This is a genomic window from Candidatus Omnitrophota bacterium, assembly GCA_028699255.1.
Taxonomy (GTDB): Bacteria; Omnitrophota; Gorgyraeia; order 2-01-FULL-45-10; family 2-01-FULL-45-10; genus FEN-1322.
The window spans coordinates 1-57,671 of sequence record JAQVUX010000004.1; the positions used below are offsets into that span (position 1 = coordinate 1).

General features: G+C 45.5%; 60 protein-coding genes, 1 pseudogene and 2 riboswitches (1 of these 63 running past the window's edge). All 61 genes and pseudogenes read left to right on the forward strand.

Annotated features, from left to right (window positions below):
* Positions 1-206 precede the first annotated feature (206 nt).
* Positions 207-1,484: an ATP-binding protein gene (locus PHS46_04010; protein MDD3905682.1), complete on the forward strand. Its 1,278-nt coding sequence runs from the start codon at positions 207-209 to the stop codon at positions 1,482-1,484.
* A 353-nt stretch (positions 1,485-1,837) separates the two neighbouring features.
* Complete coding sequence (locus tag PHS46_04015; GenBank protein MDD3905683.1) at positions 1,838-2,578, forward strand: C1 family peptidase; 741 nt, start codon at positions 1,838-1,840, stop codon at positions 2,576-2,578.
* A gap of 131 nt (positions 2,579-2,709) precedes the next feature.
* Positions 2,710-3,330 carry a hypothetical protein gene (locus PHS46_04020; protein ID MDD3905684.1) on the forward strand — a complete coding sequence of 207 codons (621 nt, stop codon included), beginning with the start codon at positions 2,710-2,712 and terminating at the stop codon, positions 3,328-3,330.
* Positions 3,331-3,346: 16 nt separating this feature from the next.
* Entirely contained in the window at positions 3,347-6,352 is a 3,006-nt protein-coding gene (locus PHS46_04025; GenBank protein MDD3905685.1) for a right-handed parallel beta-helix repeat-containing protein, read from the forward strand.
* A 20-nt stretch (positions 6,353-6,372) separates the two neighbouring features.
* Positions 6,373-6,912 carry a hypothetical protein gene (locus PHS46_04030; protein ID MDD3905686.1) on the forward strand — a complete coding sequence of 180 codons (540 nt, stop codon included), beginning with the start codon at positions 6,373-6,375 and terminating at the stop codon, positions 6,910-6,912.
* A 212-nt stretch (positions 6,913-7,124) separates the two neighbouring features.
* The gene (locus PHS46_04035) at positions 7,125-7,958 is read left to right on the forward strand and encodes a class I SAM-dependent methyltransferase (protein ID MDD3905687.1); all 834 of its coding nucleotides are present in this window, start codon (positions 7,125-7,127) and stop codon (positions 7,956-7,958) included.
* Between the two features lie 11 nt (positions 7,959-7,969).
* Positions 7,970-8,917 (forward strand): class I SAM-dependent methyltransferase, encoded by a 948-nt coding sequence (locus PHS46_04040; protein ID MDD3905688.1) that lies wholly within the window; start codon positions 7,970-7,972, stop codon positions 8,915-8,917.
* 10 nt (positions 8,918-8,927) lie between these two features.
* Positions 8,928-10,232 (forward strand): flippase, encoded by a 1,305-nt coding sequence (locus tag PHS46_04045; protein MDD3905689.1) that lies wholly within the window; start codon positions 8,928-8,930, stop codon positions 10,230-10,232.
* Positions 10,233-10,287: 55 nt separating this feature from the next.
* The gene (locus PHS46_04050) at positions 10,288-11,253 is read left to right on the forward strand and encodes a glycosyltransferase family 2 protein (GenBank protein ID MDD3905690.1); all 966 of its coding nucleotides are present in this window, start codon (positions 10,288-10,290) and stop codon (positions 11,251-11,253) included.
* A complete protein-coding gene (locus PHS46_04055; protein ID MDD3905691.1) occupies positions 11,243-12,724 on the forward strand; it encodes an O-antigen ligase family protein in 1,482 nt (493 codons plus the stop codon). The genes PHS46_04050 and PHS46_04055 overlap by 11 nt, the downstream gene beginning before the upstream one ends.
* A 4-nt stretch (positions 12,725-12,728) precedes the next feature.
* Complete coding sequence (locus PHS46_04060; GenBank protein ID MDD3905692.1) at positions 12,729-13,919, forward strand: glycosyltransferase family 4 protein; 1,191 nt, start codon at positions 12,729-12,731, stop codon at positions 13,917-13,919.
* Between the two features lies 1 nt (position 13,920).
* Positions 13,921-14,682, forward strand: a complete 762-nt coding sequence (locus PHS46_04065; protein MDD3905693.1) for a WecB/TagA/CpsF family glycosyltransferase — start codon at positions 13,921-13,923, stop codon at positions 14,680-14,682.
* A 97-nt stretch (positions 14,683-14,779) separates the two neighbouring features.
* Positions 14,780-15,958 (forward strand): ATP-binding protein, encoded by a 1,179-nt coding sequence (locus PHS46_04070; GenBank protein MDD3905694.1) that lies wholly within the window; start codon positions 14,780-14,782, stop codon positions 15,956-15,958.
* A 34-nt stretch (positions 15,959-15,992) separates the two neighbouring features.
* Positions 15,993-17,066 (forward strand): carbohydrate-binding domain-containing protein, encoded by a 1,074-nt coding sequence (locus PHS46_04075; GenBank protein ID MDD3905695.1) that lies wholly within the window; start codon positions 15,993-15,995, stop codon positions 17,064-17,066.
* Positions 17,063-18,262 (forward strand): O-antigen ligase family protein, encoded by a 1,200-nt coding sequence (locus PHS46_04080; GenBank protein ID MDD3905696.1) that lies wholly within the window; start codon positions 17,063-17,065, stop codon positions 18,260-18,262. Before PHS46_04075 ends, PHS46_04080 begins: the two co-directional genes overlap by 4 nt.
* On the forward strand, positions 18,262-19,713 hold the full coding sequence (locus tag PHS46_04085; GenBank protein ID MDD3905697.1) for a sugar transferase: 1,452 nt from the start codon (positions 18,262-18,264) through the stop codon (positions 19,711-19,713). Before PHS46_04080 ends, PHS46_04085 begins: the two co-directional genes overlap by 1 nt.
* Positions 19,714-19,734: 21 nt before the next feature.
* Positions 19,735-20,196, forward strand: coding sequence for a hypothetical protein (locus tag PHS46_04090; GenBank protein MDD3905698.1), 462 nt, complete (start codon positions 19,735-19,737; stop codon positions 20,194-20,196).
* 15 nt (positions 20,197-20,211) lie between these two features.
* On the forward strand, positions 20,212-20,757 hold the full coding sequence (locus tag PHS46_04095; GenBank protein MDD3905699.1) for a methyl-accepting chemotaxis protein: 546 nt from the start codon (positions 20,212-20,214) through the stop codon (positions 20,755-20,757).
* A 9-nt stretch (positions 20,758-20,766) separates the two neighbouring features.
* Positions 20,767-21,378: a hypothetical protein gene (locus tag PHS46_04100; GenBank protein MDD3905700.1), complete on the forward strand. Its 612-nt coding sequence runs from the start codon at positions 20,767-20,769 to the stop codon at positions 21,376-21,378.
* Between the two features lie 104 nt (positions 21,379-21,482).
* A complete protein-coding gene (locus PHS46_04105) occupies positions 21,483-22,256 on the forward strand; it encodes a FecR family protein (protein MDD3905701.1) in 774 nt (257 codons plus the stop codon).
* Positions 22,257-22,271: 15 nt separating this feature from the next.
* Complete coding sequence (locus PHS46_04110; GenBank protein MDD3905702.1) at positions 22,272-23,510, forward strand: outer membrane beta-barrel protein; 1,239 nt, start codon at positions 22,272-22,274, stop codon at positions 23,508-23,510.
* 1 nt (position 23,511) lies between these two features.
* A complete protein-coding gene (locus tag PHS46_04115; GenBank protein ID MDD3905703.1) occupies positions 23,512-24,087 on the forward strand; it encodes a polysaccharide export protein in 576 nt (191 codons plus the stop codon).
* A 13-nt stretch (positions 24,088-24,100) separates the two neighbouring features.
* On the forward strand, positions 24,101-25,765 hold the full coding sequence (locus PHS46_04120; GenBank protein ID MDD3905704.1) for a polysaccharide biosynthesis tyrosine autokinase: 1,665 nt from the start codon (positions 24,101-24,103) through the stop codon (positions 25,763-25,765).
* Between the two features lie 81 nt (positions 25,766-25,846).
* Positions 25,847-26,026, forward strand: a complete 180-nt coding sequence (locus PHS46_04125; GenBank protein MDD3905705.1) for a hypothetical protein — start codon at positions 25,847-25,849, stop codon at positions 26,024-26,026.
* A 113-nt stretch (positions 26,027-26,139) separates the two neighbouring features.
* Positions 26,140-26,313 (forward strand): annotated as a pseudogene (locus PHS46_04130) (hypothetical protein).
* 238 nt (positions 26,314-26,551) lie between these two features.
* On the forward strand, positions 26,552-27,262 hold the full coding sequence (locus PHS46_04135; protein MDD3905706.1) for an aquaporin family protein: 711 nt from the start codon (positions 26,552-26,554) through the stop codon (positions 27,260-27,262).
* Positions 27,263-27,310: 48 nt separating this feature from the next.
* A complete protein-coding gene (gene corA / locus PHS46_04140; GenBank protein ID MDD3905707.1) occupies positions 27,311-28,285 on the forward strand; it encodes a magnesium/cobalt transporter CorA in 975 nt (324 codons plus the stop codon).
* A 22-nt stretch (positions 28,286-28,307) separates the two neighbouring features.
* Positions 28,308-28,661: a sulfite exporter TauE/SafE family protein gene (locus PHS46_04145; GenBank protein ID MDD3905708.1), complete on the forward strand. Its 354-nt coding sequence runs from the start codon at positions 28,308-28,310 to the stop codon at positions 28,659-28,661.
* Positions 28,662-28,665: 4 nt separating this feature from the next.
* A complete protein-coding gene (locus PHS46_04150) occupies positions 28,666-29,076 on the forward strand; it encodes a peptide chain release factor-like protein (protein ID MDD3905709.1) in 411 nt (136 codons plus the stop codon).
* 68 nt (positions 29,077-29,144) lie between these two features.
* Complete coding sequence (locus PHS46_04155) at positions 29,145-30,164, forward strand: LacI family DNA-binding transcriptional regulator (GenBank protein ID MDD3905710.1); 1,020 nt, start codon at positions 29,145-29,147, stop codon at positions 30,162-30,164.
* A 74-nt stretch (positions 30,165-30,238) separates the two neighbouring features.
* Positions 30,239-33,721: a glucoamylase family protein gene (locus PHS46_04160; protein MDD3905711.1), complete on the forward strand. Its 3,483-nt coding sequence runs from the start codon at positions 30,239-30,241 to the stop codon at positions 33,719-33,721.
* Between the two features lie 47 nt (positions 33,722-33,768).
* Complete coding sequence (locus PHS46_04165) at positions 33,769-34,278, forward strand: hypothetical protein (GenBank protein MDD3905712.1); 510 nt, start codon at positions 33,769-33,771, stop codon at positions 34,276-34,278.
* 1 nt (position 34,279) lies between these two features.
* Entirely contained in the window at positions 34,280-34,852 is a 573-nt protein-coding gene (locus PHS46_04170) for a hypothetical protein (GenBank protein MDD3905713.1), read from the forward strand.
* A gap of 2 nt (positions 34,853-34,854) precedes the next feature.
* Positions 34,855-35,475 (forward strand): nitroreductase family protein, encoded by a 621-nt coding sequence (locus PHS46_04175; protein MDD3905714.1) that lies wholly within the window; start codon positions 34,855-34,857, stop codon positions 35,473-35,475.
* A gap of 4 nt (positions 35,476-35,479) precedes the next feature.
* Positions 35,480-36,292, forward strand: a complete 813-nt coding sequence (locus tag PHS46_04180) for an alpha/beta fold hydrolase (protein MDD3905715.1) — start codon at positions 35,480-35,482, stop codon at positions 36,290-36,292.
* The gene (gene glpK / locus PHS46_04185; GenBank protein ID MDD3905716.1) at positions 36,289-37,770 is read left to right on the forward strand and encodes a glycerol kinase GlpK; all 1,482 of its coding nucleotides are present in this window, start codon (positions 36,289-36,291) and stop codon (positions 37,768-37,770) included. Before PHS46_04180 ends, glpK begins: the two co-directional genes overlap by 4 nt.
* Positions 37,767-39,212, forward strand: a complete 1,446-nt coding sequence (locus PHS46_04190; GenBank protein ID MDD3905717.1) for an NAD(P)/FAD-dependent oxidoreductase — start codon at positions 37,767-37,769, stop codon at positions 39,210-39,212. Before glpK ends, PHS46_04190 begins: the two co-directional genes overlap by 4 nt.
* Entirely contained in the window at positions 39,205-40,149 is a 945-nt protein-coding gene (locus PHS46_04195; protein ID MDD3905718.1) for an FAD-dependent oxidoreductase, read from the forward strand. Before PHS46_04190 ends, PHS46_04195 begins: the two co-directional genes overlap by 8 nt.
* The gene (locus PHS46_04200; protein MDD3905719.1) at positions 40,146-40,541 is read left to right on the forward strand and encodes a DUF1667 domain-containing protein; all 396 of its coding nucleotides are present in this window, start codon (positions 40,146-40,148) and stop codon (positions 40,539-40,541) included. Before PHS46_04195 ends, PHS46_04200 begins: the two co-directional genes overlap by 4 nt.
* 226 nt (positions 40,542-40,767) lie before the next feature.
* Positions 40,768-41,898 carry a sodium:calcium antiporter gene (locus PHS46_04205; protein MDD3905720.1) on the forward strand — a complete coding sequence of 377 codons (1,131 nt, stop codon included), beginning with the start codon at positions 40,768-40,770 and terminating at the stop codon, positions 41,896-41,898.
* Entirely contained in the window at positions 41,895-42,605 is a 711-nt protein-coding gene (locus PHS46_04210) for a response regulator transcription factor (GenBank protein ID MDD3905721.1), read from the forward strand. The genes PHS46_04205 and PHS46_04210 overlap by 4 nt, the downstream gene beginning before the upstream one ends.
* Entirely contained in the window at positions 42,592-44,385 is a 1,794-nt protein-coding gene (locus tag PHS46_04215) for an ATP-binding protein (GenBank protein ID MDD3905722.1), read from the forward strand. The genes PHS46_04210 and PHS46_04215 overlap by 14 nt, the downstream gene beginning before the upstream one ends.
* Positions 44,386-44,573: 188 nt before the next feature.
* On the forward strand, positions 44,574-44,765 hold the full coding sequence (locus PHS46_04220) for a hypothetical protein (GenBank protein MDD3905723.1): 192 nt from the start codon (positions 44,574-44,576) through the stop codon (positions 44,763-44,765).
* A 47-nt stretch (positions 44,766-44,812) separates the two neighbouring features.
* Complete coding sequence (locus PHS46_04225) at positions 44,813-46,201, forward strand: putative porin (GenBank protein ID MDD3905724.1); 1,389 nt, start codon at positions 44,813-44,815, stop codon at positions 46,199-46,201.
* Between the two features lie 44 nt (positions 46,202-46,245).
* Positions 46,246-47,190: a PstS family phosphate ABC transporter substrate-binding protein gene (locus PHS46_04230; protein MDD3905725.1), complete on the forward strand. Its 945-nt coding sequence runs from the start codon at positions 46,246-46,248 to the stop codon at positions 47,188-47,190.
* Between the two features lie 21 nt (positions 47,191-47,211).
* Positions 47,212-48,102, forward strand: a complete 891-nt coding sequence (gene pstC / locus PHS46_04235) for a phosphate ABC transporter permease subunit PstC (GenBank protein ID MDD3905726.1) — start codon at positions 47,212-47,214, stop codon at positions 48,100-48,102.
* Complete coding sequence (pstA, locus tag PHS46_04240) at positions 48,099-48,953, forward strand: phosphate ABC transporter permease PstA (GenBank protein MDD3905727.1); 855 nt, start codon at positions 48,099-48,101, stop codon at positions 48,951-48,953. Before pstC ends, pstA begins: the two co-directional genes overlap by 4 nt.
* Before the next feature lie 4 nt (positions 48,954-48,957).
* Complete coding sequence (gene pstB / locus PHS46_04245; protein ID MDD3905728.1) at positions 48,958-49,716, forward strand: phosphate ABC transporter ATP-binding protein PstB; 759 nt, start codon at positions 48,958-48,960, stop codon at positions 49,714-49,716.
* Positions 49,713-50,114 carry a hypothetical protein gene (locus PHS46_04250; protein MDD3905729.1) on the forward strand — a complete coding sequence of 134 codons (402 nt, stop codon included), beginning with the start codon at positions 49,713-49,715 and terminating at the stop codon, positions 50,112-50,114. The genes pstB and PHS46_04250 overlap by 4 nt, the downstream gene beginning before the upstream one ends.
* Positions 50,115-50,128: 14 nt before the next feature.
* Positions 50,129-50,797 (forward strand): phosphate signaling complex protein PhoU, encoded by a 669-nt coding sequence (gene phoU / locus PHS46_04255; GenBank protein MDD3905730.1) that lies wholly within the window; start codon positions 50,129-50,131, stop codon positions 50,795-50,797.
* Positions 50,798-50,875: 78 nt separating this feature from the next.
* A riboswitch (cobalamin riboswitch) is annotated at positions 50,876-50,949 on the forward strand.
* Between the two features lie 91 nt (positions 50,950-51,040).
* Positions 51,041-51,231: riboswitch (cobalamin riboswitch) on the forward strand.
* A gap of 67 nt (positions 51,232-51,298) precedes the next feature.
* A complete protein-coding gene (locus PHS46_04260) occupies positions 51,299-51,544 on the forward strand; it encodes a hypothetical protein (GenBank protein ID MDD3905731.1) in 246 nt (81 codons plus the stop codon).
* A 3-nt stretch (positions 51,545-51,547) separates the two neighbouring features.
* Complete coding sequence (locus PHS46_04265) at positions 51,548-51,703, forward strand: hypothetical protein (protein MDD3905732.1); 156 nt, start codon at positions 51,548-51,550, stop codon at positions 51,701-51,703.
* A 15-nt stretch (positions 51,704-51,718) separates the two neighbouring features.
* Entirely contained in the window at positions 51,719-52,471 is a 753-nt protein-coding gene (gene thyX, locus PHS46_04270; GenBank protein ID MDD3905733.1) for an FAD-dependent thymidylate synthase, read from the forward strand.
* 4 nt (positions 52,472-52,475) lie between these two features.
* Positions 52,476-54,563, forward strand: a complete 2,088-nt coding sequence (locus PHS46_04275) for a ribonucleoside triphosphate reductase (GenBank protein ID MDD3905734.1) — start codon at positions 52,476-52,478, stop codon at positions 54,561-54,563.
* On the forward strand, positions 54,560-55,150 hold the full coding sequence (locus PHS46_04280) for an anaerobic ribonucleoside-triphosphate reductase activating protein (protein ID MDD3905735.1): 591 nt from the start codon (positions 54,560-54,562) through the stop codon (positions 55,148-55,150). The genes PHS46_04275 and PHS46_04280 overlap by 4 nt, the downstream gene beginning before the upstream one ends.
* A gap of 74 nt (positions 55,151-55,224) precedes the next feature.
* Positions 55,225-55,698: a transcriptional repressor gene (locus PHS46_04285; protein ID MDD3905736.1), complete on the forward strand. Its 474-nt coding sequence runs from the start codon at positions 55,225-55,227 to the stop codon at positions 55,696-55,698.
* Between the two features lie 75 nt (positions 55,699-55,773).
* Complete coding sequence (locus PHS46_04290; GenBank protein MDD3905737.1) at positions 55,774-56,058, forward strand: DUF5320 domain-containing protein; 285 nt, start codon at positions 55,774-55,776, stop codon at positions 56,056-56,058.
* A gap of 90 nt (positions 56,059-56,148) precedes the next feature.
* Positions 56,149-56,511, forward strand: coding sequence for a NifB/NifX family molybdenum-iron cluster-binding protein (locus PHS46_04295; GenBank protein MDD3905738.1), 363 nt, complete (start codon positions 56,149-56,151; stop codon positions 56,509-56,511).
* Positions 56,512-56,524: 13 nt separating this feature from the next.
* On the forward strand, positions 56,525-56,902 hold the full coding sequence (locus PHS46_04300) for a NifB/NifX family molybdenum-iron cluster-binding protein (protein ID MDD3905739.1): 378 nt from the start codon (positions 56,525-56,527) through the stop codon (positions 56,900-56,902).
* Positions 56,903-56,919: 17 nt separating this feature from the next.
* Entirely contained in the window at positions 56,920-57,171 is a 252-nt protein-coding gene (locus PHS46_04305) for a ferritin (GenBank protein MDD3905740.1), read from the forward strand.
* Positions 57,164-57,671 carry the 5' portion of a class I SAM-dependent methyltransferase gene (locus PHS46_04310; GenBank protein MDD3905741.1) on the forward strand. The gene runs 113 nt beyond the window's last position, so only the first 508 of its 621 coding nucleotides appear in the window; its start codon is at positions 57,164-57,166; the stop codon falls past the right edge of the window. The genes PHS46_04305 and PHS46_04310 overlap by 8 nt, the downstream gene beginning before the upstream one ends.

Consider the following 57,671-nt stretch of genomic DNA (forward strand, 5'->3'; position numbering starts at 1 on the left):
AGAGTATTCAGGCGCTTCCCAAATTCAAACAGCTGTAAGAGATGGCTTTACGCGCTTATCACAGAGATAAAGCCTAATGGCACCATAAGTGTTACAGACAAATAGCAACAGAGTTCTTGACAGCATGAAAGCATTGCTCTCATTGACAATGAGAGCTTTATGTGGTATATTCTCATTGTGAATGAGAGCTAAGCGAGGGGTGTTTTATGAATAAAGCTATATTGCGAGAGATCATACTGGAGCAGGAGAAAAGCCGAAAAGAAATAGATGTAGGTATAGAAAGATCAGCTTTGAATGACATGTCAAAGCACATACATATACCGCATACTGTTGTTATCTCCGGGATCCGTCGTGCCGGTAAATCCACGCTTCTTAATCAGATAATAAATAGTTACTACGAAAAAGGCGTTTATTATTTCAACTTTGAGGACGAGCGCTTAGTTGATTTTGAGGTTAATGATTTTAATAGTCTATATGAGACATTTTTAGAACTTTACGGTGAGCGAAAGATCTTCTTTTTTGATGAAATTCAGAATGTGTCCAAATGGGAAGTATTCGTAAGAAGGATGCAGGATAAAAAGTGCAAGTTTTTTATAACCGGATCGAATGCCTCACTCCTTAGTAAAGAACTCGGTACCAAGCTGACTGGCCGGTGTATAGCTATAGAGCTTTATCCATTCTCCTTCCATGAATTCCTCGCTTTTAAAGGCTACAAACTACAAAAGAATGCCATGTCTTATACCGCTGAAAGGGCTATCATAAAGAAATACTTCGCCGAATATCTTAGGCACGGCGGTATGCCGGAGTATTTAGTATATAAGAACGAGGCGCTTTTAAAACGTGTCTACGAGGATATATTGTATCGGGATATAGTGGCGAGATACGATATCAAGCAGGTCAAGGCATTAAGGGAATTAGGGCTATACTTCTTGAGCAATATCGGCACCTTGTTTTCGTATAATAATCTCACGAAGACCTTAGGCGTCGGAAGCATGAACACCATAAAAAGTTATTCAGATTTTCTTGAAAATAGCTTCTTGGTATTTCTGATAAGCAGGTTCTCATATTCTTTAAAGCAACAGTTTGCGGCTAACAAAAAAATCTACTGCATAGATAATGGTCTGGCGGAATCAATAGCTTTTCAGTTTTCGAAAAACAAAGGTAAATTCTTAGAGAATCTGGTATTTCTTGAGCTCAAGCGTAAATTCCCAGAGATATATTATTACAAAACATCTAACAACTTAGAGGTGGATTTTCTTATAAAAAGCGGTAAGAAAGATATTTCCCTTATTCAAGTGTCGGATAATCTGGATAATGAAAAGACGCGGCAAAGAGAAATAAGCTCTCTTAGCCGCGCTATGGACGAGCTTAAATTGAAAAAAGGACTTATTCTCACCGAAGATACCGATGACGAGATAAAAGCTAATGGCAAGGTTATCTTGGTTCAACCGATCTATAAGTGGCTCCTCGATGGGACGAATTAACAGAGTCTCATTATGAACTACTGGTGGACATCAGACTATCGCCTCGCACATTTTAATATCATTCGATGCGCTGCGAGCGTGGATAATTATGCCAGACGTAATAGATTAGCTCCAAGAAGTCCTCTCGTCGTAGCCGACATTTAAATGTCGGCTACTGTATCGTCGGGCAACTTCTTTTGGCTAATCTATTTCTGCCAGACGCTGAAGTTAAAACGATACGTGACCAGATATTCTTTCAATACGCGAAGAATTAGCAAGCATCATATGCTCGGTTTTTTAGTTTGTCGAGGTAAAGGAATTTATAGATTCTTTAGATTTTAATTGATATTCAAAGAACGCGAAGGAGCGCTTAAATGAAATATAAAAACACATATGGCTGGCTACCTGATATACCCGACCGGCGTGATTATATGTACAGCGCGATACGGCCGATAATCCGCCTGCCCAAGAAAGTCGACCTGCGGAAGGGGTGCTCTGCAGTCGAACAGCAAGGCAATCTCGGCAGTTGTACGGCGCAGGCGTTGGCCGGTAACATCGAGTTCATAGACAACAAAATCGATTCGGAATATACCGATGTTAGCCGGCTATTCATTTATTATAATGAGAGAGCCCTGGAAGATACGGTTGACTATGACTCCGGCGCATATTTACGCGACGGTATAAAGACGCTCAAAAACGATGGCGCCTGCCGCGAAGAAGCCTGGCCCTATAACATATTGAAATTCGATACGAAACCGCCTGCCAAATGTTATGAGGAAGCCAAAAAGCACGTTATCGAATCCTACCACAGATTAAGTACCGTGAACGAGATGTTAGCCTGTCTCGCCGAAGGCTATCCATTCGTATTCGGTTTTGCGGTGTACACGAGCTTCGAATCACAGGAGGTCAAACGTACCGGCATCGCCAATATGCCAAAGGAAGACGAGACTATGGTAGGCGGCCACGCGGTCATGGCGGTCGGGTACGACCAGTCCGAAAAGCGTTTTTTAGTGCGTAATTCCTGGGGTCTTAAATGGGGCATGGGTGGATATTTTACGATACCGTTTGAATATATAGAGACATTAGCAGATGATTTTTGGACGATTAGGCGTTAAGGTTGCGATATATTTAAATACGCGTCCTGATCTCGGCAACGCCATCCACTTTCAAATTTTGATTAAATATGAAAAAGTTGGTTATTTTTATTGACACCTTCCTCTATATATAGTAGAGTACGTACACTTCTATGAAAATGCGCAACCCCTTTCCAATTATAGTAATAATTGCTTCCTGCGTTATTTTTTTATATTTAGCTATCAATTTTTTCAAAACGCCATCACCAAAAAATATAAAATCCACCGCAACAAATAAAGTCGCATTCGAGGATTTTGATTTTAGCGAATATGCGGATAATGGTGCAAGTAAAAAATTCACCATTCAAGGTAAACGCCTTGGGCCCGGCGCCAGACAGCTCGGCGTATTTCAAGTTGCGGCTAAGGTAATAAAGATAACGGATGCCTTATTAACTATTTATGAAAACGGCGTGCCTGTATGCCGGGTTATGGCAAAGAAAGCGGTTTTAAGTACTTTGTCAGAAGGTAAGTCGCCGATAGGTCTGATAATTACAAGAATAGATTTTTTGGGTAAAGTCGATGTTGTTACGATGGACAAAAAGACGCTTGTTTGTCAAAAATTAACATGGGATAAAGCGCGTAACCGGTTATACGCAAGCGGAGATTGCGTTCTGAGATCACTCGATGGAATTATTCGTGCGGATTACATAGATTCGGATATTAAGTTGCGTGAATTTAATTCAAAAAACGATAAATTAAAAAGATTGCGGGCATTAGGCCGCGCGGTTATGTAAAAAGAGGAGGCGTAGCATGTTTATAGCAAAATCGATTGTCAGGGTTGCGGCAGTTTTATCATTAGTGTGCGGTTGCGTATTTTTGAATGGAACGGTATTTGCCGATAGTTTATCTGAGGGGAAGCAGTTGCTTTTTGAAAATAAAGATATAGTCGGTGCGCACGCTAAATTTGACACCGCGCTTGCCGATAACCCTACGGGCCAGGTCGAAAATTTCTGGCATGCTATTACCGTTATTGCACAGAACGATGTTCTTAAAACAAAACTGCGTGATCTTGGTATATTCAACTCTGATAACCAATTAGCCATATTCGACAATGAAGGGAATATTAGTTACGATTTTGAAGCACAGACGTATCCTAATATGACCCAGGTGCAGGACATGTTCAATAATAGCGCGACCGGCATTGTTCTTCAGATAGACGAAGCGCTTGACAACCTTTCGTGTGTTTATGAGGATTTTCAGGATACTTTGGTTATGGGATCGGACACGATAACGATCGATTACGGCGATGCCGCTACTTTAAAAATGGCCCTCTATTCATTGAAGGCGGCGGTAAAGATAAACGCCGCTTACGGAATGAACAATTTGGATATCAAGCCCATACTATTTAACAACGGCAATCCTATCGATCCATTTTCCATACTGAATGCTAATTTGCCGCTCCTGACGCTCCGTGAGGGCGCCGACACATATCTTTCCGATGCTATGAGCGCCCTTCTAAGCGCGATCGACTCTTTCTTTAGCGGATCAGAGTTTATATTGGCCAGAGACGAAAATGACGGTGATGGATTGAACCATATAGTCAGATTCTATGATCCTTATCCAGTCAGAGACGACGGCATCTCCGATGAAGCGTGGCAGAATATCGTGTCAGAATGGCAAGAGGATAAGGATGCATCTTTGGAACGCGCGGAATTCGCGTATAACAGCTTTACCGATATCCAGAATAATCTCACCGACCATGAAGGCTATCCTTTTGTCACGATCCCGGCGGAGTTCCCGGGTATGGACGGGGCCGGTCCCGGCATAAGCATTAACGTGGACCTGTATAGATTTTTCACAAATCCCACAGATATAAGATATCACATAAACCAACTTACAAATAACGGAGACGCTTCTAATATAGTGTTCGATAACTTCTCAGATGCTACTGTGGGCGGCGTATTTCCCAGCATGACACCGTCCGACTGGAATTATATCTTTAGCTTTGGGCCGCATCAAAAAGATGAGCCGCGGATAGTGTGGAATGATGAGACGGCTTCGGTCGAACTTGGCTGGGATATGTCCGGCAATCAGTATGCATCTTTTGTAACCAGATATGAGATCTATCGTTCATCCTCGGCAGATATGTCTGACGCAGTTCTGGTCGATACGATCACCGATAAGACGGTCATGGCATATACCGATACTTCCGTAGATAGCTCTACGGGCCGTTATTATTATCGCATCTACGCGCATTATGATATTAATGGCAATACAGCGACGAGCTACGGCGAGACGGGTAAGGCGATCCTGAGGGTGTATGTTGACGCGAATAGCTGTTCCGAAGAAGAAGACGGCACAATGGGAGCTCCTTATAAGAGCCTTGGATATGCCACTTCGGAAGGCTCTGGCAACGGCACAAAAGTATGCGTGGCGGCCGGGACTTATTATGAGAATACGGACTCGCTTAAATTATGGAGAGTGGCCAGTATTAAGTTGGAAGGCGGTTACGAGCCGCTTAACTGGACCAGGGATATCGCAACGAACGAAACGATCATAGATGGCTCCGGATTTAATACGTGGGCGTTGCTACAGATATGGAACTCGGGTGGATTTACCATCGACGGTTTCACTATTACTGGAGGTTCTAACACAGAACGTGGTATACAGGCCTATAAATGCCAGATGAGTGTCAAGAATTGTAAAATAATGAATTTTAAAGGCGCCATGATCCTGGATTCCTGCCCGGCAGTTTCCATAAAAAATTGCGATATGACGGGTCTAGAGACTACCGGATTCGAAGGTATAGTCTTTAATAATATCGAAAACGAGGGGGCGTCCTTAAATGTTAAGAATTGTAGCATAACTAACTATAACGGCACCGGCATTACCATTTGGGGATATAGTAACACCTCGATGAATATCTTTAACAATATAATCGCCAATGGTAAGAATGAAGGTATTCATTGCGGCGGCGATCATGGCAGTGTTTCAATCGTAAATAATACCATATTCGGCAATGCGAATGCCGGCGTTTCATTTTCTGGAAATTCATTGTGTTCTATAACGATACAAAATAATATACTGGTGAATAACAGTATAGGAATTTATGGCTCCGGAGATACGGGTATTACGAGAGTAATCACTAATAACGATGCTTACGGTAATGTAGTAGGTAATTATTACAACTGCGGCACTGATGTAGGGCAGGGCGGTAATATTTCAACGGATCCGTTTTTTGTCGAGGGAACATATTGCCTGAGCCAGATAACTTCCGGGCAGACGGTCAATTCGCCGTGTGTTGATGCAGGTAGTGATACTGCGGCGAATCTCGGCCTCAATGATAAGACGACGCGTAACGACGGCAAGGCCGATAGCGGTATGGTTGATATGGGTTGTCATTCTCAGGCGACTTCGGCGGCTATATATAAAGCCGACCTTGTCGTAGACTTCGGTTCAGACTACGGCATATACGTATATAGCGATACCGGCGCATGGACTCAGCTTCATATCTTTACCGCAAAGTCCATTACCGCAGGTGATATTGACGGCAACGGTAAAGACGATATCATCGTAGATTTCGGTTCAGAGTACGGCATCTATGTATATAGTGATACCGGCGCATGGACTCAGCTTCACAACTTCACCGCGCAGTCGATAACAGCGGCCGATCTCGACGGTAACGGTAAAGCCGACCTTGTCGTAGACTTCGGTTCAGACTACGGCATATACGTATATAGCGATACCGGCGCATGGACTCAGCTTCATATCTTTACCGCAAAGTCCATTACCGCAGGTGAATTAAACGGTCAATAAGCGATTTTTAAAAAATACGCATGGTAAGGAAGAAGATCCTATTACTATTAGTTTTCGTGTTCGCAATAGTGCTATCATGTGTTATGGTAGCACTTGTTGTAAGGTATTTCGTAGACAAGGGAGCATTTGAACCAGCGCCAGTTACAGGTATGAATATACCCGTAACTACGCAACCCGCATCGACTGTTAAGAATCCTGGCGCTGATGTCACAGCCGATAGAGAGGTGATAATTTCGGCAGAGACCGAAAAATCGGGTGTTGCAGTTGCAGGATCCCAATCTTCATCCGTAGTTACCTCGCCGGTTAATTTTCCGGATTTATCAGAAAGAACAAGCGGTAAACTCCCTGCTTTTACTAGAGTTAATAACTTGACTGGTCCAACTTTGCCATCATCGGCTAATATTGTTCAAAATCCTGCTAATCCTGCAAATATAATGGAGTTTGTCCCACAGTCCAGCGTTACCGGTCCTATATCAGAAGCCGGGGGTAAGCATGAAACCTTGCCATCCTTCATTCCAGTTCAGAGTTCCACCGGACCTGTCAAAACCGAAGATAAGTAAGGCATTGGATAAGCCATATTTTCGTGTTATAATTATCATAATTTAACATATGGCCAATCGAAAAATGCATCTCATATTCATTATTTTCATTGCATCCTTTATAATTCTTATGTTGTTATATTATATAAAGGATAGGATGGGTATTAACATCCTACCTCATCGGCATATGCTGTTTTTTAAGGAATAATGTTAATAAAGGAGCTATGTATAGTATGAAAGATGCCATTCTTTTTATCGTGCATTATATTTATGCGTTGTTAGCCTGTTTCTATATGTTCACGATCGGCGCTTTATTCCAAAAAAACCGTAAGTTTATCTATGATATATGTGTTTATTTCAATTATCTTACGGTTAAGAACAGGATGGGCGGAATAAGGACGGAAGAGAAAAATAATACGGATATTATTCCGGAAATAGATTTATCGGAGATAATTTCCGCTGGTGGTGCTATAGATATACGTTCGCCCCTTTCCATGGAAGGGAATATCTCTACTATCGAGCTGATTGTTATAGATAAGTTGGTTAAGATTTATGATCCAGCGAAGGTGTTCGAGATAGGTACCTTCGATGGCAGAACGGCGTTGAACCTGGCATGTAACTGCCGTAATGAAGGGATCGTGTACACACTGGATTTGCCCAAGGCTATGGCCAGTCTTACTAAATACCGCCTTTTAACGGGTGAGTATAAATGTGTATATAAAGATAATCCCGGGTCAAAATTTATCGGGACCGACTGCGAGAAGAAGATAGTGCAATTATACGGAGATTCGGCTGTCTTTGATTTCTCACCGTATTGTAATGCCATGGACTTTATTTTTATAGACGGATCCCACGCATATGAATATGTTCTGAACGATTCTCAAAAAGCCCTGAAATTGCTACGAAATGGCACAGGCGTCATAATCTGGCATGACTATGGCGTATGGGATTCGGCTACACGGGCGATCAATAAGTTATATGCAGAGGGGGGTATTTTTAAAGGTATCAAGATCATCAAGGGCACATCGATGGCATATCTGGTCGCTGGCGCTCCAGTTCCAATGTAAAGAGGGGAAAAATGGAATGCAGGATTTGCGGCAACAAAACCGATAACAAGATCTATGTGGTAAAAGAGATGATGTTTGGTTATCGTGACGAATTCGAATATTTCGAATGCGGCTCATGCGGTTGCCTTCAGATAAAAGATATCCCGCCGGATATGTCAAAATATTATCCGGAGAATTATTATAGCATTACAGGAAAGCCCGTTGAGCATAACCTGTTGATGGACATGGCTGTAAGGATAACGGTTCTTAATGACGGAGCGCTTGTGAAGGCGCTTTTTTCTTTGTTTCCCGGGAAAGTCCTGAGGTCGCTTTCTGCGTGCCGTCTGACCAAAAAATCTAAGATACTCGATGTTGGATGCGGGGCAGGTGTACTGTTGTGCATGTTAAAAAATGCCGGTTTCGAAAATGTAATGGGGGCGGATCCCTATATTAAAGATGATATAAAATATAAAAATGGTCTTGTGGTACATAAAAAAGAATTAAGAGAAATCGAAGGATCCTGGGATCTCATAATGTTCCATCACTCGTTGGAACATATAGCCGATCAGCAGAGCGCGCTTAATACTGTTTCTGCAAAATTAAATAAAGCCGGGACCTGCCTTATACGCATACCTACCGTCTCATCTTACGCGTGGCGGCATTATAACGTAAACTGGGTTCAGTTGGACGCGCCACGGCATTTTTGTCTGCACTCAGAAAAAAGCATGAGTATTGTTGCCGGGAAGTCTGGCCTGAAGATCGCCGGTTCATACAGGGATTCAACGGATTTCCAGTTCTGGGGTAGCGAGCAGTATATTAAGGATATCCCGCTCGAGTCGTATAATTCATATTTAAAGGATCCGGCGAGAACTATATTTCAAAAGAGAGACATCGATTCATTTAAGAGAATGGCACTCGCTTTAAATGAATCGAACAAGGGGGACCAGGCGGTATTTTATCTGGCTCACAATGATGTTTAGGAATTTCAGTGTGGATAAAAAACGTATAGTATCGAATTTTTTCAGTCTTTCATCGATTGAGATGGCTAACTATCTTTTTCCGCTTCTTACCGTGCCGTATTTGGTAAGGGTTCTGGGCCCCGGCAAGTACGGGCTTGTGGCGTTTGTGATGGCGTTCATCCAGTATTTTGTAATGCTCACGGATTACGGTTTCAACCTGACGGCTACACGGGATGTATCCGTATCAAGAGATGACCCCGCGAAAATGTCAAAGATATTTTCATCTGTTATGACAGTAAAATTCATATTTATACTGATAAGCCTGGCGATGCTTCTCGTCGCGGTATACGCTTTCCCGAAGTTCAGACCTGATGCCTTGCTCTATCTTTTTGCGTTCGGGATGGTTATAGGAAATGTGTTATTTCCCATATGGTTTTTTCAGGGGATGGAGAAGATGAAATCGATAGCCGTGCTAAACCTGCTTGCAAAAACGTTATTCCTGATTGCCGTATTCGTTTTTGTGAGAAGGGAGTCGGACTATTTATATGTGCCGTTATTTACATCCTTAGGCTCTATATTAGCCGGCGTTGCGGGTTTTTGTTTAATATTAGCCCGTTTTAAAATACGGATTATCATGCCGGCGCCAGGAGAAATATGGGAGCAGTTAAAAGAAGGCTGGAACGTGTTCATATCGATGATATCAATAAGCCTTGTCACGACCAGCAATATAGTCATATTAGGTTTTTTTGCGACAAACGAAGTCGTAGGATATTTCTCAGCGGGTGAGAAGATCATAAGCCTCACCTACAGGGCATTTAACCCCATCCTTGTGGCGGTGTACCCCTACATGGCGAAAATAGCGGATAACGCGAAGGATATAGCTATAGGAAAATTAAGAAAGCTATTTGCTGTGGTGATGCTTTTATCTTTCGCGGTATTTGCGGGGATCTTCATATTTAGCGGTGCGATAGTAGCAATAGTGCTTGGATCTAAATTCGAGCCGTCGGTAATGATAGTTCGCATACTCTCTCCGCTCGCGTTTATAGTGCCCGTTGCCTACATATTCGCGAACCTCGCGCTTTTGCCGTTCAAGCTGGACAGGTATTTTGCGCGGATCTATATCTTCGGAGGAGCGCTGAATATTGCACTGCTTCTGACGTTATTGTGTTTATTCAACGCGGGCGCCGCAGGTGTCGCAGTTTCAGTGCTCATAACCCAGATAACTATCACGACTCTTATGTATGTTATACTCAGGCGCAATTATATAAGCATAGTAAATATGGACATCTCGTCATTAATGGCCATATTTGAAAAAAAGGCGATAGCAGATAATTAACGAATAACGCAAAACCAGCGGGTTCTTATTTAAGCGAACGCGAGGGACCGAATAAATGGTAGAGCTTTCCGTAATCATAGTTAACTGGAATTCCAGAGATGTACTGCGAAAATGTCTTAAATCGGTATACGATACCATAGATGTCACTTTTGAGATAATAATCGTTGATAATAATTCTTCCGATGATAGCATAGCGATGGTAAAAAAGGAGTTTCCTCAGGCCATTCTGATCGCACGAAGCTCAAATATTGGTTTCTCCAAGGCAAATAATGAAGCTTTCGGGGTATCGCAGGGCGCGTACATATTAATATTGAATCCGGATACGGTGCTGTTCAAGAGTGCCGTAAACAGGATGGTAGCTTTTTTAAAAACCCGCGTCGACATAGGTATAGTAGGGCCAAGAATATTGACAGAAGGCGGAATGCCGGATTTATTCTGCAAGAGAAAATTACCAAGAATATCATTCGAATTTTCCAAGATTTTCCTCGTAGAGAAAATGTTAAATAAGTTGCAAGTTATAATCCCGTATACCCGGAGGGCGCTTTACCGGTATTATGAAAAGAGCGAAGAATGCGAATGTCTTGCAGGGAGTTGTATGCTTTTCTGCAGAGATGTCTTTGGTAGCATGGCGGGCTTTGACGAAAGCGTGCCGATGTATTTGGATGATATAGATATTTGTTATAGAGCAAGAAAATTGGGTCTAAAAAATTATTATCTCGCTGAAGCAGAAATAGTTCATGTAGGTAAATATTCCACAAAGACGGTAGAATACAGCAAAATGTATGACGTTCTTGCCCGTCAGGCACATTTCTTTTATTATTTAAAACATTCCGGCCGGGCAACCGCGCTGTGTTACAAGATATTATTGGCGCTTTCCATACCTTATTTATTAACATTGGATGTTATTTGCGCGCCGTATTTTATTCTACGGGGAAGGTGGCGGGAAATAATATGGACCGCTCGAAAGCATATCAAATACGCTGATATTATTTTTTCGGATAGGGTGATAAATGTTCTATAAAACATTTACGACGAATGGGGCGCTGGATATTACCAAGGTGTTCGTGGCGGGTCTGGCTATATTTATGGCCTTATTTATATTATATTTTTCGTATAACAATCTGTGGTATATAGGGTTTGCCGTTCTTATTTTATTATTATATCTGGCTATGAGCATTGTCGCGTTACCCGGTATGATATACAAGATAAAGCAGTTATTCATCCATGCTAACTGGTTGCATTTAATGTGGATACTGCTTTTTGTGAGCTCTCTGACTTTAAGGATAAGGACTGGATCTCAATTGTTGCAAAATCCGGTTGACGAAGCGGCATTTTTCCGGATCGTTCTGATAATGCTGGTCTCTGTAATGATGTTACCGAGATTTATTTTAAGTTTTAATAACAACGTTAAAGTGCTATCGACGGGAGCGCTGTGTTTTTTTTCGATATATGTAATCGTAGCGGCGGTTTCTTCCTTATATTCGAGCTATCCTATGCTTACATTATGGAAAAGTTTTGAGCTTTTTCTAGATATTTCAGTTGTTGCTATGCTGTTATCGCAAGCCCAATGTTTGTCAAATATTAAATGCCTGATGAATATAAATTGGTTGTTATTGACAATAATGATGTTAATGGTTTGGATAGGGTGGGCCCTATTTCCGCAATTAGCGACTACACATTCAGGAGGGATAATAAAAACGCAACTGGGAGGTTTCATGCTGGCATCAAACGGTGTTGGCGGTATAGCCTCTATCGTTGCGATAATTTCTTTTTCCAGGATGCTTTCAACGAAGAACGCGGGGAGCGGCCGTGTTTATTTCATAGTACTGTTATTTGCTTTGGTGACTATGGTCTTGGCGCAAAGCAGGACTCACTTCGTGGCTTTTCCGATAGCTGTTGTTATAGTACTTTTTTTGCAAAAAAAGATTAAGGTAATAACATTCGCCTCTTGTGTTTGTTTCGTTATGATGATAGTTTTTCTGGCTAAAAAAGACACTATATCATGGTATTTAGTAGAGTTTTTTCGCCGCGGTCAAAGCGAGAACGTACTTTTTTCGCTTACGGGCCGCATATTTATGTGGAAGAGAGCATTAAGCCTTATAGCCGAACGAATATTCTTGGGGTACGGTTTTGGAGTCGGCTCCAGGATAACTTTTATGACGGCATATGGCGGGGATTTTACATGGATACATAACGCGTGGATAGAAGTTCTACTGAATGTAGGCTTGATCGGCTTGATACCATTCATGATTGCCTTCGTCAGAATATGGGAGGCGCTTATTTCGTCTTTATCCTTGAAAGTTTTTATCTTGCGCCGCGAAGAACTTAATCCGTTTTTGATAGAGCTGATAGGCGTGATGACAGTTATCAGCATTGAGAGCCTGACGGGTTCAGGCATAGGAGCTTGGCACACCTATTTGATACTTGTTTATATCTCGATACTTGCGTTTGCGAACCTCTTGCGTAGAGAGAGGAGCGCTATAAAAGTTTAATCAAATGAAGATACTTCAAATCCATAATTTTTATCAAATACCCGGCGGCGAAGATAATGTAGTGCGTGCCGAAAAAGAGCTTATAGAATCCAGGGGGCATATAGTAACCCCGTATTATCGGCATAATGATGAAATTAAAAAATACGGATTTTTTGAAAATATAGGTTTTGCAAAAAACGTTTTTTATTCTATGCGGACAATAAAGGAGCTTGCCGCCATAATAGATAAGGACAGGCCGGATATTGCGCATGTTCATAACGTCTTCCCATTGATATCGCCATCGGCATATTACTATTTGAAATCGCGAGGAATACCCGTAACGCAAACCGTGCACAACTATCGTTTTCTATGCCCCAATAGCCTGTTTTACGCTAACGGTGCTATATGCGAAAAATGCATGAACGGTAATATGTTACACTGCCTTTTTCGCGCATGTTATAAAGGGAGTGTTTTACTATCAGGGTTATACGCCGCCTTGTTCTGGGTTTGCAGAAGGCGCGGTACGTTCAGGAAGAATATCGATCTATTCATTGCGTTGAATAATTTTGTAAAAGGCAAGCTTGTCGGGGCCGGATTCCGTGCGGATAGCATTGAAGTGGAAGGTAATTTTTTAAATGCCGGCGAAACTAATAATTTATTCGCTAAGGATAAATACGCTGTTTTTATAGGACGTATTTCAGCTGAAAAAGGCCTGATGACGCTTTTAGAGTCATGCCGAGTGTTAAAAGATCTACCTTTGAAGATTGCCGGAGAAGGGCCGCTTCTTGGGCGGGTAAAGGATTATGTGCGGCTTAACAGGATGAGTAATGTTGAAGTTACTGGTTTCGTCTCCGGCGCCGAAAAGAACGATTTATTGAAGAGGGCGGCGGTAAGTATTATCCCTTCGGAATGGTACGAAAACTTTCCTATGGCTGTCCTGGAAAGTTTTGCCGCAGGAACTCCGGTGATTGCTTCCAGGATCGGAGGTTTGCCGGAATTGATAGAGGAAGGCAAGGACGGCCTACTCTTTGAACCCGGCAATGCCGAAGACTTGGCCGCAAAAATAAGATATTTTTATGCGAATCCTGAAATGGCGCTTGATATGAGCCGGCATGCCCGCGAAAATTTTGAGAAGAAACATTCCGCTAAAAAACATTACGAGAGATTGATGCAGATATACGAAAAAGCGATAAATCTAAACAGGGGATCTTGTTGAAATGATGGGAAAATTGAGTATATTGGGTATTTGCGTAAGCAGGCTTGATTACGGTAGCGCTACAGAAGCTATTGTCTCGGCGGCGAAAGAGGCGAGGCCTATGCGCGTAGCGGCGTTAGCGGTGCACGGTGTCATGGAGGGGTTTTATGATAAGGAGCTTGCGCGTCAGCTAAACAGTTTCGACATGGTTACTCCCGATGGGCAACCTGTTAAGTGGGCGCTGAACCTTTTAGGGGCAAGAGAAGTTAAAGAGAGGGTCTGTGGGCCTATTCTCATGCTTAAGGTATGCGAGAGGGCCGCATCTGAAAAGCTGCCGGTTTTTTTATATGGGAGCAGGCCGGAGGTTCTGGAAAAGTTGAGAGAAAACCTGCTGAAGTTATATCCGGAGCTCATTATAGCCGGAATGCAGGCGGACAGGTTTAGGGAGGCTACTCCGGACGAAGATAAAAAAGATATAGCCGTGATTAACGGAAGCGGTGCCAGAATAGTATTTGTAGGCAGAGGATGTCCCCGGCAGGAAAGATGGATCGCTCTGCATGCATCTACGATACGGGGCGCGATGATAGCTGTAGGCGCCGCCTTTGATTTCCACGCAGGAATGTTCAAGAGGCCTCCGAAATTTTTACAGGATCTGGGCCTCGAGTGGGTATTTCGCCTGGCACAGGAGCCTAAAAGATTATGGCGCAGATATCTTCTATTGAACCCGTTATTTATCTTCAATTTTTGCCGTCAACTATTAGGGGTACAAAAAAATGAAGAATGACTTGGTCTTAATAGCCATATTTTTACCGAAGTAGAAAATTCTTGACAACATTTTATACTTTGGTATAATTTGTAGTAGTGAAAAAATGGAGGTATTTATGATCAAAAGATATATAGAACAATACGTTCTCGAGGATTTAAAAGACAAGATGGTTTTCATCTCCGGTCCGCGGCAGGTAGGTAAGACAACGATTGCCAAGGATATCGGAGAAAGTTTTTTCAACGAAAAATATGAATATTTAAACTGGGATAACAGGGGCGATAAAAAGATTATTTTAAACGGCGCTTTTCCCTCCGACAAAAAGCTTTTTATTTTTGACGAGATACACAAATACAAAAACTGGAAAAATTATTTGAAGGGCGAGCATGACAAATATAAAGACAAATTTCATATTCTTGTTACCGGCAGCGCCAGGTTAGATATTTACAGGAAAGGAGGCGATTCGCTTCTTGGTAGATACCGTTCTTATCGACTGCATCCTTTATCTGTCGGGGAATTGGCCGGCGAAAGCGGGAAACGCATTCCCTTTACGGAGCTTGATTTTCGAAAAAAAGATGATACTCAAGAAAAGGCGTTCGGGAGATTATTGCAATTCGGCGGTTTCCCCGAGGTTTTTATAAAGCATGATGAAAAAGAGTTGCGCAGATGGCACAATGAAAGGATAGACCGATTGGTCAAGGAAGATATTCGCGATGTTGAAAATATCAGGGATATCTCTGCTATGGACGTTTTGACGGAAATTTTACCTGAAAAAGTGGGTTCTTTGTTTTCTTTAAACTCCTTACGCGAGGATCTAAATGTTACGCACAAGACGATAGCTTCATGGGTAGATATTCTTGAAAAGTTCTATTACCATTTTAGGATATACCCTTTTCAGAGCACGCTTATAAAATCACTCCGAAAAGAGCCGAAACTTTATCTGTGGGACTGGTCCGAGATCAAGGACGATGGCGCCAGGTTTGAAAATATGGTCGCTTCGCATCTCCTGAAGTTTTGTCATTTTCTTTTTGATGTAGAAGGACATAAAGCGCAACTATGTTTTTTACGTGATAAAGAACAGCGGGAGGTAGACTTCATAGTGAATGTAGGAGGTAAACCGTGGTTCTCGGTCGAGGTAAAAAACTCGTCCGAAGATATTTCAGCCTCTTTAGCATATTTCAGCAAAAAGCTGAAAATTCCGTTTAGTTATCAGGTTGTCAGGCGGGAAGGTGTTGATTTCATAAAAGATAACATACGAGTAATCAGCGCGAGTAATTTTTTTACATCGCTGGTTTAACGATGGTTTTTGTGATGCAAAATAGTGTAAACATATGACGTGTATAAAACAGGTTGCCATTAGTGTCATTTTGATATCAGTTTTTGCAGTAGTATCTTTCGTTGTGGTTGTGCCATTTCCGGCGGAGACTCAATTCAATTCAGCCAGGAAGCTCGTAGCTGAATATTTATGGAAAGATGCGAATGCTAAGCTTGAGCAAGCCATTGCTATCGACCCTTTCAATTCACAATACCCCGCCGCGCTCGGTGAGTTTTTATTCACGCAAAGTAACTATAAGGATAACAAGGCGCCGCTTTTGAAAGCGGCGGCGAAATGTTATGAGCGCGCCAACTGTCTCAATCCGCGATGCGCGGAATATTATGCGAAATTGGGGCAGATAAATATCCGTTTGTTTATAGATGGTGCAGGTAAAAAAAAGTATCTCGATAAAGCGTTTGAGGATTTCAGGAAGGCGATAGAGAATGATCCTAACGGATTTAATACCGCGTATGCTGTAGGATATTCCGGCCTCGCTGTATGGAAAGAGCTTAAAGAAGAAGAGAGGGTGATGGTTATCGACAGGCTGAGATATGCCTTGAAGCAGAAGCCGTGGTATTCACAATATATATATCCGCGTCTTTTACAGGAGACGCGAAACGTTGAATTATTAGAGAGCGTAATGCCGGACTTAGACTTAGAGCAATGGGTGACACCGGAAAAAATAAAAAGTTTAAAAAAAGACGTACCGCAGGCCGGGGCTTCTAACATTATCTCAAGATCGGCCTGGCGGGGCCTCACCGCAGATGGAAAAAATGTTTACGCAAACGGCAACATGTATTGGTCGGGTACGATATACGGCGCGATGTTGCTACCCGAAGGCCCCGCGCGGGTCATTATAGAGGCCGGTGGAAGCCCGGTAAACGGCATCTATCCATACATGCTCGTGTCGCTCGACGGTAAAAAGACAGGCGCCGCCTATGTCGATAGCTCAGGATACAAAGAGTATGTATTCGACGTAAATACGAATGGCGGTGTAAAAATTTTAGGCGTTACATTTACTAATGACGACGGCAATAATAAGGAAGACAGGAATCTTTTTATCGGCGACGCGCGGATCGAACGAAGATGACAAAAAATATATATAAAAATATACTATGGCTCGGGATGGCGTTACTTATCATATCCTCGCCTTTATGGCTCGGCGGAGCCAGGGTTGGGCCGCTTATCTTTATATTGCTCATAGCGTATTCCGTAATTTTTATGTGGTTTTGGCGGATGAATAATTCCGGAGAATATAAGTTTGCAAGAACGCCTATAGACCTGCCTATTATATTATTTGCTTTGCTCGCGGTTATCTCATCCTTCTTCTCGATCTATAAACACGACAGTTTTTACGGGTTGATAAAACTATTCTGCTATATAGGTATCTATTATCTCATCATAAATGAATTTAACAGGGATATGGTAAAAAGGCTACTATATCTGGTTATCGGTATGGGCGCGGCTCTGTCTGTATATGGGCTTTTACAACATATCGGCTTGCTCGGCCATTCCTGGTGGGATCCGAAAGAATTTATAGCGGCGACATTCGTCAATCATAATCATTTTTCGGGATATCTGGAACTGGTCATGCCGGTGGCGGTTATTTTCTTGATAAAAAGATCCGGAACACTGCGGGTAAAATTATCTATTTTGACAGGCCTGATATTCATGATAATAGCTTTTATACTATCGCAATCGCGAGGCGCATGGATAAGCTTAAGCATATCGTTTTTAGCGATGACATTTCTTTTGTTGAAAGAAAAGATGGGTGGTATTAAGAAAGCGGTTTTTGCGGTATTGATCGTAATGACGGCCGCGTCTTTGTTATATTTCGGCGGAGATGTAATATCCGAGCGTATAAGCGGTTCGATCTCGGCCGAACCGGAGGGTGGTTCTTTCGCCACGCGTCTTTTAATATGGCGCGGCGCCATCGATATGGTAGGGCATAATCCTGTTGTCGGCACAGGCATAGGCACGTTCGTTTATGGGTTTCCGCGGTACAGGCCCGAAGGCTTGAACGGGCTGGTGAATTTTGCCCACAATGATTATCTCGAAACGGCCTGCGACATGGGTATCCCCGCGCTCATAGCGATGTTATGGCTGATAATAATTGCGGTAAAGACGGGCACCGGTGGAGACAAGCTAAGTTCTTACCGTTTTGGATGCGCTATAGGAGTTTTAAGTCTATCATTGCATGCCTTATCGGATTTTAATTTTCATATTCCTGCCAATATGTTATTATTTACCATATACTTAGCGGTTATAATGAGAGGAGAAGAGTAATGCTACGCGAAAAAGAGACTGCGATTCGCCGGGCGGTCATACTCCTCGATATATTTGCAGTATCCTTTTCTTTCTTCCTCACTTTCTTCCTCAGGCGTTATCTCCATATGTTCTATAGGCTGGATCTCGTTCCTTCCGTACGTGTGATAGCGGAGATGAGCGCGCCTGTACGTGACTACTTTATTGTGCTGATACTTATTGTTCCCGCATGGTCCCTAAGCCTGTATTTTAACGGAATGTATAAGTCGCTGAGAACCAAAAGCGTACTTGAGGTAATGGGAGTCATTGTTAAATCGGCTTTCTTTACTACGCTTGTTTTCGGTACGTTCGTATTCTTCTTTAAAATGGAATATGTGAGCAGGGTTTTCTTCGCGATGCTCCTATCTATCAGTACATTTGTTATCTTCCTGGAAAAGTCTGTGATGGTTTTTGTGATGCGTTCCATGCGGAAGAGAGGATATAATTTCCGGAAAATTCTGATAGTCGGTACCGGCAGGCGCGCTGTTCAGTTTATACAAAAGCTGGAAAACCATCCGGAGTGGGGTTTCAGGATAGTGGGCATAATAGACTACGACCAGGTCAATGTGGGTAAAATAGTCAGCGGCGTGGAGGTTCTGTCGAGCATCGAAGAGATACCCAGGATAATACAACGCAGAGCGATAGATGAGATAATTTTTGTAATACCCAGAAGCCAATTGAGCAGAATCGAAGACTATTTATATATCTGCGAGACGCATGGCATTAATGTCACGATAGCCGTAGATTTATTTGATGTAAAGATATCTAAATTACGGCAAACCGATATAGATGGTATACCGTTAATAACTTTCGATGCGACGCCGGCCAATGAACAACAGCTGTTCCTGAAGAGGGCGATCGATGTCGCAGCGTCCGGTTTCGGTATAATGCTACTGAGCCCTGTATTTTTGATCATCGCCATGCTTATAAAAGCTACTTCCAGAGGCCCTGTATTATATATACAAAAGCGGTCGGGCCTGAACGGCAGGAAATTCGTGGTATATAAATTCAGATCCATGTATAAAGGCGCGCATGAGAGATTACCGGAATTGATGAGCAAAAATGAGATGAGCGGGCCTATCTTCAAGATAAAAAATGACCCCCGCGTTACGCCGGTCGGACGCCTCCTGCGAAAGTTTTCACTCGACGAGCTTCCTCAACTGTTCAATGTTCTAATGGGGACGATGAGTCTTGTTGGGCCGCGTCCGCCGCTACCGAAAGAAGTCAGGCAGTACGAGCCGTGGCAGAGGCGCAGGTTATCGATGAGGCCCGGGATTACCTGCCTATGGCAGATCGGGGGCAGGAATAAGATCGGTTTTGACCAATGGATGAAGCTTGATCTGGAATATATCGATAATTGGTCGTTGTGGCTTGATATCAAAATTTTACTCAAAACCATACCGGCGGTTTTATCAGGAAGAGGTGCTTGTTAAGCATTAACGGAGGGGTTCGATATGAAATATTTAAAGGCGCTCATTACGGTGGTAATGATCGGACAGCTAAGTTTGTGCATATCCGGATGCGGTAAGCCAAAAGAATCATTACCTGAGGATAAAGTTATTGCCAGGATAAATGGTTATACCATGACTGCGGAAGATTTTCGAAGTTCCACGCGGTCGGTTGGGGGAACCAAGGAAGAGACTCTGGAAGAACTTATAACCAGGAATATTCTCCTGCAGGAAGCCCAGAAACAGAACTTTGATAAAGATAGAGCGTTTATGAAGGAGATAGAAAGGTACTGGGAGCAGGCGCTTCTTAAGCTTTTGATAAAGAAAAAGATGGCGGAATTTTCAAACGTTTTTAATGGTGATAGGAAAAAAGTCGAGAATGCCATGGATAAATGGATCAAAGACCTGCGGGCCAGGGCGAACGTAAAAGTTTACAAGGATAACCTTAGCCGCACGGAACTTCCATAGAGGAGGCTTAAAAAGATGGTTGATATAAAAAATAGAAGAAGGAATTATTACATAGATAAAGAATTCCAGGCGGTCTTTATATTGAAATTCTGCAGTTTAGTCGCGATAGGTTCTGTCATTTCCGGGCTGATAATTTACGCTATGTCGCGGGCTACGGTGACAACAACTTTTGAGAATTCAAGGCTTACCATGAAGAGCACCGCCGATTTTATACTTCCTGCAGTTTTTTTAAGCAGTGTCGTTGTTATAATTTTGATAGGCCTTGCGGCCATTATAATGACGCTCTTTGTATCGCACAAAATAGCGGGGCCTCTCTACAGGCTGGATAAAGACGTACAGGATGTGGCGTCGGGGAATCTCGGGATGGTCTTCAGATTAAGGACCGGAGACGAGATAAGGCCATTAGCCGCGAGCTTGAACGAAATGGTTGCCGTTATCCGCGAACGCGTCTCGGAAGCAAAAAAGAATATAGATGACGCCGGCTTATGTGCCGGACTTCCGGCAGAAGCAAGGGAAAAGATAGCGCTGGCGAAGGAATCTTTAAAAAAGTTAAAAACATAGGTAAATACGATGCGTACAGGCAGATTTTTTCCTATATTGGCCATGGGTCTGTTTTTTTATATATATTTCGGTTACATGGCGCCACGGGTTTTTTGTGAGACTACCGATAATGAAAACATACAGCCATCTACCCAGGTGTCCAATAATTGGCTTACTATGGAGACCCGCTACTTTACGATTCAATATGAAGATTCAGTTAATCTTAATACTGTAGCGAGCAGGCTGAATTCCAGGGGGCTATTTTCATCAGGGTTTTTTAGCTCAAGCGAAGCCTCGTCAGCGGCTCCGGAAGATAAAGTCGCTCAAAGAGCGGATAGGCTCTTGAAACACGTTGAAGAGATGCTTGATATGTATCCTCCAAATTTAAAACTCACGATAAAGATCTTCAAAGATGAAGATTCCCTGGCAGAGGCTTACTTCAGGATGATGGGGACCCGACAGCGATGCCAGGCTTTTTATATTCATCAATACCAGACTATTTATACTTCCGAATATGGCATATCCGATTCGGTTGTAAGTCATGAAATGGCTCATGCCGTAATAGATAATTATTTTTCAGCGAATCCGCCGCCTAAAGTAGCTGAAATACTCGCGACATATGTAGACGCTCATCTGGAATAGTGGTTGTAAATGTAAAAAATAAAAAAGCGAGATTTTTTTATTGACAATAAAGTTTTTATGGTATAATGTTTAAAATATAAATAATCAATTTATGGGAGGTTAATATGAAAAAGATGTATGTCCTTACAATAATTTCCGGCATGGTGTTGATGTTTTTTGGGGTTTCATCATTTGCCGCCGAAGGCGCGGCCTTGACAGTTACCGCGAAGAGCGGCAAGGTTTTAATTAGGGCATATCCCGCTAAGATATGGACTGAGGTTGCTCTTGGACAGGCGGTGCATGCTAAAGACGCGATCAAGACGGATTATTGCGATATCCATTCCAAAGATAAAAATTTCGTAGATAATAAGGGCAAGATGTGCGAAGCGTGTGGAACCGCGACGCTGGAACTCCCGGACAAGAGTAGTATATCCGTAAGGCCGGGCACTGAAATGACCGTTGATGAGATTGTTCTGACCAGCACCGCGAGATCGCTCAAAGTTAACATGACGAAGGGTGATCTTCGCATGATCGTTACCAAGGTCGATACCTCATCCACTTTCAGCGTGAAGACGCCAAATGCCGCTTATAATGCAACCGGCACAGTATATTATGTTAAAGCCACTCCGAATGGTACCAGCGTTTATGTGGCAGATGGCTCTATCAGCGTAGTAAATCCAATAGACGGGAAGACATACACCGTTACGGCGGGATACATAATGACATTTAACGCGAACGGCACGTTCAGCGGACCATCGCCGGCGTCCGACATCGACGTGAGCACGTGGACGGCATATTATACGACTGTTACTGTCGAGCCCTATACACCTCCCACAGCAAACCAGAATAACGTCGAACCTCCCAACAATACGCCGGAAAGAGCCGTAAGCGGCGGATAAACGAAGGAGTAGAAGATGAGCATAAAAGACGCTACTAAAGGGGTAGTTGTTTGTTTAGTCGCATTATCGTTTCTATCGGCAAACACAACTTATGCACAACTCACCAGTATCGATCTTCCCGACAGGACGGGCATCAAACTTTTAGGTAACTCGAAATTACACGGGGCCTTTAAAGCCGCCGAAACTATCGATACCAACATTTATTTGCAGAATACAGATAGAAAAATCGACTCTGTAACTGTTTTGAGCCCATCCATTGGGATAGAAGAGCTTTCGCATAATGCCACTCTAAGCGCTGATTATCAGGCGGATATATTTATGTATGGCGTGAACCATTCTGAAAACCATGTAGACCAGCGCCTTAGAGGGCTGGCAGATATAGTCTTCGCCGATTTTTATAAGTTTACATTAAAAGATACCTTTCGGATTTTTACGGATAGAGCCGCGAATGAAAATTCCCTCCGGCTGAAACAGGAAATAAATGATATAAGGGCAGGTTTGTCGGCAGAGTTTAATCGTCTCGCATTGGACGTGGGCTACACGAACAGGCTGGAGATGTATGACTCGACGGACCCATTCCTCGGTGCTTTAACATATGAAGATAAAAACCGCAACGTGAATATAATCGATGCCACGGTAAGCTATAGGTTTTGGCCCAAGACGTCTATACTGCTGGAGAACGATCTAGGCTTTATAAATTATTATAATACCTCGCAGGTTCCCGGATCATACTATGACGAGGTTTTGGTAGGGTTTAAGGGTGACTGGTTCGCGAAGGGGAGTATAAATTTTAAAGTTGGATTTAAATATCAGGATTATGACAAATCCAGCATCATAGATGATAAAGATTATATAGGCCCTGTAATGAGGGGCGGCTTTGGTTATAACCCGACCTCCAAGGATGGGTTGGTATTTGAATTCGACAGGGAAATATATGAGTCCCTATACTCGAATATGAACTATTATACCGCAAATTTATTTGGGTTTAAGTGGAAACACGATTTTACTCCTAAGATATACTCGAATGTTTTTGCTTCGTATCAGCTCCATATGTATCCATCTGAAACTACTCAGAATGGTGAGACTGCGAAACGATACGATAATTATTACGATGCCGGCGCCAGCCTTAAGTACGATATCCGGAAATGGATATCGGTAGAAGCTAAATATGAATATGTAAACAGATCTTCCAGATTCGACATTTTCGATTATGTAGATCACCAGATGACGGTGAACGGTACAATAGGTTTTTAGTATGAAATTTTTCTCAACCCTTACCTTATCTATCCTGATCCTTCTGTGGAGCGTAAATGCTTTCGCGGGAAAGTCGGAATATAAATTACAGCCTACCGATGTTATTACTATAAATGTCCACGGCCAGCCGGATCTTACAACCAAAACAAGGGTGACGGCGGATGGCTTTATCACTTTCCCTCTTGTAGGGAAGATAGCCGTTTCCGGGCTTACCATTCCTGAGCTGGAGCAGAAGCTCAAAGAGCTTCTCGAGAAAGATTATCTTGTCAATGCGCAGGTGTTGGCGTTCATCGAAGAATATAATACGCGTCAGGTTTCTGTCATAGGAGAAGTTAAGTCGCCCGGCAAGTATGCTCTGCCTGGCGAGAAAGAGATGACCCTTATGCAGGCCATAGCCATGGCCGGAGGCTTTACGAAGATCGCCGATCTTACTAAGACGAAAGTAATGCGCATGGAGGACGGCAAAAAACGGACAATCATTATAAACGCGAAAGATATAACTGAAAAAGGCGACAAGGACAAGGATATTATCCTGCAGGCGGAAGATATAGTCGTCGTATCCGAAAGTTTTTTTTAAAGAAAGGGTCTTGATGGATTTTTCGGTTATTCAGGAAGATGTTCATATTAAAGAATATGCGGATGTCATAAAACGCAGACGCGATATTATCATTACTTTTTTCGCGGCCGTTGTTTTAATAGTTACGGCAGGCAGTTTTATTATTCGTCCCGTATATCGCGCTACAACCACTTTACTTATCGATCCCGAAAGCCCGAACGTTCTGACTGCGACCGGCATGATCGAAATGCAGTCCCACGATTATCTCGCATACAAAGAATATTTTCAAAGTCAGGTTGAAATAATGACATCGCGCAGTTTGGCGCGAAAAGTGTTTGACGATCTTGAATTGATCAAAATGAGAAAATATGCGAAAGCCAAAGACCCGATAAAAATATTTCTTAAAACAATCAAAGTAGAGCCGGTGCGTGATACGCGGCTCTTGAAATTATGCGCGGAAAACAGGGATCCGGAACTTGCCGCCAGGATTGCCAACCACATGGCCGAGTTATATGTAATGCGCAATCTATACTATATATCGAAGAGCGAAATACTTAACCTTTTAAAAAATGAGTATCTCAAACTTGAAGCCAGGGAATCGGAATTTGAAAAGATTTACAGGGCCGGTCATCCGGAAATGATAAAAGTAAAAGAAGAGATGTCCGATATACTTGATCGCATTGAGCGCGAGAAGAAGTCGGTATATGACTACAACGATATAGAGGCATACTTGCGCCGCGGATCTCAGCATGAGCTATCCGGATTCAAGGCCAATAATATCAGCATTCAAGATGCGGCGGAAAAACCGATTACACCGGTAAGGCCAAGGAAGATGCTGAATATAGTTATATCAATTATTATTGGTCTGTTCGGAGGAGTGGGATTAGCATTTTTTCTTGAATACCTGGATGATAATGCTAAGACTATCGACGATGTCGAGAAGGTGATGAAGTGGCCTTTTCTGGTAAACATACCGGATATTGGGATCGGCGGAGAATACCCTAAGGATTTTGAAAAAGATCTTATGGTAAACTCAAAACCAAAAGATCCTATAGCGGAAATATACCGGTCTTTAAGGACTAAAATATTTTTTTCTTCGACGGAAGATCATCCACTGCGCAGTATGATGATAACCAGCCCAGGCCCGCAGGAGGGAAAGACGATTACACTATGCAATCTTGGCATTGCCATTTCTCAAAACAAAAAGAAGGTGCTTTTAGTTGACGCGGATATGCGTAAACCCCGTCTGCATAATGTTTTTAAAAAAGGAAACAATATTGGCCTTAGTAATTATTTATCAGGACAATGCTCATTTGATGATGTTATACAGAAGACAGCCGTTGAGAATTTATATATGGTCAGCGGCGGTATAATCCCGCCCAATCCATCCGAACTGCTTAATAGTCACAAAGCAAAAGAATTTATCGCGAAAGCTAAAGAAAATTATGACATTGTTCTTTTGGATACTCCGCCGGTGGGCATAGTTACGGATGCTGTTATAATTTCAATGATTGTAGACGGTACGGTCATGGTTGTGCAGGGCGGAAGATCCTCCAAAAGATTTCTTGCGCATATATATGACCTTTTGATTGCCGCCAAGACAAGAGTAGTGGGAACGGTTATTAACAGGGTCGCGGTAGCAGACGGGAATCCGTATTATTCTTATTATTATCAAGATGCTGTTGACAGGCAAAAATAACATACCCGCCGTAGTTTAATTTGATTTAACGCTTTCCATCGGGGAATTTTACCGGCAGTATAAAACAATAGGAGGAATGAAATGGGGCTTTACAGCGAGAAGTGCGGTTTTGGAAAAAGGAAAAAGGGTGTAACACAGCAGAAGCTTATTAAAAGGAAGATGGTGCAGTTGATGGTTAAAAAGGCAAAAGCGGCCGGCAAGCCGGTTGACCGGCAGGCCATCAATAAAGAGGTATTTGACGCGGTTCGCAGGAAGAGATAAGAGCGAAAAGCTCACTATAAAGGAGTAAGATGAAAAAGGTTTCGGATTTAGCTGAGCTCATGGTTCAGATACAACAACAGCTTGCATCATTAGAAAAGAAGATAGACATTGTAATAAACCGCCCCCAGGAGAGGCCTTTCGAGGGAAAGCGCAATTTTACTCCGCCGCAGAGATTCGATCCGGCTCAGCGCATCCTGCATAAAGCGGTCTGCGCGGATTGCAAGAAAGAGTGCGAAGTACCTTTCAGGCCCACCGGCGATCGTCCCGTATACTGCAAAGAATGTTTCTCAAAGCGCAAAGCGAGTGAGCCGTTCAAACAAGGCGGCGATCATAGGCACGCGGAACCGAGGCACGCAGATTCGAGACACACGGAATCAGGACGCGCGGAATCGAGACATTCGCCGAAAGCGCCTTATTACAAGCGTTACACCGGTGACCGTAAGGCCGGCACAGGCAAGAGGAAGTCTGCGGGTAAGCGTAAGAAGCGCGAGTAAATGGCGATAGCAGAAAAGGGGAGCTTCCGACATGCATAATTTTATCGGGGAATTTTTCGGTACGATGGTGCTGGTATTGCTCGGTAACGGCGTTGTCGCGAATGCGCTATTAAAAAAGAGTAAGGGTGAGAATAGCGGATGGATGGTGATAGCAAGCGGGTGGGGATTCGGTGTCGGCGTTGCGGTTTACATTGCCGGCTGGATCAGCGGCGCGCATCTTAATCCCGCTATTACACTCGGATTCTTTGTTATCGGCAAGATAGCTCCGAAAGAGATCCCTCATTATCTGGCCGGGCAGATACTCGGCGCTTTCATCGGAGCCGTTATCGTGTGGCTGGCATATCTTCCGCACTGGAAGGTTACAGAAGATTCCGACAAAAAACTTTCATGTTTCTGCACTATGCCGGCAATTCGTAACTACGGCGCGAACCTCTTATGTGAGATAATCGGTACGGCGATGCTTCTGATGGGAGTGCTCGGAATATTCAATGTCCATAATTCCATTGGTAGCGGTATCGGACCCTATCTTGTAGGTATACTCGTTTTCAGTATAGGGCTTTCTCTCGGCGGGCCGACCGGCTACGCCATAAATCCGGCGCGGGATCTTATGCCGCGTATAGCGCATGCAGTTCTTCCTATCCCCGGCAAGCGCGACCCCGATTGGGCTTACGCGTGGGTACCTGTTGTCGGGCCGCTCATCGGCAGTATTATCGGCGCGGGGTTGTATCATATAATTTTTTAAGACATCCCAAAGATTGACAGAAGAATACTTATAAGGTAATCTATACGTATGTACGACGCATTTTTATACCACCCAGACAAAGGTATCAAGACCGGAGTTTCTACTCAGGAGATCGTCGATGCCCTTAAAGATGAGCGCTCGCTCATATGGCTCGATATGCTTGATATGGATGATTCCGACATCGATTTTCTCACGTCGGTATTTAATCTGCATCCGCTTACCATAGAAGATTTTATAATGCCGAATGCCCGCCCCAAGATCGAAAAATTCAAAGACTATTTTTTCCTAATCATGTTCTCGCTGGAATCGATAGGCGTGAACGGCGCGGAAAAAGTAAAGACCGCGGAACTGGATTGCTGTCTCGGGAAAAACTTCCTGATCACTTTCCATAATTGCCCTTTAAGCTCCGTAGAGGTTTGTAAAGAGAGGAGCAAAAAGGATTCGCCCATGATGATGCATGGGGCGGATATGTTACTTTATTCCATACTCGATTCATGCGTTGAGAGTTATTTTCCTATAATACAGAAGTTCGATAACTTCGTGGACGAGATGAGTGATGAATTATTTAAGGAGCCGAACCAGGAAACTTTAAGAAAGATATACCATCTTAAAAACGAGATAATGTACTTACGGCGCACTATAGGCCCACAGGCCGATATTATATCGTCAGTCGCGCGAGGTGATTTCGAGCTCATATCCCCGGCGAATATTATCTATTTCAGGAATATATACGACAATCTTGTGAGGCTCAATGATATCATCGGTACTTCCCGCGACGTTATCACAGGCGCCATGGAAGCTTATACATCGATCGTATCGAACCGCCTGAATGAAGTAATGAAGACTCTTACGATAATAGCCACTATAATGATGCCGCTCACTCTCGTAGCCAGTATTTACGGAATGAATTTTAAACATATGCCGGAATTGAACAGCAAATTCGGATATCCGGCCGTGCTCGCCATAATGATAACCATAACTACCATGATGCTATTCTTTTTCAAGCGTAAGAAATGGATCTAATATCGGGGAAGGGTAGAGCGTAATGTTATTATACATAACATTGGGGCTTATAGCCGGTACGCTTTCCGGGATGTTCGGGATAGGCGGCGGGACGATACTCATCCCCGGACTCATATTCTTAGCCGGTCTTTCACAGCATGAAGCGCAGGGCACGACGCTTGCGATCATGCTACTGCCGATAGGGCTTCTTGCCGTCATGCGATATTACCATAGCGGCCACGTCCGACTGAATATTGCCGCGTTTATCTGCCTGGGGTTTCTTGTGGGCGGGCTGATCGGCGCCAATGTAGCCGAATGCGTGCCCAATCTTATCCTGCGGAAAGCATTCGGGGTCTTCCTTATGATAGTTGCCACTTATACCATCTTCGCGAAATGAAATCATGAGATTTGGAACCAGTAGAGAGAAAGAAGAGGCCCTGAAGGCCAGGATGTCAGCGCTCGGCGTAGCGGAATCCGACATCGATGAGAAGTTCATACTCGCCGGAAAGAAGGGCGGGCAAAAAGTAAACAAAACCTCCGCGTGCGTATATTTAAAATATATTCCGATGGGTATAGAGGTAAAATGCCAGGAGGAGCGCTCCCAGAGCCTGAACCGGTTTTTGGCCAGGAGGATACTACTGCGAAAGATCGAAGCGGTGATCTTAGGCAAAGAGGCCGCTGAGGAGAAAAGGATAGAGAAACTGCGTCGCCAGAAGCGGAAGCGCTCCCGCAGGGCGAAGGAGAAGATGCTGGAATTCAAGCGCATGCGTTCCGAGAAGAAGGACATGAGAAATACTAAAAAATACACTTGACGTGATAACGAATAAGCGATATAATTTTCCATATATGGTGTAAACGTTTACATTTTGGAGCAAACAAGATGAAGCGAAGCAAGCTCTACCAGATAGTGAAATCCACCGGATATTCTGTCGCTACGGTTTCCAGGGCGCTCAATGAAGAGACTGCGGGCGTTGTGAGGGAAGCTACCCGGAAAAAGATATATACCGCCGCCGAAAAAATCGATTATATACCCAACAGGATGGCGAAATCGCTCAGGCGCCAGCGGACGGATACCTTCGGATTTCTCATTAATTTTGAGACGGACACGATCAGTGGTTACGTTCACGAGATACTGAACGGTGTGATCGATGGCTTAAAAGGAAGTTCTCTAGACCTTAAGATCGTTTCATCCGCCCGTCATCATACGCTTCAGGGAATAATAAAGATACATGGCCTCGACGGGCTTATATTGCCGTACGGATACGGGCATGAATTCCCGGACTTGGCGCGGGAGAGTGAACAATATAAGAATAAGGCCTGGCCCGTCGTGATGATAAATGACTACCATCGTAAATTTTACATGAGCCAGTTATATAGCGATAACTATTCGGCTTCGCGGCATCTGGCCGAATATCTTATCGATAAAGGATATAGGCGTTTTTTCTTTATAGGGTGTGGATCGGATTCTCCGGATTCGAGCGCCAGGAAGAAGGGTTTTTTAGATGCCATGAAAGAGCGGAAGCTACGTTTCGACGTCGAGAACGATATCGCAAACGGTTATTTTACGGAGCAGGGCGGATATGAGGCGGCTAATCGATTTTTGAGCCGTAAATCGTTAAAACACAGTGTGATATTTTGCCTGAATGACAGCATGGCGCTCGGCGCGATAAGAGCGATCGGCCAGGCGGGATTTAAATGCCCGGACGAGATCGCTGTAACCGGTTTCGACGGTATAGCGGCCGGCGAATTTTCGAATCCGCCGCTTACAACGGTAAAGCTGGATCTGCATGAAATGGGCAGGTCCGCGGTCATTATGCTTAAAGACATACTGGCCGGCAGGCAGAAGCGGTTTGTGAAGAAAAAATTTCCTTTTAAACTGATAGAGCGGCAGTCGGCATAACTACGGCGCCGGTTTCTTTTTTACATATTTATGTAAACGATTACACAAATGCTTGGCATAAAATGGAGGTTGTCATGAATAGCAGAATAGGGATTTTTAGAGTATGGATTTTTGTATCGGCAGTATTTGCCGGAGCGTTATTCACCGCACCTGCCTATGCCGCCAACCAGGTGCCCGGGATTGTTGCGATAACTCCGTCGTCCGGCTCGTCGTCCGCCGGCACGGCCGTTACGTTCCAGGTGAAATGCTCCGACGGTAACGGCGCGCAGGACATACGGTATGTTTATTTTTTGGTGAATATGAATATCGCATATCCAAAATGTCTTTACGCATACTATGACCGCGTTACCAATAAGTTGTATATGATGAATGACGCCGGTACCGCATGGGTGGGTGGTGAGTTTTCCGGCTCTTCAAGCGTGATAGAAAATTCGTATGCCCGGCTTAACTGCGCGAAGACGGTTTCACTATCCTCCGGAACGATACTCACCATGCAATGGAATGTTACATTCAAAAACGCGTTTGCGGGCCTGCGGAACACATATCTTTACGCAAAGGATAAGCAGGGCGCTGCCTGCGCCTGGATCAGAGCGGGCGCGTGGATAATAAAGCCTGAGGCCGGCGCTCCTTATGGCAGTATCGTTATTAACAATGGGAATATGTATTCCAAATCGGCGTCGGTTACTCTCCAGCTTTCGGCAAGCGATAATCCGGGGGGCTCCGGTCTTTACCAGATGAAGTTTTCCAATGATAATGTGAACTGGACCGCACCGGAACCATATGCTGTTAAAAAGGGCTGGGATCTTTCTTCAGGCGACGGCGTCAAGAAGGTGTATGTAAAATTTTCGGATAAGGCGGGTAACTGGTCGGCCGCGCGCACCGCCAGCATAACTCTCGATACGGTTCCTCCTAAAATCGTGATAACAGACCCTAACGGCGGAGCGGTGGTCAGCGTGCCGGCGCTTACGGCAAGTTACACGTCTGACGGCGCCGCGAAAACCAAAAGTCTTAATCTATCCGAGGGTCTGAATACGGTAACAGTGTCCGATGCGGACCAGGCCGGAAACGTTGCTGTGGCCTCCGTGCAGGTGACCCTGGCTTTGACGCCTCCGGTTGCCGCTTTTACCGCGACGCCCGTAAAGGGGGAGGCGCCGCTTACGGTACAGTTTACGGATAGCTCTACCGGCAGTGTTACGGGATGGTTGTGGAGCTTCGGCGACAGCGCGACAAGCACAGAGCAAAGCCCGGCGCATACGTATTTAAGTAAGTATTTATGGGAAACAGAATATACGGGCGATGACCTCCCGGATAATTCTTCTCCGGCATGGACGAGGTATTCTACCTCTAATCCGGCGATAGAGGAGATCTCGGAAGGCGCTCTGCATATTAAGTCCAATCTTTATCCGGATGGAGATTATGTATCGTATCAGCGGCCTGCGTCATTCAAAGCATCCAGGGCATATATAGTTGAAGCCAGATTTAGGATGGGGCATGATGACGGTTTCGGACACGGGACTACATGCCTATCCGTAACGGATGATAAATACTCATGGCGTCTTGATTTTTCGGAATACGATATTGGCATAGAATATTGCATCGATCGCAAGGCAACTTACCGGATGGATACGGTATCGGACTACCATACATATCGCGTGTATGTGAATAACGGTATTGTAGAAGTATTTGTTGACGGTGTGAAGAGGATGCGGGCGGACATGACCTATACGGAGAAAGATGGCCCTTATGTGCCATCGATAAGATTTGGACAATTGTGGGGACAAGTGCAGTCAAGCCTCCAGGATTACAGGTCTAATCCACTCATACCGAATATAGAGACGTATTGGGATTATGTCAGGTGCCACAGTTTTCCAAGCTCGATGGGGTATGAAAGTTACTACAATGTATCGCTGGCGGCGTCAGGGCCGGGAGGGGTGAATACAAAAACAGTTTCGAGTTGTGTAGATGTATTGCCGCCTTATCCGGAAATATTTACAACGGGCCTGCCGGATGGTGTGGTGCATGATGTTTATTCCGAAAATATCCATCAGAATTATGCCGTACAGCCATTTACATGGTCGATCGTGAGCGGTTCCCTGCCGCCCGGCCTATCTTTTACCAACGGTTATTCTCCGCTTATAGAGGGGCGGCCGACACAGGCGGGGACGTACGGTTTTACATTGGGCCTGACAGATTACAAGGGGCGCTCGACAACTAAATATATAGAAATGAAAGTCGAACCATACCCTCAATGGACGGACAGGGAGCTCTTGACTGAGACCATGACACATGCGGCTCAGTACTTCTACTACAAGGCGCTTTCAAACGGTTTTGTGCAGGATGTCAATTATTCCGGCTCCTGCTCGAGTGTCGCGGCTACAGGTTTCGGGCTTGCGGCAATGTGTATCCTGGACGAGTTTGCCGGATGTCCCGATAATCCGTATTGCAATATCCCGGCCGCCAATATACGCGCCAGAGTGAATCAGATACTCGATAACTGTATAACATACCAGGGAATGCAGACGGAATCCGGGAACAGCTACGGGATTGGCGGGTTTCTTTACCATCTTATCAATGCGGATGGTACGCGCGTCAGTGGAGAAGTCTCGACGGTGGATATGGCGATATTTATGGCCGGTGCGGTTACCGCGGGTGAGTATTTCGGCGGAGAAATCAAAGAGAAGGTTGAAACGATATATAATAATCTCAACTGGCGGTTTTTTCTCCTGACGAATCTTAAACGGTTCTCTCACGGGTGGTCTCCCAATAGCGGCATTATCATATACAACTGGGACAGGCCGGGCGATGAAGCGCTTTTAGTATCGATAATGGCGCTTGGTAAAGAGCCGGACGCGCTCGATTTCTTAGAGACGATGTATAGCTGGCCGCGCGTTGAGCGCGAATATGCCGGATATAAGGTTTACAATTCTTATTTCGGATCGTTATTCACATATTATCTCGCTCATTGTTTTGTGGATTTTCAAAAACTCGGGGCTGATAATCCTTCGACTGCCGGTTTTAATAGCGTCCCCGCGATCGACTGGTGGCAGAACTCTGTGAATGCCGCTTACGCGGCCAGACAATTCTGCATCGATCAGTCGGTAAAATATCCGAACTCTTACGGCGCGGACAGCTGGGGATTGACACCGTGCTATAACCCTAATAACTACGCGGACTATTTCGGTACGCTTGGCGCTTCGCCCTGCGAGGCGAATAGCGGTGTGCCGGATTCCAGAGGGGTTATCGCGCCTTGCGGGGCTATAAGCTGTCTGCCGTTCATGAGGAATGCTTCCGATGAAGAATCTTCAGACGAGAATAATAACCTCGCTTTGAGCGCGCTTAAAAATTATTTCAGGACGTATTATGCGAAAGGCATTTGGGGTGATTATGGCCCGACGGACTCGTTCGGCAATAACGGCGCTGTTTTGCAGAATTATGTGGGCATAAATGTCGGGCCGGAGGCGCTTATGATATCTAATTATACCTCCGGGCTTATATGGAATAATTTCATGAAAAGCTCACGCATGACGGCGGCATTGAATAAAATATTCGCAAAGTAATAATTAGTCGGACGCGGCGGAGGCTTTTTATGATATAATTATATTCAATGATCCGGAAAACGGTCGTTGTAAACGACAAGATGCAGAAAAATTACCGGTATGTCAGAATCTGCGCGCCGGGGAAGAGGTTCGATCCCGGGTTCAAGCCGGAACTGACGCCGAAACAGATGCTCGCCCTCGGAATATTCGGGGGGCGGTATATGACCGATTGCCGCAAAGAATTTCCCGCCGACTGGTTCAAAAACGCGAAGCTTTGTCCTGCTCGCCATAACCCGGAATTAAATTATTTCAAAATTAACGCAAGTAAACCGCTCTCATACTGGCGCGCGAAGGGCTGGATATATCCCGAAGACCCGCGCGGGTGGTTCCAGTGGTATTGCCGCTACTATATGGGCCGCCGCCTTGAGGAAGAAGACGCATTCCAGATAAAAAGATGGAAGGCAATGAAGCGCCATATCGCCCAGGTAGAGAAACATTGCCCGAAGGGCGAAAAACTGTGCAGGCCCAGGCAGAGACAGGCCGTCTTGCATTGGGCGTACGACAGTCGGAGGATATGACATGAGTAAAAAAGATAAGAGGGTCATACTCATAGCGCAGTGCTTAGTAAACCCGTATTGCAGAGTGCATATTTTAGGGCAGAACTTCGCGCTATCGAGGGAGCTTGTAGATTATCTTATGGAAAAGAAGGTTGGTGTTATACAATATCCGTGCCCGGAGACGACCGCTATGGGATTAAAACGCAATCCGCAGGGCAGGGAACAGTACGACAGTATATTTTTCAGGAACCATTGCAAAGAATTATTGGAAGTTCCGATGTTGATGGTGCGGGAATTTGTAAAGAACGGTTATCGTCTCGTGTGTTTTATCGGACTCGAGAATAGCCCGACCTGCGGGGTGCGCTGGGGAAAGCATAAAATTAACAAATACCAGACGGAGTCTCCCAATCCGGTGGACAATCCGGCGCCGGACGAGCCGGTTTTGAAAGGTATAATGGCGGAGATACTGGCTGAGGAGCTGGAAAAGAGCGGGATAAAAGTGCCGCTTCTTGAATTTCCATCGCAGTCGGAATTAGGTTCCGAAAAACGCAAAAAATTCTGGGAAGAACTTACAAAGACGATAGAGAAGGAGTAAAGATGCCCGATTCCTGGATGTATTTGTCAAGAAACGACACCCTCCGATCTATAAAAGACAGGCGCAGTACAAGGATGTTCAGTAATGAGCCGGTCGACGACGATGATCTTCAGACTATACTGCACGCGGCGAACCATGCCCCGTCCGCTCATAATCAGCAGTCGTGGAAATTTATCGTGCTTAAAGGCGGGAAGAAGAGCGGCCTCGTAGACCTCGTCGGAACTAAATCGGCCGAATTTACCAGGCCTTCCTCGGTATTATTGCGTATGGCCGCGCGTAGTATAGCTTCCGCGCCGCTGGTTATCGCCGTGGCGAATACCGGGGAGCTGATAAAAAGAGGCGGCGAGTTATTTAAAATAGAGAGCGGATCCAGCAGGGATTTTTTCCGGATTATGGAAATACAGAGTTCAGCGGCCGCTGTAGAGAACCTGCTTGTCGCCGCTACATCTCTTGATCTTGCGGCGGTATGGCTGGGCGTGCTGGTTTTAATAAAGAATGATGTTTTGCGCTTTCTGGGCGAGCCGGAAGGCGAATTTATGGCTATAATACCCGTGGGGCATGCCATGAAACAGAACGTAGCCCCAAAGAAACGGCCCTTAGGAATGGTCGTAAAGCACCTTTAACTATATGCAAAATATCTGGAACGCGGAAAAAGAAAAGGGTTACAAACGGTGGTTTTCTCCGGAACCAAAGGCCGCGTTTTTGCTTGTCCATGGCCTGGGCGCGCACGCCGGCAGATGGGAAGCGCTTGCCGATTTTTTCCGGAAGCGCGGGATAGCCTCTTACGCTGTAGAGCTTAAAGATTTTGCTTCCGCCGGAACCGGCCAAAGCGACAGTTTCGGAAGTTATTACCGCAAGATAATGCGTCTTCGTGAAATTATCGCGAAAGAAAATCCATCAAAAAAAATATTCGCCATCGGTGAAAGCATGGGAGCGTTACTTATCTTTACTTTGGCCGCCGCGCGGCCGGGGATATTCGACGGCCTTATATGCATCTCGCCGGCATTTGCCAACAGGTACAGGCCACGTTTTTTATGGGCTATAAAAATGTTCGGCACGCTATTCTATAATCCCGCGAAAAAGATGAAATTACCGTTCGATTCGTCCTGTTGCACGCGTGATCCGCTTTATATAAAGAAACTGGAGAGCGATCCGCGCGAATATCGCGCGGCTTCGGCGAAAGTCATATTTGGGTTGGTGATGGCTCAGCTCCGTGCCCGGCTTGCGGCACGCAGGGTAAAGGCGCCTGTGCTGTTTTTGACGGCCGGGGAAGACAGGATAGTCGATCCGGCGCCGACGCGGGCGATATTCCGCTTGGTCGCGGCGCAGGACAAGAAGCTCGTGGATTTTCCGGAAATGTATCATTCATTATCGATAGATCTCGGGCGGGAAAAAGTTTTTGAGGAGATAGCGAAATGGGCCGAGGAGAGGATAAAATGAAATATATTCTGGCGATCGATCAGGGTACGACGGGAAGCCGCGCCGTGGTTTATGACAGAATGGGCAGGAAGATCGCTTCCGCGTATCAGGAGTTTCCCCAGCATTTTCCCCGTCCGGGGTGGGTCGAGCACGACCCGCACGATCTGTGGAATAGCGTGAATGCGTCGATTCAGCGGGTCTTGCGCAAAGTTCCGCCCGGCGCGATAGATGCTATCGGCATTACAAACCAGCGCGAGACGACCGTCATGTGGGACGCCCGCACAGGCCGGCCGGTGCATAACGCGATAGTCTGGCAGTGCAGGAGGACCGCGTCCAGATGCGATGAGATGAACGCAAGGCGCGGCGAGAGCGCGTTTTTTAAATTGCGCACGGGGCTACCTGTAGACGCGTATTTTTCCGCGACGAAGATCGAGTGGATACTGAAGAACGTGCCGGGTGTCATGGCCAGGGCGCGGCGCGGTCAGATACTTTTTGGAACGCCGGATACCTGGATACTTTGGAAACTTACAGGCGGAAGAACCCACGCGACCGATTATACCAACGCCTCGCGGACGATGTGTTTTAATATAGCGAAGCGCGAATGGGATAAAGATATATTGAAAAGATTCGGCATTCCTTTTGAAATACTGCCCGAAGTAAAAAGATCGTCGGGTGTATTTGGCCACACAGTCGCGACGCTCCGGCTCCCGGCGGGTATTCCTATATCCGGGGTAGCGGGCGACCAACAGGCCGCGTTATTCGGCCAGGCGTGTTTCGAGCCGGGTACAATAAAGAATACGTATGGCACGGGATGTTTTGTTCTCATGAATACGGGCACTAAGCGGCCGGTCTCGAAGCACGGGCTTATAACCACGCTCGCTTGCGGCGCGCGCGGCGAACCGGTATATGCCCTGGAAGGCTCGGTATTCGTCGCCGGGGCGGCGATACAGTGGTTGCGCGATGGACTCAAACTCGTAAAGCACGCCGCGCAGTCAGAAGCGCTCGCCGCGTCTATCGCGGATAACGGCGGAGTTTATTTCGTGCCGGCGCTCGTGGGGTTGGGCGCGCCGTACTGGGACCAGGACGCGCGGGGTGCGATATACGGCATTACGAGGGGGACGCACGCTTCCCATATAGTACGCGCGGCGCTCGAGGCGATGTGTTATCAGACAAAAGACGTCATCGACGCGATGCGTAAAGACTCGCGTCTTTCGATAAAGAGTTTAAAGGTCGACGGCGGCGCTTCCGCGAATAATTTTTTGTGCGGTTTTCAGGCGGGCGTACTCGGCATAAATGTGATAAGGCCCAAGATTGTGGAGACGACCTCGCTCGGCGCGGCATATCTGGCGGGGCTTGCGACCGGCTACTGGAAAGATACGCAACAGATAAAAAAGTGCTGGGAGGTCGACCGGGTATTCCGGCCGGAGATGCCGCATAGAGAATCAGCCGCTTTATATGCCGGTTGGCGCCGGGCGATCGCGAGGACGGTGACTAAATGAATAACTATGACGTCATAATAATAGGCGGTGGCGTTGCGGGTACGGCGATAGCGCGCGAACTTTCGCGGTATCGCCTGAAGGTTAGCTTACTGGAAAAAGAGGTAGAGCTTGCCTTCGGTGTTTCCAAATCGAATAGCGGCATAATCCATCCCGGCACACAGCATAAGCCGGGTTCGCTTAAAGGACGGCTTTGCGTCGAGGGTAACGCGCTCACTAAACGGCTTGCCAAAGAGCTTTCGGTGGATTTTAAAGAAGTGGGGGAGCTCATCGTCGCTTTCAACGAAGAAGAACGCCTGCGGCTTCTGCAATTGAAGAAAGATGGCGACGAGCTCGGCGTGCCGCGCCTTACGATGGTCGATAGGGAATGGCTAAGAGCCAACGAGCCTAATCTATCTGAAAATGTCGTAGCCGCGCTTTACGCGCCGACGGCAGGGATCATAAGTCCATATCGCTGGGTTTACGATTTCGCAGAGAATGCCGCCGCGAACGGCGTTGAGATACGCACCAGCGCGAAAGTCGAAAATATCCGTCAGGTAAATCCTGGATTCGAGATAGACACAACAAAAGGAATATTCAAAGGCCGGTATGTGGTTAATACTGCGGGACTCTATGCCGATAGCATATCTGCGATGGTCGGAGTGAGCGATTTTAAAATACAACCGCGTAAAGGCGAGGAGTTTCTTCTCGATAAGAAGCGGGAAAACATAACCAAACATCTTCTTTTCCCGCTACCGTCGAAGATATCCAAAGGCATATTGGTTACAAGGACTTCCGACGGCAATCCGATGATAGGCCCGACGTCTGAAGATGTCGGTGACAAAGAGGATCTGGCGACGACCGAAGCGGGGCTTAGTAAAGTCCTCGAAGGCGCCAGGAAGATGGTTCCTTCTATAAACCCAAACGATATTATCGCGTATTTCGCGGGTTTAAGGCCTGTCGCCGGGGAAGATTTTATAATAAGGCATGAGGGTAGCGCGCCGGGATTTATCAATGTCGCCGGAATACAGTCGCCCGGGCTTACCGCCGCGCCGGCCATAGCGCTTATGGTCGCGGGCCTTCTTAAGAGTAACGGCCTTAAAATGAGGAGAAAATTTTTCTTCCGCGCTCATCGCAGGGAAGAGGCGCATCTTTTCGCCGTTGGGTTGGATAAGGCGAAAAGTCTTATAGAAAAAGACCCGTCGTACGGCGATGTCGTTTGCAGATGCGAGACGGTATCGGCGAAAGAAGTGCGCGAGGCTATTGCGCGCGGAGCCGTAACGATGGACGGGATAAAATTCAGGACGCGCGCGCAGGCCGGGCGCTGTCACGGCAGTTTCTGTACGCCGCGACTTATGAAGATACTGGCGGAAGAGACGGGAAAGCCGCTTACGGGAGTTACGAAACGCGGTGAGGGGTCGGAATTGGTCAAGGAGCAAAGGGGTGAGGAAAAGACCGATGGTTAAAAGAGATATTGTGGTTATAGGCGGAGGCCCGGCTGGTATGGCGGCCGCGGCGGCGGCTTACGCGGCCGGGATAAAGGATATTCTTCTCATAGAGCGCGACCAGTATCTGGGCGGGCTTCTCAACCAATGCGTCCATACGGGATTCGGGATAGGTTATTTTAAACAATTACTTACGGGCCCGGAATACGCCGACAGATTTATAAAGAAGATAAACGCGATATCGGACATAGAGGTAAGCCTGCGATCGTTCGTCGTGCGCCTGGCGCCCGATAAGACGGTTACATATCTTGTGCCGGGTAAACTTTGCGAAGTACAGCCGCGCGCGCTTATAATGGCGACCGGTTGCCGCGAGAGGACACGCGAGATGATACACATCCCCGGCACGAGGCCTGCGGGCGTATTTTCCGCCGGGCTCGCCCAGCGGCTTATAAATATCGAGGGGTTGTTGCCGGGCAGGGAAGTGGTGATAATCGGTTCCGGTGACATAGGGCTTATCATGGCGCGGCGTTTTACGTTCGGCGGCGCGAAGGTCAAAGCGATAGTCGAGATACAGCCGAAGACCAGGGGGCTGGCGCGCAACGTCGTCCAGTGCGTTGATGATTTCGATATACCGGTATATTTTAATCACAAAGTCAGGAAGATCCGCGGCCAGGAAAGGGTTGAAGGTGTCGATATCGTTCGCATCGATGAGAATATGAATGAAATAGCCGGCACGGAGCTTAAAATAGACTGTGATACCGTGCTCGTATCGGTCGGGCTTATTCCGGAGAACGAACTTATCGAGATGGCGGGTTTTACCATCGATGAGGAGAAGAACCCGGGAGTATTCGTCTGCGGAAACGCGCGCAAAGTTTATGACTATGTCGACTCTGTAACCGCCGATAGCGAGCTTGCCGGTAAGCGCGCCGCGGAGTTTATAATAAGAGGTAGCCGATGACGACGAAAAAGTTCACCTGTATAGAATGCCCGAGGGGCTGTACGCTTTCGGTGGATATTGAAAACTGCAAGGCCGTAAAAGTTACAGGCAACGGTTGTCCTAAGGGGGTCGCGTATGCCCTGACCGAAGTGGAAGCCCCGGTAAGGATATTGACCGCCACCGTTATTGCCGATGGCCTTGCGTTGAAGCTGGTTCCCGTGCGGACGGACAAACCCATTCCAAAGACGGATCTTTTTAAGGCGATGGAGGAGATAAGGAAGATACGGATACTTCGGCCGGTGAAATGCGGCGATGTGATAGAGGAAAATTTCCTCGGGTTGGGCGTGAAGCTGATAGCCACCAGAGAGGCAACCGAGGATAGAATAACCGCGCATAGAATAACCGCGTATTGAGAATAACCGCGTATAGAATAACCGCGTAGGTTATTCTGTGGTAAGCCGGTAGTAAACCTACGCGGTTAACAGGTTGAGAATAACCGTGCGTAGAATAACCGCGTATAGAATAACCGCGTAGGTTATTCTGTGGTAAACCGGTAGCAAACCTACGCGGTTAACAGGTTGATATTCTGTGGTAAGCCGGTAGCAAACCTACGCGGTTAGCATGTGAGGAGAAGATAGAGTGGAAGCATTAAACGCGATATGGACTTTTCCGGCGATAATACTTGCCGCTATGCTTATAGCCTGGTCGGCGGAATGCGGCCAATTCTTCATCTCGCAGGGGCTTGCCCTCGCGGTGCTCGCGTGGGTGCAGACACTTCCCGAGTTTGCGGTCGAAGCGGTTATCGCTTTTAGCGCCGCGAAGGATTCGGCAAAATTACATCTCATCACGGCCAACTTCACCGGTTCTTTGAGGTTATTCGTGGGTCTCGGCTGGCCGATGGTCTATTTCGTCTCGATGTTCTTCGGTAAAATAAAGGGACGTGACAGATATTCCTGGTCCATAAAATTACATGATGAACATGCCGTCGCCATATTGGCGCTTCTTCCGGCGCTTATCTATTTTATGGTGATATATTTCAAAGGGACGCTAAATGTTTTTGACGGCGTCATTCTTGGAGCGATCTACTTCGCGTACCTGTACGCTCTGTCAAAATTTCCCGCCCGCGACAAGGAGGGTGTGAATGATCTCGGTCGCGTTCCGAAATATGTCATGAAGTTAAAATATCCCGCCGATATCATATGGATTATAGGTTTATTTTTAGCCGGCGCGGTGATCATATTTTTCTCGGCGCACCCTTTTCTTAATTCGATGCTTGCCATAGCCGTATCTATGGGTATATCTCAATTCGTTTTTGTCCAGTGGGTGTCGCCGTTTTTAAGCGAATTTCCGGAGAAACTCTCTGCGTTTTACTGGGCGCGAAAGGTCACGAAGGCTCCGATGGCGCTGGTCAATTTTGTGTCCTCCTCTATAAACCAGTGGACGATACTTGTGGCGATGATACCGTTTATTTATTCGTTCGGCCTCGGTCATTTCGCGCCGGTCGTATTCGACGGCCACCAGAAGGCCGAAATACTATTGACGATAGTCCAGTCCTACCTGGGGTTTTTATTCCTGGCGAGCATGGACTTCGGCTTCTTCGAAGCGGCGGCGCTTTTTATCCTATGGCTTACCCAGTTCATCTTTCCAGACATCCGCCGCGAAATAACGTGGGTTTACGGCGCATGGGCGATCATCGAGACATTCCGTCTCGTGAAGAATTTCGATAAACGTAATGCTTTCCATGTACTGTTTAAGAGGGCATCTAAATGACGAAAGAGAAGATACTCATAATCGAAGATGAAAAAGATATTATCAGGATGCTCGAATATAACCTTAAGAAGGAAGGGTATGATACGGCTTCCACGCGTAACGGCCAAGACGCAGTTGATGCGGCCAGCAAAGAGCGCCCCGATCTAATACTTCTCGACCTGATGCTGCCAGGTATGAATGGCTTCGAAGTGTGCAAGGCATTAAAAGATAAAGACTCGCGCCAGACGATTTCAATCCCGATAATTATGCTTACCGCTAAGTCTCAGGAGTCCGATAAGATCGTAGGATTGGAACTTGGGGCGGATGATTACGTGACTAAGCCGTTTAGCCCGAAGGAACTCATCGCCCGGATAAGAGCGGTGTTGCGGCGAGCTAAAGAAAAAGGCCGGCCCCTGGAGGTGTTGAAGGCGGGGGATCTCGTTATCGATTTTTTAAAGATAACGGTAATGGTAAAAAATAAACCGGTAATGCTTACCGCGAAAGAGTTCGAGCTTTTAAAGACGCTGGTAAAGGCCAACGGCAGGATGTTGTCGCGCGACTACCTGCTTAATACGATATGGGGACTCGACCAGTCGCTCGAGATACAGACGCGCACAGTCGACGTGCACATAAGAACTTTGCGTAAAAAACTGAAGAGCGCCTCTAAATATATCGTAACGGTTAAAAACTACGGATACAGGTTCGAAGACGAGAATGAAGATTACTAGTTTCGGCTCAAAACTTATATTATCCTACCTGCTGGTTATCCTGATACCTTTTACGCTTATAGCTTTTTTTCTCGACAAAAAGCTCGAAAAAAACTCCCTGCATAATATTCAATCGTCTCTTATTACAAGGGCCCGTCTTATCGAGGATCGCCTGTTTTCCGACAAGCTTGCCGGGGAAGATACGGCTTATCTGGAAAGTGTCGTTAAAAAATTGAGCCTGATGGCGGAATGCCGGATTACCGTTATTTCTGTCAGCGGTAAAGTTCTCGCTGATTCCGAAAAACCGCTGGAAGATATTGCGCGTATGGAAAATCATAGCGACAGGCCGGAGGTAAAGACGGCCCTTGCCGGCCGCGTCGGAGTGGATATCCGCTATTCGCCTACGCTAAAAATAGATATGCTCTACGCCGCGCTTCCTTTACAGAATAAGAACGTAATCGCGGGGGCTCTGCGGCTCGCGCTTCCGCTTACGAGTGTCCAGAACACCCTTTTTGTCATTAGAAAAATCGTATTTCTTGGATTATTTTTCGCCGTTATTTTTGCTTTTATACTTGGGTCTGTCCTGGCGCTTAAGACGGTCGGGCCTATAAATAAAATGATCCAGGTATCGCGCAGGTTTTCGGAAGGGGATTTCAGCCGCAGGATATTTCATGGTTCCAGGGACGAGATAGGCGAGTTGGCGTCTACACTGAACCACATGGCGCAGGATATTGAAAATAAGGTAAAAGAGATCGAATCCCAAAATCAAAAACTCGCGGCAATTTTTAACAGTATGGTAGAAGGTATTATGGTGATAGACGGCCTTGCCCGCATAGTCTCAATCAATCCGGCCGCCGAGCGGATATTCGCCGTATCAGGTTCTGCGGTAAAGGGCCGGCTTTTTCTCGAGGCGATCCGCAATAATGACTTATTCGGGATAATCGATATTACGCTGAGAAGCGGAGAATCGTCGCGCGCCGAAATAACGCTTTTATATCCGGTGAAGCGTATATTTGAAATAAATGCCGCACCCATATTCGATGTTCCTGTTTCGTCCGGGGGTAATGCTGATATCGTTGTCGGATGCCTGGCGGTAATACATGATATAACGGAGATAAGGCGGCTCGAGACGATGCGTCGCGATTTCGTGGCGAACGTTTCACATGAATTGAAGACGCCGCTTACCTCTATAAAGGGTTTTGTGGAGACGCTCCTGGAAGGCGCCCTGGATGACAAGGAAAACGGCCGGAATTTTCTGAAAATAGTCCAGGAACATACTGAAAGGCTGGATTCGCTGGTGAGTGATTTGCTTGTTTTGTCCAGTCTTGAATCGAAAGAAACGCCGCTTAATAAGGAGAATGTCGATCTAAGGCAGCAATCGGACAAGGTCATCCTCGGCTTCTCGTCACAACTGAAGGATAAAAATATAAAAGTAGAAAATAATATTCGGCCGGGCCTTGTAGTTAATGTCGATAAAAAGAAGATCGAGCAGGTGTTTACCAATCTTATTGATAACGCCATAAAATTTAATAAGGGCAACGGCTTTATTAAAATCTACAATAATGATATGTCCGGTTTTACGAAGATAACGGTTGAAGATTCCGGCCTTGGGATTCCCGAAAAAGATATTTCACGCATATTCGAACGATTTTACCGTGTGGACAAGGCGCGCTCCCGCGAATTGGGCGGCACCGGCCTGGGCCTTTCGATAGTCAAACACATAATAGAGTTGCACGACGGTACCGTCGGTGTAGAGAGCGCGGAAGGCGTTGGATCGAAATTCTGGTTCACGATGCCGTAAAAGGCGGCGAAGAGCTCTTAAAAATGCGGCCTGTTACACAACAATAAATTTTAACCCTGCCAGTAATTTTTAAAACCCTGTAAAAACTTTACATGTATTTTACTTCCCCTTGAAGCGGATTTAATATCCATATTCTATACTCCTGTTAGAAAACAAACGGCCCCCACATATACGGAAGGAGGTGAAGTATGTTCGGTGACGAACTGATAATAGGGAGCGTTAGGGCTCAGGTGGAACATCTTAAACAGATCCTCGCGCAGATAGAAGATGATCAGCGGTGGAAAGAGCATAGTGTCTATTATGCTAAGGAGATGTATGATGTCGAGAAGAACTTGAGGAAAATACGAAAATTCGATTTTGAGCCCATAAATAAAAGATAAAATGTTGGATTGAAAAAAGAAAAAAACACAAACGGGAGAGTGATAAAATGAAGAAGCTACTGCTCGTATTATGTCTGGTGGCTTTATTTGCGTCGGCTCACGGCAGGCAGGCGCAGGCAAGTGAAGTGGATGTGTTGGTGCAAAAGTTAGTGGAAAAGAGTGTCCTGTCGCCTGCCGAGGCGCAGATCATTATGGATGAGACGAAACTGCAGGTGTCGAAAGACTTGGCGCAGGCGAAGTCGCTTTCTGTGCCGGACTGGACCCAGCGGGTAAAGTGGGGCGGTGACGTCAGGTTCAGGACTCAAGGGGACTGGGGGAAGCCTACCACATCCGACAGCGCTTCTACTATAAAGCACCAGCGTATTAGAGAAAGAGTTCGAGGCAGATTCTACATGGAAGGGAAGATAAACGATTTTATGTACGGCGGAGTAAGGTTTGCCGGAGGGGCTACGAGCGCCAGATCGACGAACGATACCCTTGACGATTATTTTGCGAAAGACTATGCGATGTTCGATCAATACTACATCAGGGTGGATGCTCCGAGCGAAATGATCAGGGATTACGGCCAATATTTCAGCGATGCCAGGCTCTGGCTGGGCAGGTTTACTAATCCTTACGAATCCTCCGAACTTGTATGGGACACGGACATAAATCTGAATGGTATCGCATTTCAGTATGTGTCGCCCGATCTGAAAATCGGCACTCTACCGGATGTTAATATTTTTTCCAACCTTGGTTTTCACTGGCTGAACGAGAGCGCTAACATAAGCGCCGATCCTCTGCTTTTCGGCGGCCAGGCAGGTATAAAGACCGCGCGATTCGGCCCGCTTGATACGATAATGCAGATCGCGACCAGCATGTGGGATTTTACGCACCTGAAGGGCAAAAATCCTACCGGATCGTCTGGGACGAACTCGCGTTGGTGGAACGGCGCCGGCGGGGATAATACGGCCGGGACGTATAGATACGACTACTACCTCCTCGATCTTTTACTAAGCGTGGATAACGAAAAGATATTCGATATCCCACTGCCCAATGGATTGTATACAGATTTTGTCCACAACATGGGTTGCTCTGAACAGAACAACGGATTCCTGCTCGGATGCTATATAGGTAAGAAGAAGTTGAAGGCTCAGGGGGATTGGAAAGTCAGGACGGAGTGGCGCTATATAGAGCGCGATGCAGTCGCGGACTTCACACCGGATTCGGACTTCTACGGATTCGGAACCTATACCGCATCCTCGACCAGCGCGAATACCAATGGTGTGCCTGCCGAAGGCGGCACGAACGGTAAAGGTATTAATATAGCGTTTGAATATCAACTGCTTAAAAACACAGGCCTTAACATAGAGTATTACTGGATGGAACCAATTAAATCCTGGGGTAAATTAGATCCATGGAATGAAGTTCAGTTTGATATTGTCACCAAATTCTAACATCGCAAGTTTACGAATAATTCATAAAAAAAGAAGGGGGTAACATGAATAGATTTCTAACGGTGTTTCTAATAATTTCGCTCGGGCTCTTCAGCCATAGCTTCTGTTTTGGGGGTGAGAATATGGTGCAGGTCAAAGGATCCGACACTCTTATTAATGTGGTGCAGAAGCTGGCCGAGTTGTACATGGAGAAAGCTCCCGGCATAAGTATCGCGGTTACGGGTGGTGGATCCGGAACCGGCATAGCGGCCCTTATAAACAAAAACTGCGCGATAGCAAATTCGTCCCGCCAGATAAAGTCCAGTGAAGTCGAGCAGGCGGTCAAGAAAGGGGTTGACGCGAAAAGAATGGTTGTGGCTATAGATGCTCTCAGTATTATAGTGAACGCCCAAAATCCGGTCGATGCTCTTACGGTAGAGCAGATCGGAAAAATATATAAAGGCGAAATAAAAAACTGGAGTGAGGTTGGAGGCAATAACCTTGCCATTACTCTCTACGGAAGGCAATCTAATTCCGGAACTTATGATTTTATGAAGGAAAACGTTATGTTCGGAGAATATTCTCCGAACCTTAAGAGCATGAACGGCAACGCCCAGATATCCGAGGCTCTAAAGCAGGATGCTTCGGGCATAGGTTATGTAGGCGTAGGTTACGCGAAAGAAGCTGTTGGAGTGAAGGCGCTTAAAGTCGCGGTTAAGAGCGGCGGCGCATATTATGATCCTTTCAATATAATGGATGTCAAAAGCGGGAGATATCCGATAACCAGGCCTCTGAATCAGTATATTAACGGCATGCCTAAAGGATTGGTAAAAGATTTCCTCGAGTTCGAATTAAGCTCCGAAGGCCAGGCGATAGTCGAGACGGAAGGTTTCTTCGCCATACCGGAAGAATACCAAACGTATAATGATCAGGTTCTGGGCCGATCCGGTAAGATAAGGGAAAGTCCTATGCGGCCCGAAGACCTGGAAGCAAATCTTGGCGCCGGATGAAATACACAAAGAGGATGGGTTATGTCCAGACATAATAATTTTAAAGAGAAGCTTATCCATGGCCTGTTCTTTTTTAACGGGCTGTTGGTAATATTGGTGTTGGCGGGCATATTTGCGCTCTTGGTTGCAAACGCTCTCCCGGCTTTTAAAGAAATACGCGTAGGGCAATTCCTGTTCAGCGCGGCATGGAACCCGACGGCAACTTTTACGGCGCCCTCCTATGGGATACTATCCATGCTTGTCAGTACACTTATGGTATCCGCCGGGGCGCTTATTATTGCGGTGCCGCTGGGTATAGCGGCGGCGGCTTATCTCTCCGATGTAGCAAGTAAGCGCGTCAGAGAGATCGCGAAGCCCATAGTGGAGATATTGGCGGGTGTACCTTCTGTAATTATCGGTTTTCTGGGAATAGTATTGGTAGGGCCGATCATTGCCAGGATATTTCATCTTTCGAACGGCCTGAATGCCCTTAACGGATCAATATTGCTCGCGATCATGGCTTTACCGACCATCATAAGCTTATCGGAAGACGCGCTTAACGGTGTTCCCAAGTCATTCCAGGAGGCGTCGCTGGCACTGGGAGCCACGCATTGGCAAACTCTCGTGAGGGTAAAGATACCGGCGGCGTTGTCCGGCATAATCGCGGCGAGCATGCTGGGAATGGGCAGGGCCATAGGCGAGACGATGACTGTTTTGATGGCGACTGGATGCGCCATCGCCATGCCGAAAAGTTTTTTGCAGTCGGTGCAGACGATGACCGCGACTATAGCCATCGAGCTGGGCGAGGTACCATATAACACCACTCACTATTATGCCCTTTTCGGCATAGGCCTAGTATTATTTATAATCACTTTCATCGTTAATATGATATCGGATATCGTACTGCACAGGTACCAGAGGGTTTATAAATGAAGGCAAAACAGATTCAGGAAAATTTGGGTTTTAATTTTCTCAGGTTGTCCATATGCGTCGTCATATGCGCGTTGATAATCATCCTGTACGATATCGTAAGCAAAGGGATTGGCGTAATAAACTGGAAGTTTCTGACTTCCATGCCGAAGAACGGTATGACCGAAGGAGGCATACTTCCTGCCATAGTCGGCACTATTTTGGTTACGCTCATTACGGCGTTACTGGCAATTCCTTTAGGGATGGGGTGCGCAGTTTATTTGAATGAGTATGCCGCCGACAGCAAACTTACGCGGCTGATCCGTATGGCTATCCGTAATTTATCCGGCGTGCCGTCGATAGTGTACGGATTATTCGGCGTAATTTTATTCGTCCAGATGATGAGGCTGGGTACATGTGTCTTATCCTCCGGGCTAACCCTCGGGCTCATGACTTTGCCATGGACCATTACTGCGAGCGAAGAGGCGCTGAAGAATGTGCCGAATTCGTACAGGCAGGGGGCTTTAGCGCTGGGCGCAACCAAGTGGCAGTCGATAAAAACGAATGTATTGCCGTACGCAGTCCCCGGTATGCTTACAGGCACGATACTCGGCCTCTCCCGCGCCGCCGGGGAGACGGCGCCGATCCTTTTCACGGGCGCCGCGTTCTTTTTACCGCGCCTTCCGGGATCGCTTTTTGACCAATTTATGGCCCTGCCATATCATCTATATGTCATGTCCACACAACACCATGCCATATCAAAGGTAAGGCCCATCGCGTATGGGACGGCGCTGGTATTGATCGCGCTCGTATTTGCCATGAACCTGTGTGCTGTGATCATAAGATATCGTTTAAGAAAAGCCAGGACGGAGTGATGCTATGGAAAATGTAAAAATAAGAGTCGGGCAGTTCAATTTTTATTACGGCCAGGCGCGTGTATTGAAAAACGTGTCGATGGATATCGCCGCGAATAAAGTGACGGGGATTATCGGCCCGTCCGGTTGCGGCAAGTCGACGTTTTTGCGAAGCATAAACCGTATGAATGAAACTATACTCGGAACAAGGGCGGAAGGCCTGATAGCTCTTGACGGCAAGAGCATTTATGATGAAGATGTCGATGTCGTGGATATAAGACGAAGGGTGGGGATGGTGTTTCAAAAATCCAACCCATTCCCTAAAACTATTTTTGATAATGTTGCGTACGGGCTTAAGATAAACGGCATAAAGGACAAATATTTTATACAGGATAGGGTGGAGAGAAGCTTAAAAGATGCGGCGATATGGAGTGAGGTCAAAGATAGGTTGAATAGGAACGCGTTTGAATTGTCCGGCGGCCAACAGCAGAGGCTTTGCATTGCCAGGGCTTTGGCGGTCGAGCCGGAGGTTATCCTTATGGACGAGCCGGCATCGGCGCTGGATCCTACGGCGACATTAAAGATAGAAGAGCTCATCCAGGAGTTGAAGAAGAAATATACGATAGTCATAGTTACGCACAACATGCAACAGGCCGCCAGGATATCCGATTTTACCGCTTTCTTTATGCTGGGCGAGCTCGTAGAATATAATCTGACCAGCATAATGTTTACCAAGCCGTCTAAAAAAATAACCGAGGATTATATAACGGGGAGATTCGGGTGAAATATAAAAAGATAATTTTATACGGTGTCTTATGTTTTTTATTGTCATCCTGTGAAACAATAAAAGAGATAAGGCAAAGTGATGTGTTTAATAAAGCGGGACAATTTCGTCTAAACCCCGTCCATCCCAACACCTACTGGTTTAATGGTAAGACGTATGAGTATAACGATTACAAGATCGAGATCGTCTCCTGGCCCTGCAAAGTTCATGTAAAATGGGATGGTAAATATATAGGCGATACGCCGATGATATATAGCTTTACCGGAACGCTGGATAAAGACGATGTCGTGAGGATGGTGGTTATACCTTTTGATGAAAGTTTTGGGCCGCAGGAAGCGGTTTTGAGGATAAGGGATGAACTTCCGAGAAAGATGGATTTTAAGCTCAACAAGAAATAGGAGGTACGGATAATATGGAACGACATTTTGACCAGGAGTTGAAAGAGCTTAACAAAGATATTCTGAGAATGGGTTGTTATGCGGAAGAGGCGATATTCAAATCGATAGAGTCTCTCAAAAACCGCGACGCTTCGCTCGCCAAAAATGTGATCAAAGGCGATGCCGACGTTGATAAGCTGGAATTGGATATAGATGAGAAATGCATAGACCTGATCGCCCGTTATCAGCCGATGGCCAAGGACCTGCGTTTTATCACGACAGGCATGAAGCTGAATACAGAGCTGGAGCGGATAGCCGATATAGCCGTCGATATCGCTCAGCGTTCGCTGGAACTCTCGAACAAGCCGCTTTTAAAGCCGCTTGTGGATATACCAAGGTTGACGGCTGTCGCGCAGGGTATGGTGAAGCTTTCAGTCGATTCATTCGTAAAACAGGACGTGGGATTAGCCAGAAAGGTAATACTATCCGACAGCGAAGCTGACCTTTTAAGAGATACTATCTCGAAAGAGCTCGTGGACGACTACATGATGAAAGACCCGTCTTCCGCCCCGAGAGCCGTTCAACTTCTCCTGATAACGCGCTTTCTGGAACGTATTTGCGACCACACCACCAATATAGCCGAAGACGTCATATATATGGTCCAGGCCGAAGTCGTAAAACATCATCCGGAAAAATTGGGATGAAGTTTTTAGGAATGCCTTGTCAAAAAATAATTGACAAACATAATCATGAATGGTATATATAACACATAACTTTGGCAGGGAATTCGGCGAGAATCCGAAACTGTACCCGCAACTGTATACAGGCATATAATGTGACCTGTGAGTCAGAACGCGAAGTCCTCCGGGGATAGAGGTGCTAAAATAGTCTTAACAAGGAAGATTATTTGACCCAACCTCTATGAAAAAGGTTGGGTTTTTTGTTTTACAATACAAATATATACAGGTCCTGCTTAAAGCAGGATAAAAGGGAAGCTTGTAAAGTCAAGCGCGGTCCCGCCGCTGTAACCGGGGACGAAAGTCACAACTAGCCACTGTCTAGTATTCATTAGGCGGGAAGGCGTGATGAGTAGACTGATCCGGCAGCCAGAAGACCTGCCTGTATGTGTAGCCTCGCGGAAGGATTAAGTAAGCAGGGTGCAATCCTTAAGCTTTTTATAATTAGCTTAAGGATTTTTTTATTTTATGCGAATCAACGTATTAACCGATAAACCTACAGATAGTATTTTGAAAAGTTTATTTCAAGAGGATTTTTCGCTTGTCAGGGAGCAAATACTGGAAGCACTTACTTGCGAACCGGACAAAAATAAACTCTTTGGAGTTATTCTATGTGAGCATTTTAAGAAAGTCAAAGAATGTGAGAATCTTAGTCTAAAAATAATCGCATTAAAAAACGTATTAATGGCGTTGGATTATCTGGGAGAGCAGTGATATATGCCTAATAGAACAATTTTGTTAGATGAAAAAGAATTAATTGAGCTTCAGAGGATTTTGCTGGATAAAGACGAAAAGGGCGCATTAGAGTTTTTAAGAAAAATCGAAGAGAGATCAAAGCCATCAAAGAGCGTATGCAGGCCTTGGGGCAAATAAAAAGGAGGCGGGTAAATGACACAGGTGAAATTACATGTAGAATTATTGGATTTTTCACAGAATGCCTTGTCTATAATCTATGCGTCATGTCGGCAGTGTTATTCGGCGGATTTTGCCGGGAAGATATTTGCCGATGGCCTTAAGGACGCATCGAAACAGGAAGAATTTGTACGGCAGGTCGTCTCTTCGGGGCATGAGAGCCCCCTTGAGCATGTGAAGTTTACCTTTGCCATTGAAGGCGTATCAAGGGCGTTAACTCATCAGCTTGTAAGGCACAGGATAGCTTCATATTCCCAGCAGAGCCAAAGATATGTAAAAGAAACCTCTTTTGACTACATTATCCCGCCTTCAATAGAATCCGATGAAGAGATGAAGAGGGAATACATCGGCGTTATGCATAAGATCCAGGATAGTTATAACAATCTGTTAAAGCTGTTTGAGAAAAAAGGCAAGAAGGGCGAAGCGGCAAATCAGGATACGCGTTTTGTACTACCTCAAGCGGCAGAGACAAAGATAGTCGTGACTATGAATTGCAGGGAACTGAAACATTTCTTCGAAGAGCGGTGCTGCACCCGGGCGCAGTGGGAAGTTAGGAAACTGGCTGAAGAAATGCTAAAGATATGCAAACAGGAGTTGCCCGCTGTTTTTAATAATTCTGGGGCAAAATGTATAAAACTTGGATATTGTCCGGAAGGCACGAAATTTACATGTAAGAAGTACCCGTTAAAAGAAGAAGCCCTTGGAGGTAAGTATGCCGATGCTCGTTGAAAATATGTTTAAAAAAATAGTAAAAAGGGATGGCTCCGAAGAAGAGTTTGATTCCAGGAAGATTGTAAATGCTATAAATAAAGCAGGAGTTGCGGCGGGGGAGTTCGGTATTGATGCTGCCGAAAAGTTGGCTGACAAGGTTTTGAATACAGCCTTTCAGTTTACCGTTAACGACAATCCGTCAGTCGAAATGATGCAGGATATCGTGGAAGAGGTGCTTATAGCCTCTCCCTATAAAAAAGCCGCCAAGGCGTTCATTTTATATAGAGATGAACATGCCAGGATACGGGAAATTACATCGAAGTTTAACGTTAATCTTGTGGATCAATACATCAATAACATGGATTGGCAGGTAAAAGAGAACAGTAATATGGGTTTTTCTTTGCAGGGGCTTAATAATTATCTTTCTTCGGAAGTGAGCAAGATATACTGGCTCAATAAAATTTACACCAATAATATTAAGGAAGCTCATTTGGGCGGAGATTTTCATATCCACGACCTTGGCATTTTAAGCGCATATTGCGTCGGATGGGATCTTCAGGATCTGCTTCTCACGGGATTTAAAGGTGTCAGAGGCAAGGCGGAGGCGAAGCCGGCAAAACATCTTCGAACAGCATTAGGACAGATAGTGAATTTCTTTTATACGCTTCAAGGGGAGGCGGCAGGCGCTCAGGCCTTTTCGAATTTCGATACATTATTGGCCCCGTTCATACATTACGATAATTTAGATTATAAGGCCGTAAAACAGGCGCTGCAGGAGTTCCTCTTTAACGTGAATGTTCCCACGCGCGTAGGTTTTCAAACGCCTTTTACTAATATAACGCTCGACTTGACGATTCCGTCGTATTTTAAGGATCAGCCGGTAATAATAGGAGGTGAGCAGCAGTCAAAAACGTATAAGGAATTTACAAAAGAAATGGATATGTTCAACAGGGCGTTCCTGGAAGTGATGTTGGAAGGTGACGCCAAGGGTAGGGTATTTACTTTTCCGATCCCGACCTATAACATATCGAAAGATTTTGATTGGGATAATTCAAACTTGTCTTTATTGTGGGAGGTAACCGCCAAATATGGGATACCTTATTTCGCGAACTTCGTTAACTCCGATATGAATCCGGAAGATGCCCGTAGCATGTGCTGCCGTCTGCGTATCGATAATCGCGAGCTTCGCAAGCGTGGGGGAGGGCTGTTCGGCTCGTCACCGCTAACCGGCTCCATAGGTGTGGTGACCATAAATATGCCGCGGCTTGGGTACTTGTCCAAAAGCGAAGATGAGTTTTTTGCCAGGCTGGATAAACTCATGCGCATGGCAAAAGCAAGCCTCAGGATTAAGAGAAAAATGCTGGAGCAATTAACCGCAAATGATCTTTATCCTTATGTTAAGTTTTATCTTAGGAATGTTCATCAGCGTTTTGGGGAATATTGGAAGAATCATTTTTCTACGATAGGACTTACAGGCATGAACGAGGCCTGTCTTAATTTTTTGGGGGAAGATATCGGCTCAAAACGTGGAAGGGAATTTGCTTTGAAAGTTATGGATTTTATGAGGGATAAGCTCCTGGAGTTTCAAAAAGAAACAGGTGATAACTACAATCTTGAGGCTACCCCCGCCGAAGGGACGTCTTACAGGCTTGCTAAACTTGATAAAGAAAAATATCCGGGGATCATAGATGCTAATAATATTAAAACGGATGGCAAAAAACCGTCATTCTACACGAACTCAACCCAGCTTCCAGTAAACTATACCGACGATCTTTTTAAATTGCTGGATCTTCAGGATGCGCTTCAGGCAAAATACACAGGTGGAACGGTCCAGCATCTTTTTATCGGTGAAAGGATAAGCAATACGGACGCGCTTAAAAGCCTGATTAAAAAAATATGTACAAGATTTCACCTGCCGTATTTTTCGATTACGCCGACCTTCAGCGTTTGCCCATCGTGTGGTTACATGGCCGGTGAAGTACAAGTATGTCCTACCTGTAAAAGTGTGTGTGAAGTGTATTCGAGGATCGTGGGATATTTACGTCCGGTAGTCCAATGGAACGACGGCAAGCAGGCCGAATTTAGCATGAGGAAGACATTAAAAATATGAAAGTAGGGGGCTTGCAGAAACTTTCGCTTATAGACTATCCTGGAAAGACGTGCGCGGTAATATTCACACAAGGATGTAATTTCCGATGTGGCTATTGTCATAATTTGGAGCTTGTCTATACGGAGTTTTTTACCGAGCCGATTCCTTTCGAACGTGTACATGAATTTCTTAAAGAGAAGGCGGGGTTATTAGACGGTGTGGTTTTTTCCGGAGGAGAGCCGACTCTGCAGGAAGATCTTATTGACAGGATCCAAGATGTTCGTTCTTTAGGATATGCCGTAAAACTTGATACGAACGGAAGCAACCCCTATATTTTATCGGAGATTTTGCCATATCTTGATTATGTTGCCATGGACATCAAGGCTCCTATCGGGGATAAATATGCGCGTGTATGCGGCACGCCGGTTGATGATTACAATATACGCGTGAGTATATTTTTAATAAAGGCATCGGGAATTCGGCATGAGTTCAGAACGACGTTTGATAAAAAATTGCTGATAAATCCAGATATCATAAAGATTAAGAATTTAATTGGTAAATCAAGGTTTAATCTGCAGGAATGCGCGGATAGAAAAACTTCCTTATAAAAACATCTTGACAAGAATAGATGAATAGTGTATTCTTGATATTGAAAACCATTATCATTAAGGAGTGTATTGATATGCCAAGAGGAAACGGACAAGGCCCAGCATGGTGGCACGGAAGGTTTAAAGGTTGCGGTTACAGGATAACTGTCGGTCGTGAAGCTATTCTGGATGTGCTTACCAAAGCCGATAGGCATTTAAGCGCCGAAGATATATATATGAAGGTGCATGCGGCGTATCCAGCGATAGGGCTTACCACTATATATAGGACGCTTGAGATCCTTGTTAATATGGGACTAGTATTCAAGTTCGACTTTGGTGATGGCAGGGCACGGTATGAACTGGCCGAAGGATCGAATAGAAGCACTCACCACCATCACTTGATATGCACTAATTGTAAAAGAGTGGTCGATTATACCGACTTCATAGATGATGAGATAGAGTTGCTCCATAAGACGGAAAAAGGACTTTCCGAAAAGTACGATTTCGCAATTACAAACCATTTAATCCAATTTTATGGCTTATGTGATAAATGCAAGAAAAAGAAGTAGGGGGAGATATATTTTTTTCGATATAAATGGAAATGATTTTCATTAACAGAAACTTAAGAAAAGGAGGTGATTAAGATGCCAGGAGGAGATGGAACAGGTCCAATGGGTATGGGCCCGATGACCGGTGGCGGGAGAGGGTTTTGCGTTGCTCCTGTATCCAGCATAAGGCCGAGATCGTTTGGAAGAGGCTACGGCAGGGGTTGGGGAAACCAGCTCTATGCCACAGGTCTTCCTCGTTGGGCAAGAGGTGCCAACGAAGCTGAAGTGTTGAAGGAAGAGGCTGGTTTTCTCAAAGAAGAGCTCAAGGCGGTCGAAGATCGTATTGAGACGCTGGAGAAGGCCCAAACATCCGCAGGATAAATGGCGGATAGGAGTGGAGCGCCAAGCGCGCAGTGCTCCATTCCTTGGGCATTGTGTTTATCGACATCAATATAACAAAAGAGGTGTGCTATGAGATTAGGTATAACGCTTGAAGACCAGAGCGGTCTTCAGGGTAATGTTGCCGAGCATTTTGGGCAGTGTAAATATTTTTTTCTGCTGGACATTGAGAATAATAAAGTGAAGAGCAGTAGAATAGTTGAGAATACGGCAGTGCATGGCGGCGGAGGATGTATAGCCGTAGATGAATTGCTGAAATACAACGTTACCCATGTTATTGCAGGCGGGATGGGTGGCGGCGCTCAACAAAAATTCGCTCAAGCAGGCGTGAAAGTTTTCGGTTATTCAGGTAAAACAAAAGATGCGATAGATGATTTTTTGACAAATAAGATTGGCGGGTTGGGCGCGTGTAAGGAACATGGCACATGCCACTAAAGGAGAGTCGATTATGAAGATCTGCGTGACATCGGAAGGTAAAACGCTCGATTCTAAAATAGATCCCCGTTTTGGAAGGTGCCAATATTTCGTATTTGTTGACACGGATACTTTAGATTTAGAAGCGGTTGAAAACCCGAATATGCAATTTCAGGGCGGCGCCGGAATTCAATCAGGGCAACTTATGATATCCAGGGGCGTAAAAGCCGTTCTGACCGGGAATGTCGGCCCTAACGCTTTTCAGACGCTGCAGGCAGGCGGTATAAAGATATATACCGGCCTTTCGGGGAAGGTCCGGAATGCTGTCGAAAATTATAAGAGCGGGGAATTAAAAACTACGGAAAACCCGAGCGTAGGGTCTAAATTCGGGATGCCGGGTAAAAATAAATAAAACCAGGGAGGTTAAATATGCCGTTTTTTGAGCCGTTAGAAAAGATGGATCCTAAACATGTTGACTTGGAACGCGATAGGAAATCGTTAAGGGAAGAACTCGAAGCTATCGATTTCTATCAGGAGAGGATAGACGCCACAAGTGATGATTCCTTAAAGAAACTTCTCGCGCATAATATGAATGAGGAAAAAGAACACGCGGCCATGATTATAGAGTGGCTAAGGAAGAATGACGCGACACAAAACAAGATGTTTGATGAGCATGATTAATAAAGTTTCAATAGATAAAGAAGTCCGTGAGAATCATAAAGCATATCTTGAAAGAAAGAAGTTATATAAAAGTTTCGGCTACGATGTAGATAAAGAAAGGGATTTTATCTTAAGAGAGGCGATGCCACTTTCAGGTAAGATTCTTGAGGCCGGAACAGGCAAGGGCCATTTTGCGCTTGCGCTCGCGAAACGGGGGTATTCATTTGTAACCTTTGATATCTCAGAGGAAGAGCAGCGTTTTGCAAGGCTTAATATAGCGTATAACGGGCTTGAAAAACAGGTCGATTTCAGGATCGAAGACGGTGAACGCACAAGTTTTGCTGATGCAAGTTTCGATGTGGTTTTCTCTGTCAACGTCCTTCATCACCTCGCCAATCCATATCGAGTGATAAACGACTTGATTCGAGTCCTTGCTCCGCACGGAAAATTAATCATCAGCGATTTCTCAAAGAAGGGTTTTGATGTTATGAATAAAATCCATGCGCTTGAAGGCAAAACGC

Excerpts from the sequence above, each read along its gene's own strand:
- PHS46_04010 (MDD3905682.1), top strand. The coding sequence starts at position 207 with ATGAATAAAGCTATATTGCGAGAGATCATACTGGAGCAGGAGAAAAGC.
- PHS46_04015 (MDD3905683.1), top strand. The coding sequence starts at position 1,838 with ATGAAATATAAAAACACATATGGCTGGCTACCTGATATACCCGACCGG.
- PHS46_04020 (MDD3905684.1), top strand. The coding sequence starts at position 2,710 with ATGAAAATGCGCAACCCCTTTCCAATTATAGTAATAATTGCTTCCTGC.
- PHS46_04025 (MDD3905685.1), top strand. The coding sequence starts at position 3,347 with ATGTTTATAGCAAAATCGATTGTCAGGGTTGCGGCAGTTTTATCATTA.
- PHS46_04030 (MDD3905686.1), top strand. The coding sequence starts at position 6,373 with ATGGTAAGGAAGAAGATCCTATTACTATTAGTTTTCGTGTTCGCAATA.
- PHS46_04035 (MDD3905687.1), top strand. The coding sequence starts at position 7,125 with ATGAAAGATGCCATTCTTTTTATCGTGCATTATATTTATGCGTTGTTA.
- PHS46_04040 (MDD3905688.1), top strand. The coding sequence starts at position 7,970 with ATGGAATGCAGGATTTGCGGCAACAAAACCGATAACAAGATCTATGTG.
- PHS46_04050 (MDD3905690.1), top strand. The coding sequence starts at position 10,288 with ATGGTAGAGCTTTCCGTAATCATAGTTAACTGGAATTCCAGAGATGTA.
- PHS46_04055 (MDD3905691.1), top strand. The coding sequence starts at position 11,243 with ATGTTCTATAAAACATTTACGACGAATGGGGCGCTGGATATTACCAAG.
- PHS46_04060 (MDD3905692.1), top strand. The coding sequence starts at position 12,729 with ATGAAGATACTTCAAATCCATAATTTTTATCAAATACCCGGCGGCGAA.
- PHS46_04065 (MDD3905693.1), top strand. The coding sequence starts at position 13,921 with ATGATGGGAAAATTGAGTATATTGGGTATTTGCGTAAGCAGGCTTGAT.
- PHS46_04070 (MDD3905694.1), top strand. The coding sequence starts at position 14,780 with ATGATCAAAAGATATATAGAACAATACGTTCTCGAGGATTTAAAAGAC.
- PHS46_04075 (MDD3905695.1), top strand. The coding sequence starts at position 15,993 with ATGACGTGTATAAAACAGGTTGCCATTAGTGTCATTTTGATATCAGTT.
- PHS46_04080 (MDD3905696.1), top strand. The coding sequence starts at position 17,063 with ATGACAAAAAATATATATAAAAATATACTATGGCTCGGGATGGCGTTA.
- PHS46_04085 (MDD3905697.1), top strand. The coding sequence starts at position 18,262 with ATGCTACGCGAAAAAGAGACTGCGATTCGCCGGGCGGTCATACTCCTC.
- PHS46_04090 (MDD3905698.1), top strand. The coding sequence starts at position 19,735 with ATGAAATATTTAAAGGCGCTCATTACGGTGGTAATGATCGGACAGCTA.
- PHS46_04095 (MDD3905699.1), top strand. The coding sequence starts at position 20,212 with ATGGTTGATATAAAAAATAGAAGAAGGAATTATTACATAGATAAAGAA.
- PHS46_04100 (MDD3905700.1), top strand. The coding sequence starts at position 20,767 with ATGCGTACAGGCAGATTTTTTCCTATATTGGCCATGGGTCTGTTTTTT.
- PHS46_04105 (MDD3905701.1), top strand. The coding sequence starts at position 21,483 with ATGAAAAAGATGTATGTCCTTACAATAATTTCCGGCATGGTGTTGATG.
- PHS46_04110 (MDD3905702.1), top strand. The coding sequence starts at position 22,272 with ATGAGCATAAAAGACGCTACTAAAGGGGTAGTTGTTTGTTTAGTCGCA.
- PHS46_04115 (MDD3905703.1), top strand. The coding sequence starts at position 23,512 with ATGAAATTTTTCTCAACCCTTACCTTATCTATCCTGATCCTTCTGTGG.
- PHS46_04120 (MDD3905704.1), top strand. The coding sequence starts at position 24,101 with ATGGATTTTTCGGTTATTCAGGAAGATGTTCATATTAAAGAATATGCG.
- PHS46_04125 (MDD3905705.1), top strand. The coding sequence starts at position 25,847 with ATGGGGCTTTACAGCGAGAAGTGCGGTTTTGGAAAAAGGAAAAAGGGT.
- PHS46_04135 (MDD3905706.1), top strand. The coding sequence starts at position 26,552 with ATGCATAATTTTATCGGGGAATTTTTCGGTACGATGGTGCTGGTATTG.
- corA (MDD3905707.1), top strand. The coding sequence starts at position 27,311 with ATGTACGACGCATTTTTATACCACCCAGACAAAGGTATCAAGACCGGA.
- PHS46_04145 (MDD3905708.1), top strand. The coding sequence starts at position 28,308 with ATGTTATTATACATAACATTGGGGCTTATAGCCGGTACGCTTTCCGGG.
- PHS46_04150 (MDD3905709.1), top strand. The coding sequence starts at position 28,666 with ATGAGATTTGGAACCAGTAGAGAGAAAGAAGAGGCCCTGAAGGCCAGG.
- PHS46_04155 (MDD3905710.1), top strand. The coding sequence starts at position 29,145 with ATGAAGCGAAGCAAGCTCTACCAGATAGTGAAATCCACCGGATATTCT.
- PHS46_04160 (MDD3905711.1), top strand. The coding sequence starts at position 30,239 with ATGAATAGCAGAATAGGGATTTTTAGAGTATGGATTTTTGTATCGGCA.
- PHS46_04165 (MDD3905712.1), top strand. The coding sequence starts at position 33,769 with ATGATCCGGAAAACGGTCGTTGTAAACGACAAGATGCAGAAAAATTAC.
- PHS46_04170 (MDD3905713.1), top strand. The coding sequence starts at position 34,280 with ATGAGTAAAAAAGATAAGAGGGTCATACTCATAGCGCAGTGCTTAGTA.
- PHS46_04175 (MDD3905714.1), top strand. The coding sequence starts at position 34,855 with ATGCCCGATTCCTGGATGTATTTGTCAAGAAACGACACCCTCCGATCT.
- PHS46_04180 (MDD3905715.1), top strand. The coding sequence starts at position 35,480 with ATGCAAAATATCTGGAACGCGGAAAAAGAAAAGGGTTACAAACGGTGG.
- glpK (MDD3905716.1), top strand. The coding sequence starts at position 36,289 with ATGAAATATATTCTGGCGATCGATCAGGGTACGACGGGAAGCCGCGCC.
- PHS46_04190 (MDD3905717.1), top strand. The coding sequence starts at position 37,767 with ATGAATAACTATGACGTCATAATAATAGGCGGTGGCGTTGCGGGTACG.
- PHS46_04195 (MDD3905718.1), top strand. The coding sequence starts at position 39,205 with ATGGTTAAAAGAGATATTGTGGTTATAGGCGGAGGCCCGGCTGGTATG.
- PHS46_04200 (MDD3905719.1), top strand. The coding sequence starts at position 40,146 with ATGACGACGAAAAAGTTCACCTGTATAGAATGCCCGAGGGGCTGTACG.
- PHS46_04210 (MDD3905721.1), top strand. The coding sequence starts at position 41,895 with ATGACGAAAGAGAAGATACTCATAATCGAAGATGAAAAAGATATTATC.
- PHS46_04215 (MDD3905722.1), top strand. The coding sequence starts at position 42,592 with ATGAAGATTACTAGTTTCGGCTCAAAACTTATATTATCCTACCTGCTG.
- PHS46_04220 (MDD3905723.1), top strand. The coding sequence starts at position 44,574 with ATGTTCGGTGACGAACTGATAATAGGGAGCGTTAGGGCTCAGGTGGAA.
- PHS46_04225 (MDD3905724.1), top strand. The coding sequence starts at position 44,813 with ATGAAGAAGCTACTGCTCGTATTATGTCTGGTGGCTTTATTTGCGTCG.
- PHS46_04230 (MDD3905725.1), top strand. The coding sequence starts at position 46,246 with ATGAATAGATTTCTAACGGTGTTTCTAATAATTTCGCTCGGGCTCTTC.
- pstC (MDD3905726.1), top strand. The coding sequence starts at position 47,212 with ATGTCCAGACATAATAATTTTAAAGAGAAGCTTATCCATGGCCTGTTC.
- pstA (MDD3905727.1), top strand. The coding sequence starts at position 48,099 with ATGAAGGCAAAACAGATTCAGGAAAATTTGGGTTTTAATTTTCTCAGG.
- pstB (MDD3905728.1), top strand. The coding sequence starts at position 48,958 with ATGGAAAATGTAAAAATAAGAGTCGGGCAGTTCAATTTTTATTACGGC.
- phoU (MDD3905730.1), top strand. The coding sequence starts at position 50,129 with ATGGAACGACATTTTGACCAGGAGTTGAAAGAGCTTAACAAAGATATT.
- PHS46_04260 (MDD3905731.1), top strand. The coding sequence starts at position 51,299 with ATGCGAATCAACGTATTAACCGATAAACCTACAGATAGTATTTTGAAA.
- PHS46_04265 (MDD3905732.1), top strand. The coding sequence starts at position 51,548 with ATGCCTAATAGAACAATTTTGTTAGATGAAAAAGAATTAATTGAGCTT.
- thyX (MDD3905733.1), top strand. The coding sequence starts at position 51,719 with ATGACACAGGTGAAATTACATGTAGAATTATTGGATTTTTCACAGAAT.
- PHS46_04275 (MDD3905734.1), top strand. The coding sequence starts at position 52,476 with ATGTTTAAAAAAATAGTAAAAAGGGATGGCTCCGAAGAAGAGTTTGAT.
- PHS46_04280 (MDD3905735.1), top strand. The coding sequence starts at position 54,560 with ATGAAAGTAGGGGGCTTGCAGAAACTTTCGCTTATAGACTATCCTGGA.
- PHS46_04285 (MDD3905736.1), top strand. The coding sequence starts at position 55,225 with ATGCCAAGAGGAAACGGACAAGGCCCAGCATGGTGGCACGGAAGGTTT.
- PHS46_04290 (MDD3905737.1), top strand. The coding sequence starts at position 55,774 with ATGCCAGGAGGAGATGGAACAGGTCCAATGGGTATGGGCCCGATGACC.
- PHS46_04295 (MDD3905738.1), top strand. The coding sequence starts at position 56,149 with ATGAGATTAGGTATAACGCTTGAAGACCAGAGCGGTCTTCAGGGTAAT.
- PHS46_04300 (MDD3905739.1), top strand. The coding sequence starts at position 56,525 with ATGAAGATCTGCGTGACATCGGAAGGTAAAACGCTCGATTCTAAAATA.
- PHS46_04305 (MDD3905740.1), top strand. The coding sequence starts at position 56,920 with ATGCCGTTTTTTGAGCCGTTAGAAAAGATGGATCCTAAACATGTTGAC.